Annotated in this window: 42 protein-coding genes (2 of these 42 cut by a window edge); 21 read left to right on the forward strand and 21 right to left on the reverse strand. The window is 68.3% G+C overall.

Annotated elements, in window-relative coordinates; translation table 11 throughout:
* Positions 1–452 carry the 5' portion of a hypothetical protein gene (locus tag ULB03_RS04055; protein ID WP_322482001.1) on the reverse strand. It extends 133 nt beyond the left edge of the window, so 452 of the gene's 585 nt are visible here — the first part of the coding sequence; the start codon lies at positions 450–452; the stop codon falls past the left edge of the window.
* Positions 453–574: 122 nt separating this feature from the next.
* Positions 575–1,513 carry a protein-methionine-sulfoxide reductase catalytic subunit MsrP gene (msrP, locus tag ULB03_RS04060; protein ID WP_322482002.1) on the reverse strand — a complete coding sequence of 313 codons (939 nt, stop codon included), beginning with the start codon at positions 1,511–1,513 and terminating at the stop codon, positions 575–577.
* Between the two features lie 229 nt (positions 1,514–1,742).
* Here msrP and ULB03_RS04065 point away from each other — a divergent pair, with 229 nt between their 5' ends.
* Positions 1,743–2,306, forward strand: a complete 564-nt coding sequence (locus ULB03_RS04065; RefSeq protein WP_322482003.1) for an Mpo1 family 2-hydroxy fatty acid dioxygenase — start codon at positions 1,743–1,745, stop codon at positions 2,304–2,306.
* Positions 2,307–2,372: 66 nt separating this feature from the next.
* Here ULB03_RS04065 and ULB03_RS04070 read toward each other — a convergent pair whose 3' ends face one another.
* Positions 2,373–2,843, reverse strand: coding sequence for a Dps family protein (locus ULB03_RS04070; protein WP_145613550.1), 471 nt, complete (start codon positions 2,841–2,843; stop codon positions 2,373–2,375).
* Between the two features lie 275 nt (positions 2,844–3,118).
* Between ULB03_RS04070 and ULB03_RS04075 the strand changes: the two genes are divergently transcribed.
* Genes ULB03_RS04075 through ULB03_RS04095 form a run of 5 tightly spaced genes read left to right on the forward strand, consistent with a single transcriptional unit; the run spans position 3,119 to position 7,514 of the window.
* On the forward strand, positions 3,119–3,787 hold the full coding sequence (locus ULB03_RS04075) for a cupredoxin domain-containing protein (protein WP_322482004.1): 669 nt from the start codon (positions 3,119–3,121) through the stop codon (positions 3,785–3,787).
* A gap of 25 nt (positions 3,788–3,812) precedes the next feature.
* Positions 3,813–5,441, forward strand: a complete 1,629-nt coding sequence (locus tag ULB03_RS04080) for a diguanylate cyclase domain-containing protein (protein ID WP_322482005.1) — start codon at positions 3,813–3,815, stop codon at positions 5,439–5,441.
* A complete protein-coding gene (locus ULB03_RS04085) occupies positions 5,393–6,232 on the forward strand; it encodes a putative bifunctional diguanylate cyclase/phosphodiesterase (protein ID WP_322482006.1) in 840 nt (279 codons plus the stop codon). Before ULB03_RS04080 ends, ULB03_RS04085 begins: the two co-directional genes overlap by 49 nt.
* Positions 6,229–6,702 carry a hypothetical protein gene (locus tag ULB03_RS04090; RefSeq protein WP_322482007.1) on the forward strand — a complete coding sequence of 158 codons (474 nt, stop codon included), beginning with the start codon at positions 6,229–6,231 and terminating at the stop codon, positions 6,700–6,702. Before ULB03_RS04085 ends, ULB03_RS04090 begins: the two co-directional genes overlap by 4 nt.
* The gene (locus ULB03_RS04095) at positions 6,675–7,514 is read left to right on the forward strand and encodes a hypothetical protein (RefSeq protein ID WP_322482008.1); all 840 of its coding nucleotides are present in this window, start codon (positions 6,675–6,677) and stop codon (positions 7,512–7,514) included. The genes ULB03_RS04090 and ULB03_RS04095 overlap by 28 nt, the downstream gene beginning before the upstream one ends.
* Before the next feature lie 21 nt (positions 7,515–7,535).
* Here ULB03_RS04095 and ULB03_RS04100 read toward each other — a convergent pair whose 3' ends face one another.
* From ULB03_RS04100 to ULB03_RS04110, 3 genes are all read right to left on the reverse strand, one after another.
* Positions 7,536–8,120, reverse strand: coding sequence for a DUF2239 family protein (locus ULB03_RS04100; protein WP_322482009.1), 585 nt, complete (start codon positions 8,118–8,120; stop codon positions 7,536–7,538).
* A 77-nt stretch (positions 8,121–8,197) separates the two neighbouring features.
* Entirely contained in the window at positions 8,198–10,399 is a 2,202-nt protein-coding gene (gene uvrB, locus ULB03_RS04105; protein ID WP_322483773.1) for an excinuclease ABC subunit UvrB, read from the reverse strand.
* A gap of 55 nt (positions 10,400–10,454) precedes the next feature.
* Positions 10,455–11,198 carry a hypothetical protein gene (locus ULB03_RS04110; RefSeq protein ID WP_322482010.1) on the reverse strand — a complete coding sequence of 248 codons (744 nt, stop codon included), beginning with the start codon at positions 11,196–11,198 and terminating at the stop codon, positions 10,455–10,457.
* A 195-nt stretch (positions 11,199–11,393) separates the two neighbouring features.
* On the opposite strand from ULB03_RS04110, the gene ULB03_RS04115 reads away from it, so the two are divergent.
* Positions 11,394–12,596 carry a pyridoxal phosphate-dependent aminotransferase gene (locus ULB03_RS04115; protein WP_322482011.1) on the forward strand — a complete coding sequence of 401 codons (1,203 nt, stop codon included), beginning with the start codon at positions 11,394–11,396 and terminating at the stop codon, positions 12,594–12,596.
* An 89-nt stretch (positions 12,597–12,685) separates the two neighbouring features.
* Here ULB03_RS04115 and ULB03_RS04120 read toward each other — a convergent pair whose 3' ends face one another.
* Positions 12,686–13,840: a glycerophosphodiester phosphodiesterase family protein gene (locus ULB03_RS04120; RefSeq protein ID WP_322482012.1), complete on the reverse strand. Its 1,155-nt coding sequence runs from the start codon at positions 13,838–13,840 to the stop codon at positions 12,686–12,688.
* Positions 13,841–14,211: 371 nt separating this feature from the next.
* On the opposite strand from ULB03_RS04120, the gene ULB03_RS04125 reads away from it, so the two are divergent.
* The gene (locus ULB03_RS04125; RefSeq protein WP_322482013.1) at positions 14,212–14,787 is read left to right on the forward strand and encodes an STM3941 family protein; all 576 of its coding nucleotides are present in this window, start codon (positions 14,212–14,214) and stop codon (positions 14,785–14,787) included.
* 19 nt (positions 14,788–14,806) lie between these two features.
* Here ULB03_RS04125 and ULB03_RS04130 read toward each other — a convergent pair whose 3' ends face one another.
* The gene (locus ULB03_RS04130; RefSeq protein WP_322482014.1) at positions 14,807–15,352 is read right to left on the reverse strand and encodes a hypothetical protein; all 546 of its coding nucleotides are present in this window, start codon (positions 15,350–15,352) and stop codon (positions 14,807–14,809) included.
* A gap of 708 nt (positions 15,353–16,060) precedes the next feature.
* Here ULB03_RS04130 and uvrC point away from each other — a divergent pair.
* From uvrC to ULB03_RS04155, 5 genes are all read left to right on the forward strand, one after another.
* Positions 16,061–17,959 carry an excinuclease ABC subunit UvrC gene (gene uvrC / locus ULB03_RS04135; protein WP_416211136.1) on the forward strand — a complete coding sequence of 633 codons (1,899 nt, stop codon included), beginning with the start codon at positions 16,061–16,063 and terminating at the stop codon, positions 17,957–17,959.
* Between the two features lie 114 nt (positions 17,960–18,073).
* The gene (pgsA, locus tag ULB03_RS04140; RefSeq protein WP_322482015.1) at positions 18,074–18,703 is read left to right on the forward strand and encodes a CDP-diacylglycerol--glycerol-3-phosphate 3-phosphatidyltransferase; all 630 of its coding nucleotides are present in this window, start codon (positions 18,074–18,076) and stop codon (positions 18,701–18,703) included.
* Positions 18,704–18,706: 3 nt separating this feature from the next.
* Positions 18,707–18,958 carry a molybdopterin converting factor subunit 1 gene (gene moaD / locus ULB03_RS04145; RefSeq protein WP_145736771.1) on the forward strand — a complete coding sequence of 84 codons (252 nt, stop codon included), beginning with the start codon at positions 18,707–18,709 and terminating at the stop codon, positions 18,956–18,958.
* Position 18,959: 1 nt separating this feature from the next.
* The gene (locus tag ULB03_RS04150) at positions 18,960–19,436 is read left to right on the forward strand and encodes a molybdenum cofactor biosynthesis protein MoaE (protein ID WP_322482016.1); all 477 of its coding nucleotides are present in this window, start codon (positions 18,960–18,962) and stop codon (positions 19,434–19,436) included.
* A 252-nt stretch (positions 19,437–19,688) separates the two neighbouring features.
* Positions 19,689–20,993, forward strand: a complete 1,305-nt coding sequence (locus ULB03_RS04155; protein WP_322482017.1) for an ATP-binding response regulator — start codon at positions 19,689–19,691, stop codon at positions 20,991–20,993.
* A gap of 242 nt (positions 20,994–21,235) precedes the next feature.
* Here ULB03_RS04155 and ULB03_RS04160 read toward each other — a convergent pair whose 3' ends face one another.
* The 8 genes from ULB03_RS04160 to ULB03_RS04195 form a co-directional block, all read right to left on the reverse strand.
* Positions 21,236–22,579, reverse strand: a complete 1,344-nt coding sequence (locus ULB03_RS04160; RefSeq protein ID WP_322482018.1) for a DUF1329 domain-containing protein — start codon at positions 22,577–22,579, stop codon at positions 21,236–21,238.
* 242 nt (positions 22,580–22,821) lie between these two features.
* The gene (locus ULB03_RS04165; protein WP_322482019.1) at positions 22,822–24,615 is read right to left on the reverse strand and encodes an acyl-CoA dehydrogenase C-terminal domain-containing protein; all 1,794 of its coding nucleotides are present in this window, start codon (positions 24,613–24,615) and stop codon (positions 22,822–22,824) included.
* 77 nt (positions 24,616–24,692) lie between these two features.
* A complete protein-coding gene (locus ULB03_RS04170; protein WP_322482020.1) occupies positions 24,693–27,035 on the reverse strand; it encodes a 3-hydroxyacyl-CoA dehydrogenase/enoyl-CoA hydratase family protein in 2,343 nt (780 codons plus the stop codon).
* Between the two features lie 25 nt (positions 27,036–27,060).
* Positions 27,061–28,197 carry a thiolase family protein gene (locus ULB03_RS04175; protein WP_322482021.1) on the reverse strand — a complete coding sequence of 379 codons (1,137 nt, stop codon included), beginning with the start codon at positions 28,195–28,197 and terminating at the stop codon, positions 27,061–27,063.
* A 134-nt stretch (positions 28,198–28,331) separates the two neighbouring features.
* Positions 28,332–28,748, reverse strand: coding sequence for a MerR family transcriptional regulator (locus tag ULB03_RS04180; protein WP_322482022.1), 417 nt, complete (start codon positions 28,746–28,748; stop codon positions 28,332–28,334).
* Positions 28,749–29,150: 402 nt separating this feature from the next.
* A complete protein-coding gene (locus tag ULB03_RS04185; protein ID WP_322482023.1) occupies positions 29,151–30,773 on the reverse strand; it encodes a tetratricopeptide repeat protein in 1,623 nt (540 codons plus the stop codon).
* 178 nt (positions 30,774–30,951) lie between these two features.
* Positions 30,952–31,878: a ribokinase gene (locus tag ULB03_RS04190; RefSeq protein ID WP_322482024.1), complete on the reverse strand. Its 927-nt coding sequence runs from the start codon at positions 31,876–31,878 to the stop codon at positions 30,952–30,954.
* 90 nt (positions 31,879–31,968) lie between these two features.
* The gene (locus ULB03_RS04195; protein ID WP_322482025.1) at positions 31,969–33,687 is read right to left on the reverse strand and encodes a long-chain-fatty-acid--CoA ligase; all 1,719 of its coding nucleotides are present in this window, start codon (positions 33,685–33,687) and stop codon (positions 31,969–31,971) included.
* Positions 33,688–34,275: 588 nt separating this feature from the next.
* On the opposite strand from ULB03_RS04195, the gene ULB03_RS04200 reads away from it, so the two are divergent.
* Positions 34,276–34,803 carry a cold-shock protein gene (locus ULB03_RS04200; RefSeq protein WP_322482026.1) on the forward strand — a complete coding sequence of 176 codons (528 nt, stop codon included), beginning with the start codon at positions 34,276–34,278 and terminating at the stop codon, positions 34,801–34,803.
* 77 nt (positions 34,804–34,880) lie between these two features.
* On the opposite strand, the gene ULB03_RS04205 is transcribed toward ULB03_RS04200, so the two are convergent.
* Together ULB03_RS04205 and ULB03_RS04210 are read right to left on the reverse strand one after the other, a co-directional pair.
* The gene (locus ULB03_RS04205; RefSeq protein ID WP_322482027.1) at positions 34,881–39,341 is read right to left on the reverse strand and encodes an alpha-2-macroglobulin family protein; all 4,461 of its coding nucleotides are present in this window, start codon (positions 39,339–39,341) and stop codon (positions 34,881–34,883) included.
* Positions 39,335–39,898, reverse strand: a complete 564-nt coding sequence (locus ULB03_RS04210) for a hypothetical protein (protein WP_322482028.1) — start codon at positions 39,896–39,898, stop codon at positions 39,335–39,337. The genes ULB03_RS04205 and ULB03_RS04210 overlap by 7 nt, the downstream gene beginning before the upstream one ends.
* A gap of 378 nt (positions 39,899–40,276) precedes the next feature.
* Between ULB03_RS04210 and ULB03_RS04215 the strand changes: the two genes are divergently transcribed.
* Positions 40,277–40,921, forward strand: coding sequence for a DUF1345 domain-containing protein (locus tag ULB03_RS04215; protein WP_322482029.1), 645 nt, complete (start codon positions 40,277–40,279; stop codon positions 40,919–40,921).
* An 88-nt stretch (positions 40,922–41,009) separates the two neighbouring features.
* Here ULB03_RS04215 and ULB03_RS04220 read toward each other — a convergent pair whose 3' ends face one another.
* Together ULB03_RS04220 and ULB03_RS04225 are read right to left on the reverse strand one after the other, a co-directional pair.
* Positions 41,010–44,135 (reverse strand): efflux RND transporter permease subunit, encoded by a 3,126-nt coding sequence (locus tag ULB03_RS04220; protein WP_322482030.1) that lies wholly within the window; start codon positions 44,133–44,135, stop codon positions 41,010–41,012.
* Positions 44,136–44,156: 21 nt separating this feature from the next.
* On the reverse strand, positions 44,157–45,404 hold the full coding sequence (locus ULB03_RS04225) for an efflux RND transporter periplasmic adaptor subunit (protein WP_322482031.1): 1,248 nt from the start codon (positions 45,402–45,404) through the stop codon (positions 44,157–44,159).
* Between the two features lie 641 nt (positions 45,405–46,045).
* Here ULB03_RS04225 and ULB03_RS04230 point away from each other — a divergent pair.
* Positions 46,046–49,999 carry a Pls/PosA family non-ribosomal peptide synthetase gene (locus tag ULB03_RS04230; RefSeq protein ID WP_322482032.1) on the forward strand — a complete coding sequence of 1,318 codons (3,954 nt, stop codon included), beginning with the start codon at positions 46,046–46,048 and terminating at the stop codon, positions 49,997–49,999.
* 81 nt (positions 50,000–50,080) lie between these two features.
* Here the strand turns inward: ULB03_RS04230 and ULB03_RS04235 are convergent, their stop codons facing one another.
* Entirely contained in the window at positions 50,081–50,695 is a 615-nt protein-coding gene (locus tag ULB03_RS04235) for a carbonic anhydrase (protein WP_322482033.1), read from the reverse strand.
* A gap of 260 nt (positions 50,696–50,955) precedes the next feature.
* Here ULB03_RS04235 and ULB03_RS04240 point away from each other — a divergent pair, with 260 nt between their 5' ends.
* The 5 genes from ULB03_RS04240 to ULB03_RS04260 all read left to right on the forward strand — a co-directional run.
* The gene (locus ULB03_RS04240; RefSeq protein WP_322482034.1) at positions 50,956–51,414 is read left to right on the forward strand and encodes a hypothetical protein; all 459 of its coding nucleotides are present in this window, start codon (positions 50,956–50,958) and stop codon (positions 51,412–51,414) included.
* Between the two features lie 165 nt (positions 51,415–51,579).
* Entirely contained in the window at positions 51,580–52,869 is a 1,290-nt protein-coding gene (locus ULB03_RS04245; RefSeq protein WP_322482035.1) for a DUF445 domain-containing protein, read from the forward strand.
* Positions 52,870–53,129: 260 nt separating this feature from the next.
* A complete protein-coding gene (locus tag ULB03_RS04250; RefSeq protein ID WP_322482036.1) occupies positions 53,130–54,368 on the forward strand; it encodes a tetratricopeptide repeat protein in 1,239 nt (412 codons plus the stop codon).
* 390 nt (positions 54,369–54,758) lie between these two features.
* Positions 54,759–56,786, forward strand: a complete 2,028-nt coding sequence (locus ULB03_RS04255; protein WP_322482037.1) for an OPT family oligopeptide transporter — start codon at positions 54,759–54,761, stop codon at positions 56,784–56,786.
* Positions 56,787–56,957: 171 nt separating this feature from the next.
* Positions 56,958–57,671, forward strand: partial view of a DUF1800 domain-containing protein gene (locus ULB03_RS04260; protein WP_322482038.1) — the 5' end (the start) only. The gene runs 903 nt beyond the window's last position; the window shows 714 of its 1,617 coding nt (coding positions 1–714); its start codon is at positions 56,958–56,960; the stop codon falls past the right edge of the window.

Consider the following 57,671-nt stretch of genomic DNA (forward strand, 5'->3'; position numbering starts at 1 on the left):
ATGTTGCCGGCCCAGATGTGCACCGGCACGGGCCGGGCCCAACTGCTGTCAAAGAAGGCATGCCGCTCCCCCCGCTTCACCTGATGGGAGACGGAGCTGTTCATCGCCAGGAATTCAAAGGGCCGGTTGGGCAGCAGCTCATGCCCCAGGACGCGCACGAAGCGATGGGGCGACGCCTCCAGCTCCCGCACCTTCTTCTTGAGCTGGGCTTCCTGCCGCTGGGTGGAGAACAGGACGGTGGCGGCGCCGGCGGCGGTGCTCTTGCGCGCCTCCACCCGTTCGGAGAGGCCGTTGGCCAGGCGGGCGTAGCGAGCCAAGCGCTGGCGCAGGCCGCTGACGTCGGCCATATGCTCCAGCACCATGCCATAGACATGGGCCACCAGGGATACGAGCACGCTGATCCCGGCCGTGGCCAGGAAAACGAAAAGCCCGAACTCCACTATGGCGATCACGCCTTCGCCCACCCCGACGCCCCCAAGGTCATGTTCTCGGATAGCAATACTTTAAATTATCCGGAAGCGTCGGCAAGCGATTATTTGAACCGGCCACTATAGTTAATGGCCGGTTCACGCCACTACATGAACAGCGCTTCCTTTTCCAATCCCTTGTATAGTCCGGCCACCTGGGCACCATAGCCGTTGAATATCTGCGTAGGCACCGACTCGTTACTTCCCAGCAGACGTTCCCGCGCCTGGGACCAGCGGGGGTGGGGCACGGCCGGATTGACGTTGGCCCAGAAGCCGTACTCGTCGGCGTTCAGCAGCGCCCAGAAGGTCTTGGGCCGCTTGTCGGTGAAGCTGATCCGCACCACCGACTTCACCGACTTGAAGCCGTACTTCCACGGCAGGGTCAGGCGCAGCGGCGCGCCGTTCTGCGCCTGCAGCGGCTTGCCGTAAAGGCCGGTGGACAGGAAAGCCAGCTCGTTCGTCGCCTCCGCCATGGTCAGGCCCTCGACATAGGGCCAGGGGTAGAAGGGCTGGCGCAGGCCCGGCGCCGGATAGGTGTCCCGGCCGAAGGTTTGCAGTTCCACATAGGTGGCCGAGGATAGAGGCTTGGCGAACGCCACCAGCTTGGCCAGGGGGAAGCCCATCCACGGCACGGCCATGGCCCAGGCCTCGACACAGCGGTGACGGTACAGCCGTTCCTCCACCGGCATGGCCTTCAGCAAGTCGTCGATGCCCAGGGTCATGGGCTTTTCCACCAAGCCGTCGATGCGCACCGTCCAGGGCCGCAGCGGCATCTTCTGCGCCGCCGACACCACGTCCTTGGACGTGCCGAACTCATAGAAGTTGTTGTAGCTGGTGGCGGCCGCCTCCGGTGTCACGGCCCGATCCAGGGTGTAGTCGGGATTGCGGACGGGCGCGTCGGCGGCCAAGGCGCCCCGGCCACCCAAGGCCAAGCCGCCGGCGATGGCGCCGGCCCCCGCCATCACGGCGCGGCGGTTGATGTAGGTCGATTCGGGCGTCGCCGCCGACTCCGGCAATTCCCAGTCTCGCTTGGTCCTGATCAGCATGACGCCCTTCCTTACACCTGTCGCGAACGTCGGGTCCGACCTCACGCCCGGACCCGCGCCCCTAATAAAGAGGGAGCGGCGGGCCGCATATCAAGGACCCGCCCGCTATGGATTCGATAGCCCGGCGCAGGCGGGCGGCACGGGGGAGCGGCAGCAGACGATATGCCGCGCGCAGCCCTCCAAAAAATGGTAGGGTTAGCGATCAATAACCCAGTTCAGGGAGGGACCGGTGGCGGACGTGCCGTTTGACCAGACACCGCTTGACCAGGCACCGGCGGCCAGCACGCTGTTTGAGCGCCAGATGGCCATGTACACCACCTACCACCGCGACAGCCGCAACAAGGCGACCCACGCCGTGGGCATCCCGGTGATCGTCTTTTCCGTCGTCCTGGCCTGCACCCTGGTGCCCCTGGTAACCGTGGCGGGCCTGGGCACCCTGACCCTGGGCCTGGCCTTGTCGGCCGTGGTCTGGGCCCTGTGGATCGTGCTGAACCGGACGGTGGGGCTGGCGCTGGGGCTGCTGGTCGTGCCGTCGGTGCTGCTGTCCGCCTGGGCGGTGGCGCGGCTGCCCACCGGGGCGGTGCAGGAACTGGCGGGCGCGCTGTTCGTCGGCGGCTGGGTGCTGCAGCTGCTGGGCCATGTCTATGAAGGCCGGAAGCCGGCGCTGGTGGACAACCTGTTCCAGGCCCTGATCGGCCCCATGTTCATTGCCATGGAGGCCCTGGTCGCCCTGGGCCTGGCCCCTGCCGGGCTGCATGACCGCATCGAGCGGCAGGCCGGCCAGCGGTCCTGACCGGAAAAGCGAAAGGCGGCCCCGTGGAGCCGCCTTTCCCATATTGAGCGCTGATCGCGGAAAGGCTCAGCCTTCCAGCATGGCCCGCAGCATCCACGCGGTTTTCTCATGCACCTGCAGGCGCTGGGTCAGCAGGTCGCAGGTCGGCTCGTCGCTGGCGCTTTCCGCCACCGGGAAGATGGAACGGGCGGTACGCGCCACGGCCTCCTGCCCCTCGACCAGCTGCTGGATCATCTCCTCCGCCTTGGGCACGCCCCGCTCTTCCCGGATGACCGTCAGCTCGGCGAACTGGGCGTAGGAGCCGGGCGCCGGGAAGCCCAGCGCGCGGATGCGTTCCGCAATGTCGTCCACGGCCACCGACAGCTCGGTGTACTGGGTCATGAACATGGTGTGCAGGGTGTTGAACATCGGCCCGGTAACGTTCCAATGGAAGTTATGGGTCTTCAGGTACAGCGTGTAGGTGTCGGCCAGCAGGCGGCTGAGCCCTTCGGCGATGGCCTTGCGGTCCTGTTCGGAAATGCCGATGTCGATAGCCATGCTTGTTTCCTTCTCTTCTCGATCGCTGATTTGCCGGCAGGATAACGCCCCAAGGGGCGGCCGGCAAGACAATTTAGAATCGTTCTAATTTCACGCCGCCCTTTCCGTGGCCCTTCGCCCCGAGGGAAAATGTCCACGGATCGGCGCACGGATTGTGGCACACTCCCGCGTCGAAAATACTACCTGCCTTCAAGAGGCGTTTTATGGGTTTCGCTGGCAGCGCCGATCCGGGTCGCGCGCTCATGACGATGGACGCGGCCACGGGGACAGGCGCGATGACGGGCGGTGGGGTCCTGGCCCGCCTGGCCACGGCGTTCGTGACGGGCGGCCTGGCTTTGGGCCTGGGGGCCCATGCCGGCGCGGCCGACCTGACGGTCACGGTCGTGGACGGCACCGGCCACCCGGTCGCGGACGCGGTGGTGACCGCCACGCCGGAGGGCCCGGCCCTGCCGCCGGCCGCCCCGCCCGCCCCCCTGATCATGGATCAGTTGGACGAGACCTTCGTGCCCTATGTCCTGGTGGTGCCCAAGGGCGGCACGGTCACCTTCCGCAACAGCGACCTGACCCGCCACCACGTCTATTCCTATTCCGAGGCCGCGAAATTCGAGTTCGTGCTGTCGCCGGAGCAGATCGGGCAGCGCAAATTCGACCAGACCGGGGTGGTGGCCCTGGGCTGCAACATCCATGACCATATGATCGCGCACCTGTACGTCACGGCGGCGCCGTTCGCCGCCGTCACCGGCAAGGACGGCAAGGCCAGGCTGGGCGGCCTGCCCGCCGCCGCCGTCACCGTGGCCGCCTGGCAGCCCCGGCTGAAGCCCGGCGTCCCCCCGCCGCAGCAGACCGTGCCGGCCACGGCGCTGGGCGCCCCGCTCACCCTGACGCTGCCCCCCCTACTGCCTGACACACGGCAGGGTGCCGATCCCGAACGCGGCGGCTACTGAGCCACAGAACGACAGGACGCGGCCCGTGGCTCTCGGTTTCAGAAATCGGCTGGTGTTGTTCCTGATGGCCACGCTGGCCGTCGTGCAACTGGGCACCATGGTGATCCTGTACGGCGTCGCGCGCTCCGCCCTGATCGACGCCGGCAAGCAGCAACTGGTGTCGAGCGCCCAGTCCTTCAGCCGCCACCTCGACACGCTGGCCAACCACCTGGCGGAAGACGCCAAGGTGATGTCGCTGGACTACGCCCTGCGCCAGTCCATCGCCGCGCATGACAGCGGCACGGCCATCAGCGCCCTGCGCAACTTCGGCCGGCGGGTGGGCGCCAGCCGCATGCTGCTGATCGACCTGGACGGCACCATCGCCGCCGACACCGCCCGCCCGCGCGACCTGACGGGCCTGGGCCGCTTCGCCTTTCCCGACCTGCTGCCCATGGCCGGTGAATCCGGCCGGGCGGCGGCATCGGGCGTGATGGGGGGCGTTCCCTACCGCCTGGTGGTGGTGCCGGTGCTGCTGCCCGATCCCATCGCCTGGATCTGCATCATGGTGCGGGTGGACGACCGCTTCGCGGAGGAGCTGCGCGCCCTGTCGCCCTTGCGCAAGGATATCGCGCTGGCCGGCCAGACGGCGCCGGACGCGCCGTGGTCGGTGGTGGCGGCGGCCGGCGACCCCATGGACCCGCTGGCGGGCATCGCCGGCCCGGGGCAGATGGCGGCGGCCGAGCCACAACTGCTGACCAAGCATGGCGCGGAGTACCTGGTGCTGACCACGCCCATCCCCACGGCCCCCGGCAGCCTGCCCATGATGGCCGTGCTGCAGTACCCGCTGGACGAGGCGCTGGCCCCCTATCGCAAGATCATGCTGTACATGGGCGCCCTGATGGCCGGTGGCCTGTTGGTGGCCCTGGCCGGCATCGGCCTGATCGCGCGCGGCGTCACGCGGCCGGTGACGGCGCTGGCCGCGGTGGCCCGGCGCATCGCCGATGGCGACTACACCCCACTGCCCCCCGTCCGCACCAAGGATGAGATCGGGCAGTTGACCACCGCCCTGGACGACATGGCCCAGGCCATCGCCGACCGCGAGGACCACATCCGCCACCAGTCGCTGCACGACGCGGTGACGGGCCTGCCCAACCGCCTGAACCTGGAAGAGCGGGTGGACCAGGCGATAGACCAGGGGCACGGCGTGGCCCTGCTGCTGCTGGCGCTGGATCGCCTGCGCGAAATCGCCAACACCCTGGGTCACGACCTGGCCGACCGCGTGGCCCGCGACGCCGGCGCGAGGCTGGCCCGCGCCCTGGCCGCCAACGGCGCCGCCGACGCCACGGTCGCCCGGGTGTCGGAACAGGGCTTCGCCGTCCTGCTGGTGGACCGGGACATCGCCGCGGCCCAGGCACTGGCGCCGGCGCTGGTCGCGGCCTTCGACACGCCGTACACCGAGGCGCCCTTCGGCGAGGGCGAGGTGACCGTGGACCTGGCGGCGGGCGTCGGCATCGCCGCCTATCCCGACCCCACGCCGGGCGCGCCCCCTCCGACACGGCCAGCATCCTGTTACGTCACGCCGACGTGGCCGTGCTGGACGCCCGCGCGGCGGAGTCGCACGTCCGCGTGTACGACCACGCCGCCGATCCGCACCGGCCCGAACGCCTGTCGCTGATGGGCGACCTGAAGATCGCCATCGAGCAGGATGCGCTGGCCCTGGCCTACCAGCCCAAGCTGGAGCCCCGGACGGGCCGGGTGGTGGGGGCGGAAGCGCTGGTGCGCTGGACCCATCCGCGCCGCGGCTTCGTCCCGCCGGACAGCTTCATCCCCCTGGCGGAGGAAACCGGCGCCGTCCGGCACCTGACCCGGTGGGGCCTGCGGCGGGCGCTGCGCCAGACGGCGGAGTGGGCGGCGGCGGGCCACGACCTGCGTATGTCGGTCAACCTGTCGGTGCGCGACCTGGGGGACGCCGCCCTGCCGGATCGCATCGACGCGCTGCTGGAAGAGACCGGCCTGAAGCCCGACCGGCTGATGCTGGAGATCACGGAAAGCGCCATCATGGGGGACCCGGAGATGGCGGTCGCCCTGCTGAGCCGCTTGGCCGACCGGGGCATGGACCTGTCCATCGACGATTTCGGCGTCGGTCAATCGTCCTTCGCCTATCTGCGCCGCCTGCCGGTGCGGGAGATCAAGATCGACCGGTCCTTCATCCGGACCCTGGCGGAGACGGCGCAGGACCAGGCCATCGTCGGCACCATCATCAAGCTGGGGCACAGCCTGGGCTACAAGGTCACGGCGGAGGGGGTGGAGGATGGCCCCGCCCTGGCCCTGCTGGCGGAGATGGGCTGCGACCTGGCCCAGGGATACTACATCGCCCGGCCCCTGGCGCCGGCCGCGTTCGCCGACTTCCTGGCCAGGCACGCCGCGGGCGAAATGCCCTGGCAAGCCAGGGAAGCGCGGGGATGAGGCGCGCCGGGGCCATCCTCCGGGCCGTCTCCAGAGCCACCCTGCCCCCCCTGGGCCTACCCCTGGCCCTGATCCTGGCCGCGACCCACCTGGCGCGGGCGGCGGACGGCTACCCCGATATCGAGTTCCACGGCCTGCTGGATGCCCGCGTGGTGCGGACGCCCGATGACCGCAGCGCCTTTGATGGCGGCCTGGGCAAGCTGCGCACGGGTGGTGACCCAAGCACCCGCACCACCACGCTGGCGGAGGCCTCGCTGATGGCGACGGCCCACCTGATGCCCGGCCTGGACGCCTACACCCAGGTGCGGGCGGAGGGGGAGCAGCGCACGGCGGTGGACATCATCGAGGCCTATGCGCGCTGGCGGCCCGTTCCCACCGGCGCGCTGGCCTGGCAGGTCAAGGCCGGCGCCTTCTTCCCCCCATCTCGCTGGAAAACGACGGCTTGGCCTGGACCAGCCGCTACACCCTGACGCCCAGCGCCATCAACAGCTGGGTGGGCGAGGAGCTGCGCACCGAGGGCTCGGAGGTGACCTTGACCTGGCGGCCGGAGGGACTGGGCGGCAGCCGTGTCGACCTCATCGGCGCCGTGTTCGCCGGCAACGACGGCACGGGCGAGATGTTGGACTATCGCGGCTGGGGGCTGGTGGAGCGCCCCGCCGGCCTGCTGGACGCGCTGCGCCTGCCGGACGAGGTGGCCTTCCACCAGGGGCGCAGCCCACCCGTCCGCTTCCAGCCCTTCGCCGAGATCGACCACCAGCCGGGCTTTTATGTCGGCGGTCGGTGGACGGATCCGTCGTGGGGCGAGTTGTCCTACCTGCTCTGGGACAACCGCGGCGACCCCACCGTCACCAACGGCAAGAGCTACGCCTGGGCCACCTATTTCGACAGCCTGGGTTACAAGATCATGCCGGCGCCCGGCCTGACGGTGCTGGCCCAGGCCATGCGGGGCAGCACCACCGTCGAGCCCAGCCCGGACACCGAGAGCGAAGGTTATTTTGAGGCCCTATACCTGTTGGTCAGCCAGGAATGGGGCCGGTTCAGGTTGAGCGGCCGCTTCGACGCCTTCGGCACGCACGAGGACACGCCCGTCACCTTCCGCCCGCATTTCGATGAGCATGGCAAGGCTTACACCGGCGCCCTGTCCTACCGCCCCTTGGCCTGGATGCGCTGGACCGTGGAATGGGTGCATGTCGACAGCCGGCGGCAACAGCGCCTGAACGTCAACCTGCCCATCGAGGCGCATGAGAACCAGGCACAGTTGGGCGTCCGGGTGTTTTTCTGAGGCGGCGGCTGGCGCACGCGTTCAGTCGGCGAACGCCGGCTCCGCCAGGCGCAGGGCATGGGCGCGCACGTCGGCCGGCCAGTCCCGGCTGTGCCCCTCCAGCCCAGCGCGGTCACCCGCGAACAGGGCGCGCGACGCCTCCTCGAAGCCGGGGCGGTCACCGGCCATGGTGGACATGAAACGGTAGGCGGCCTCCCGCGCCTGGCGCACGCGGTCCGCACCCTCGTTGGCATGGCGGGCGGCATCCACCAGCTTGCGCAGGGCGACCGACGCGCCACCAGGCTGGCTGGCCAGCCACTCCCAATGCCGGGGCAGCAGCGTCACCTCGCGCGCCACCACGCCCAGCTTGGGCCGGCCGGGCTTGGCCGGCGCCGGGGTGAGATCGGCGGGGAACACCGGCGCCAGCCGACCGCGCACAGCCTCCACCGGACCGCGCAAATCCACGTCCACGGGCCGGCCCGTCGCCTCATTGAAGATAAAGATCAGGCCGTCGTCGCCGGCGTCCTGCGCCGCCTTGGCCGCCAGCGCCGCCTCGACCAGCGTGCCGGTGGCAAGAAAGCGCGTGCCGGCAAAGGCCGTGCAGCGCATCTCCGGATCCAGACCCATCGCGTCCTCCCTCATCCTGAACGACGCGATATCTATGCCTGCGGGCAACCGGAGTCAATATTACCCGGGTAAAATAATCAGGGGCCTTTGCGCCGCCGCCCACCGGGCTTGCTGCCGGCCGGGCGGCCCGCGGGGATGGGCGCCTTGATGTTGGACTTCTCGCCCACCGCGCTGGCGCGCCCTTTTTCTCCCATAGCGCTGGCGCGACTCTTTTCACCCATTGCGCTGGCGCGCAGGGGGGTGGCCTCCGGGTCCAGGCCCAGGTCGATGGCCTCCAGCCGGCGGATTTCGTCGCGGATGCGGGCGGCCTCCTCGAACTCCAGGTCGGCGGCGGCGGTGCGCATCTTCTTTTCCAGGTCGGCGATGGCGGCCTTGAGGTTGTGGCCCACCAGGCTGCCTTCTTCGGCGAAGCCGGTGTTCACGTTCACCCGGTCGCCGCGCTCGTAGACCGAGTTCAGCACGTCGGCGATCTGCTTCTTCACCGACTCCGGGGTGATGCCGTGGGCCTCGTTATAGACCCGCTGCTTCTCCCGGCGGCGGCTGGTTTCGTCCAGCGCCGCGGCCATGCTGTTGGTGATCTTGTCAGCATACAGGATGGCGCGACCCTCGACGTTGCGCGCCGCGCGGCCGATGGTCTGGATCAGCGAGGTGCGGGAGCGCAGATAGCCTTCCTTGTCCGCGTCCAGGATGGCGACCAGCCCGCACTCCGGAATGTCCAGGCCCTCACGCAGCAGGTTGATGCCGATCAGCACGTCGAAGGCGCCCAGGCGCAGATCGCGGATGATTTCGATACGCTCTAACGTTTCGACATCGGAATGAATGTAGCGGACCTTGATTCCGGCCTCGTGCATATAGTCGGTCAGGGCCTCCGCCATCTTCTTGGTCAGGGTGGTGACCAGGACGCGCTGGCCCTTGGCGATGCACTCGCGGCACTCCGCCATCACGTCATCCACCTGGGTTTCGGTGGGGCGGATGATGACTTCGGGGTCGATCAGGCCCGTGGGCCGCACCACCTGTTCCACGAAGACGCCGCCCGTCCGTTCCAGTTCCCACGGGCCGGGGGTGGCGGAGACGAAGACGGACTGGGGCCGCATGGCGTCCCATTCCTCGAACTTCAGGGGGCGGTTGTCGATGCAGGCCGGCAGACGGAAGCCATAGTCCGACAGGGTCGACTTACGCATGTAGTCGCCCTTATACATGCCGCCCACCTGGGGCACCATGACGTGGCTTTCGTCCACGATCAGCAGGGCATCCTGCGGCAGGTATTCGAACAGGGTGGGCGGCGCCTCCCCCGGGGCGCGGCCTGAGAGATAGCGGGAATAGTTCTCGATGCCGGCGCAGGAGCCGGTGGCCACCATCATCTCGATATCGAAGGTGGTGCGCTGCTCCAGCCGCTGGGCCTCCAGCAGCTTGCCTTGCGCCGAGAACTCCTCCAGCCGCAGCTTCAGGTCGCGCTTCATCTGCTCCACCGCCTGCAGCAGGGTGGGCTTGGGCGTGACGTAGTGGCTGTTGGCGTAGATGCGCACCTCTTTCAGGCTGGCGATCTTCTCGCCCGTCAGGGGGTCGATCTCCTGGATGGCCTCCAGCTCATCCCCGAACAGGGAGAAGCGCCAGGCGCGGTCCTCCATATGGGCCGGGAACAGCTCGATGGTGTCGCCGCGCACGCGGAAGGAACCGCGGGCGAAGCCGACGTCGTTGCGCCGGTATTGCAGTTCGACCAGCCGCTGCAGGAAATGGGTGCGGTTCAGCACGTGCCCCACCTTCACCGGCAGGGTCATTTCCGAATAGGTCTCGACCGAGCCGATACCGTAGATGCACGACACCGAGGCGACGATGATGCAGTCGCGCCGTTCCAGCAGCGACCGCGTGGCCGCGTGGCGCATCCGGTCGATCTGCTCGTTGATCGAGCTTTCCTTCTCGATATAGGTGTCGGTGCGCGGGACGTAGGCCTCGGGCTGGTAATAGTCGTAATAGCTGACGAAGTACTCCACCGCGTTATCGGGAAAGAAGCTCTTCATCTCGCCATAGAGCTGGGCCGCCAGCGTCTTGTTGGGCGCCAGGATCAGGGTGGGGCGCTGCAGCCGTTCGATGACGTGCGCCATGGTGAAGGTCTTGCCCGAGCCGGTGACGCCCAGCAGCACCTGGTCCCGCTCCCCCGCGTGGATGCCCTCCAGCAATTCCTTGATGGCCTGCGGCTGGTCGCCGGCGGGCTGGAACTCCGACTGGATGCGCAGGGGAACACCGTCGGTGGCCGGCGGCAGGGCGCTGCCCCGCGGCATGGTCATCGGCAACGGCAGGTTGGGCTCTATCGTATGGGCATCGTGCGGCATGGCCTCAAGGTAGGCTGCGCCGCGCCACTTTTCCAGGCCGCTTGGCGGCTTTCTCGGGGGATCGCCCTTTCGCCCCCGCCGCCTCGCCCCGGTCGGGGCTGGCGGCGGTGCCGCCGCCGCGCGCCAGCGCCTTGGACAGGGGTTCCCAGGCGGTCGCCACCGCCTCGCTCTCCGTCCCGTCCTCCCGCGCCATGGACTTCAGGGTGGCCAGGAAGTCATTGGACAGGCAGGCGGTGCGCGGCATGCCGCTGGTGAATTCCGTCCCGTCCGGAAACACCATCAGCACGCGCAGGCGCACCATGGGGAACCGGGCCTTCATGGCATGGATCAGCGGCTGGACCTGCACCACCGGATTGACGAACAAGCCGATCTTGCCGTTGGCCGCCAGATAGCGCCACTGGCCCGCCTTGGTCTGGGCGCTGATGCGGCCGCCCATGTCGGCCGGCGCGCTCATCACCATCGCGACGCTGGCCGGCAGGCGGATCAGGTGATCGACGCGCAGCGGCTTGCCCTGTTTGTCGCGGATGTAGATGCCGTGCACCACGGAATATCCCGCGTCATCCAGCGCCAGCTTGCGCCGATAGGCCTCGGCGTTATAGCGGCGGCGGGACAGGGTGCGGGTCTTGGGCCGCAGGGCCCACATCACCACCAGCATCAGCACGATGATGACGAGCGCCACCGTGCCGATGGTGACCATCTGGCTGATGCCCAGCAGCTGGGGTGCCTGATCGCTGATGTCTTGCGCCATTCTGGTTGATTTACCCCATCCCGGCACGACCTGTCATCCCGGGTGCGCGTCCCCCCGCATCTTACCACTGGGTATCTTAATGTCGCGGGGCCCCAAACGCGGCAGGCGCGGCATGCGCGGGCTGCGTTTGCGCCCCTATTTTGCCGGGCGTAAGGTCCGCCCTCGGATTTTCCTTTCCCAACAAGGGTAGCCGTCATGTCGATCGTTGCCGAGCGCCTCGCCCGGATTAAGCCGTCCCAGACCATCGCCGTCACCGCCAAGGCCCGCGCCTTGAAGGCCGCCGGCCGCGATATCATCGGCCTGGGCGCCGGCGAGCCGGACTTTGATACGCCCGACAATATCAAGCAGGCGGCCATCCGCGCCATCCAGCAGGGCCAGACCAAGTACACCGACGTCGACGGCACCCCGGAACTGAAGCGCGCCGTCTGCCTGAAGTTCAAGCGCGAGAACGGCCTGGAGTACAAGCCGGAGCAGGTGAGCGTCGGCACCGGCGGCAAGCAGGTGATCTTCAACGCCATGATGGCGACCCTGTCGCCCGGCGACGAAGTCATCATCCCCGCCCCCTACTGGGTCAGCTACCCCGACATCGTGCTGATGGCCGAGGGCACCCCGGTGTTCGTGGAATGCGGTGCCGAGAGCGGCTTCAAGATGCAGGCCGAGCAGCTGGAGCGCGCCATCACCCCGCGCACCAAGTGGGTCATGCTGAACAGCCCGTCCAACCCGTCGGGCGCCGCCTACACCCATGCCGAGATGAAGGCCCTGACCGACGTGCTGCTGCGCCACCCGCACGTCTGGGTGTTCACCGACGATATGTACGAACACCTGGTCTATGACGGCTTCACCTTCGTGACCCCGGCCCAGGTGGAACCGGCCCTGTACGACCGCACCCTGACGGTCAACGGCGTGTCCAAGGCCTATGCCATGACCGGCTGGCGCATCGGCTACGGCGCCGGGCCGACGCAGCTGATCAAGGCCATGGCCAACGTGCAGAGCCAGTCCACCAGCAACCCCTCCTCCATCAGCCAGGCGGCGGCGGTGGAGGCCCTGGTGGGCCCGCAGGACTTCATCAAGGAACGCGCCGAGGTGTTCCGCCAGCGCCGCGACCTGGTGGTGTCCATGCTGAACCAGGCGGCCGGCATCCACTGCCCCCGCCCCGAAGGCGCTTTCTACGTCTATCCGTCCTGCGCCGGCACCCTGGGCAAGACCACGCCTAACGGCGCCGTGCTGAACACGGATGAGGACTTCGTCACCTATCTGCTGGAGTCGGAAGGGGTGGCCGTGGTCCAGGGCAGCGCCTTCGGCCTGGCCCCGCACTTCCGCATCAGCTACGCGACCTCGACCGAGGCGCTGGAGGAAGCCTGCCGCCGTATCCAGCGCGCGACGGCCGCCCTGCGCTGATCGCGGCGGAAAGTGACCGAACCGAAGGGGGGAGGCGCCGGCCTTCCCCCTTTCTTTTTGTGGTTTCTGGCGCGTCGCGCGGCCGCCGGCTAGCCGCGCCGCCGGAAGGTATCCACGGCCCGGCGGCCGACACCGGGATCGTCGGTGAAGAAGCCGTCCAGCCCGGCCGCCAGGTAGTGGTGGATTTCGGCCACCGATCCGTCGACGTTCCGGGCGTTTTCGCCGCGGCCGTCGCGGAAGTCCGCCGCCATGAACCGGTTCTCCGGCGCGAATTCCCACGCGAAAACCTGCAGCCCGGCGGCCTTCGCCCGGCCGATCACGGGATCGGGCCGGCCCAGGCGGCCATCGGCCCCCAGGGGAATCAGGGCGCGGATGTCGGGGGACAGGATGTCGGCGTAGGTCGCCATGTCCCGCAGGCCCGCGTCGGTCAGCATGTCGCCATAGGTCTGCGTGCCGCCGGCCAGGACCACGTCGAACGGCTGTTCCCGCTCCCCGCCGACCAGTTGCATGAAGCGCAGCCCGTCACGCCGCCCCATGCGTTCCCGCAAGCGGCGCAGCGTCGGCGCCTCGAAGCATTGCACGATCATCGGCGCCTGGGCGACGTAGCTGTGCCGCGACAGGGTCTCCAGGAAGGTGTCTTCCACCGCCAGGCCCAGCGAGGTGAACAGATACGGCGTCTTCAATTCGGGAACCAAGCCGATGGGCCGGCCCCGAGTCGCGGCCTCGGCGGCGACGAAATCGATGAGTTCGTCCAGGCTCACCATCTGGAACTCCCCGTCATAGCGGGCGTTGTCCGGACGGATGTCGGGAATGCGCTCTTTCAGCCGCAGGGTCTTCAGTTCCGCGTAGGTGAAATCGACGATGAACCAGCCATCGAGCGTATGGCCGCCGACGGTCACCGTCCGGCGACGGGACGCGAACTCCGGATGGGCCGCCACATCCGTCGTCCGGCTCAGTTCATTCTCATGCAGTGCCATGAGCACACCGTCCTTGCTGGGTTGCAAGTCGGGCTCGATGAAATCCGCGCCATCGGCGATGGCCTTGGCGTAAGAGGCCAGCGTGTGCTCCGGCCGCAAGGCGCAGGCGCCACGATGGGCAAGCACCTCAATCTTGGCCGGCGCGGGCGCCCCCCGCATGGACGCGCCTTGCGGGCGCGTCAGGGCAGATACGGGGACGGGCAAGGTGGCGCCGAAGCCCAGTCCCAGTGAACCCAGGACGCAGGCACGGCGGCTTAGTATCGTCATGTCGTCTCTCTTCGGTCAGCGGTTACGCCACCGGAAAGACTTATGGGCAGGATCCATTTCAGATTTGGTTCATAGGCATGAATATTGCGCAATATCAGCCATCAGATCTGCGTGTTTCATTTCCTTCAGCATGATGGACTGGTTGAATTCTATGGAAATACGTTAAATCTATGATTTATCTAGCACTGTGGAGACGCTAAACGGTCTGCCTTCACGGCCACAATTCTGGCGAGAGGCTGGCGCACGAAATGCGCGGCACGGGACAACACACCTATCGCTGGAGCGCCGCTTGCGTTTTTGAATTGAGAAGTCTGGCCCACAGCACAAAACTCTGGACGTACCTCCCCCCTGAGACGGACCGATACCCCCGAATGAGCATGCAGGACTGCCCGGACTTACCGGTTGAGTTTCGCACCCGCAAAGGGGAGTTGATCGCGCTTTTCTTGCTTGCTGGCGTGATGACGGTCGGTGGGTACTTCTTGTTCATTCACCCGGACCTGTTCGTAAGCAACGACGGCACCCTGGACGATAGCCACCTGGTCACGCGGTTCATCGGTTTAGCCAACATGGCGATTTGCGGACTGTTCATGGGCTGGGAAGTCCGCGCGCTGATTAAGAGAATGCCGCGCCTCACCTTCACATCCGAGGGAATCATCTTTCGCACCGGCGCCCTGGTGCGATGGACAGACATCCGGAACATCTCCGTGCACAAATCCGAAGGGTCACGCTACGTCGCTATTCAGCTGAGAAATGAAGAAGCCTATTATGCGGCGTTGCATCCCTTGCCGGCGCTCTGGGCGCTGCTTAATGCCCACCTGATGGGGGCGCCAATCAACATCAGCACAGTGCTTCTGGGCGTAGATGCGAACGCCATGGCCACCTGGATCACCCACTACGTCGCCGAGGCCCACCTAACGGCAAGGACGCCCCCCACCCAAGCACAATAACCACCCAGCGCGGGCTGCATCAGCGCGGCGCTGTCGGCGAACTCTCCGGCGCAGCGCGCAGGGGTTGGGCCAGGATGACGACCCAGATGAAGGCGTCGTTGGGTCCGTTGGGGGTGGGGTTGGCCACGCGGGCCACGCCCACGTCGGTCATGCCGGGGGTGACGAAGGCGCCAACCGTGGCGTCCGTGCCCTGCCAGATGTCCAGGGGTTGGCCGGGATCGGCGGAGGCCCGCGCCTCCAGCGCGATATCCTGCATGGGAATGTAATGCGCCTGGATCAGGCCCTGGCGCAGGTCCGGCGCGGCGGTGCCGCTGGCCAGGGACATGGCGCGGGCGGCGGCGGCGTCATCCAGCAGCGGCTGGCGGCTGAGCGCCGGCAGCCCGGCTTGGATGCGCGTCTTCTGCACGAAATCGACCAGCGTCTCCGCCGCGTCACGATCCGCCGCGTTGATGGTGATGGCCGTGCCGGCGGGCACCGCCGCCACCGCCCGGTTGCACAAGCCATCCGCCACGCCACTTACCGCCAAGAAGGTGGCCGTCAGCATCATGGTCTTGAGGACGCGCATCAGTCTGCTCCGTTTCTTATTCCTGTTGGATGGCCCGCGTTCCTGTTGGATGGACCCGCGCCAGCGTGAATACCTGCCATCACCAATCACCGTCAAAACCCAGCTTAGGTCGTGAGTATGGCGGAATATCGACCAGGGGTGGCATGCATACTTGCGTATGAGCCTGGGCGGCCTTGGTGATTCTTTCCCGCCGGTCAAGCCAGCGCCAGGAAATCCCTGGAAATTGGGGGCGCAACTAAGTTTTACACAAGCTCCCTGCGTCCTCGGCGGACAATGCTGTCAATCATTTTTTTGCCTTAAATGAACTATTTGTTAGATATTGACAGAAGCTGTTTTGAACAAAACCAATGACTTAGCGTTTTATGCCTATTTTATAGGCAAAATCCGGAAAGCCTTGCGGCGCCTGCGTCGGCACACGCTATCAAAGGCTTTTCCGCAAACTTATCCACAGGTTCCGTGGAAGACCGCCGGGTTTTCCCCACCCCTCCGAACGGGGGCTGATTCGGCGGCCCTTACCCCGGAAGCGGTACGATCCACCGCACGTTTCCAGCCCTCGCCGCACCACAACCGAAGCCCTCCACGAGCGGGATGCCGGGACGACACTCTGCCCATTGACCCGGCACCGCCAATGGGCAGAGTGTCCGCCCCATGGCCATCACTGAAACCAGCACCGACATCCCAGCCGAAGGGTCCGCTACGCAGACGCCCCTGGCCGACACGCCAAGCGACGCGACACCCAAAGTGCGCCGGCGCACCGTGGCCGACCTGAACCGCGGCGTGGAGACCATCAAGGCCTACCTGCGCACCCTGCCGGTGACGCCGGGCGTCTATCGCATGATGAACGAGGGCGGTGACGTCCTGTATGTGGGCAAGGCGCGCAACCTGAAGCGCCGGGTGGCCAACTACACCGTGCCGGCCAAGCTGCCGGTGCGGCTGCAGCGCATGGTGTCCGAGACGGTGACCATGGAGTTCGTCACGACCCATACCGAGGTCGAGGCGCTGCTGCTGGAATCCAACCTGATTAAGCGTCTGATGCCGCGGTACAATGTGCTGCTGCGCGACGACAAGACCTTCCCCCACATCATGATCACCCGGGACCATGACTATCCGGCCCTGATCAAGCACCGGGGCGCGCGCGACCGGGCCGGCGACTATTTCGGGCCCTTCGCCTCCGCTGGCGCCGTCAACCGCACCATCACCGCCCTGCAGCGCGCCTTCCTGCTGCGCAACTGCACCGACAGCGTCTTTTCCACCCGCACCCGCCCCTGCCTGCAGTTCCAAATCAAGCGCTGCACCGCCCCCTGCGTCGGCCGGGTCAGCCGCGCCCAGTATGGCGAGCAGGTGGACGAGGCCGCCGCCTTCCTGGCGGGCAAGAGCCGCGACATCCAGACCCGCATGGCGAGCGCCATGATGGAGGCGTCGGAGGCGCTGGACTTCGAGACCGCCGCCAAGATGCGCGACCGTATCCGCGCGCTGACCGCCATCCAGGCCCACCAGGACATCAATGTCGAGGGCATGGAGGATGCCGACATCATCGCCGCCTACCAGGACGGCGGCACCACCTGCATCCAGGTGTTCTTCTTCCGGGGCGGGCGCAACAACGGCAACCGCGCCTATTTCCCCAGCCATGACAAGAACCAGGGCACGGCGGAGGTGCTGTCCGCCTTCATCGCCCAGTTCTACGACAACCGCGCCGCCCCCGGCCTGGTCCTGATCAGCGAGGACGCGGAGGAGCAGGAACTGCTGGCCGAGGCCCTGACCCTGCGCGCCGGCCGCAAGGTGGAGCTGGCCGTGCCCAAGCGCGGTGACAAGAAGCGGCTGATGGACCATGCCCTGACCAACGCGCGCGAGGCCCACGGCCGCCGCCTGTCGGAAACGGGCAGCCAGGCCAAGCTGCTGGCCGGGGTGGCGGAGGTTTTCGGGCTGGAGGCGCCGCCCGCCCGCATCGAGATCTACGACAACAGCCACATCCAGGGCGCCCACCCCATCGGCGGCATGGTGGTAGCCGGCCCGGACGGCTTCATCAAGAACGCCTACCGCAAGTTCAACATCCGCGACCCCAAGGCGGCGGGTGACGACTTCGCCATGATGCGCGAGGTGCTGACCCGCCGCTTCGACCGCGCCCTGAAGGAGGATCCGGAGCGCACGGGCGACACCTGGCCCGATCTGCTGCTGATCGACGGCGGCGAGGGGCAGCTGGGCGTGGCGGTGGAGGTGTTGGCCGAGCTGGGCCTGTCCGACATTCCCCTGGTGGGCATCGCCAAGGGCCCCGACCGCGACGCGGGCCGAGAACGCTTCTTCATGCCGGGGCGCCCCCCCTTCGGCATGGACCCGCGCGACCCCGTGCTCTATTTCCTGCAGCGCCTGCGCGACGAGGCCCACCGCTGGGCCATCGGCAGCCATCGCCAGCGCCGGGAAAAGGCCATCAGCGCCAGCCCGCTGGACGAGGTGGCGGGCATCGGGCCGAAGCGCAAGAAGGCCCTGCTGCTGCATTTCGGTTCCGCCCAGGCCGTTTCGCGGGCAGGACTGGCCGACTTGCGCGCGGTGGACGGGATATCGGACGCCGTGGCCAAAATCATCTATGACCACTTCCATCCGGACGGCTAAACTCCCGCCAACCGGACTCTCACCCGACGGACTGCCGCCCGTGGGTTCCCGTCAGGTGCCACCGCCCTGCCGGCAACCCCATCGTGCCGCCTGAGATCGCCCCAGGACCGCTTCATGCTGACCAGCCTGCCCAACCTGTTGACCCTGTCGCGGATCGTGCTGATCCCCGTCATCCTGGCCCTGCTCTGGTTCCCGGCGGCGTGGACGGCCTGGACGGCCGCCGGGCTGTTCGCGCTGGCCGCCATCACCGACTATTTCGATGGCTATCTGGCCCGGGCCTGGCATGAGGAATCCATCATCGGCCGGTTCCTGGACCCCATCGCCGATAAGCTGCTGGTGGCGGCGGTGCTGTTCCTGCTGGTGGCGGACCATAAGATCGTGGGCCACGCCGTCCTGCCCGCCGTCATCATCCTGCTGCGCGAGGTGGCGGTGTCGGGCCTGCGCGAGTTCCTGGCGGGCTTGCGCGTGGGTGTTCCCGTGTCCCGCCTGGCCAAGTGGAAAACCGCCATCCAGTTGATGGCCATCGGCTGGCTGATCGTGGGCGATCACGGGCCCGCCTGGCTGTACGTGCGCCCCATCGGGGAGATCGGCCTGTGGGCCGCCGCCGTGCTGACCCTGATCACCGGCTGGGATTACCTGCGCGCCGGCCTGCGGCATATGCTGGCCCCCGCCGGCGAGGCCCCAGTGGCGGAGCCCGTCTCCAAGGCGCCCCCGGTCATCAACGCCGCCCGTACGGGAGCCTGAACCATGCGCATCCTCTATTTCGCCTGGCTGCGCGCCAAGATCGGCACCGCCGAGGAAGAGGTGGCGCCACCTGCCGAGGTGGCGACCACCGGCGACCTGATCACCTGGCTGCAATCGCGCGGGCCCGCCTACGCCGACGCGCTGGCCAACCGCGCCGTGGTCAAGGTGGCGGTGAACCAGGACTATGTCGGCATGGACCATCCCCTGGCCCCGGGGGATGAGGTGGCCTTGTTCCCGCCCGTGACCGGGGGCTGACATGGCCATACGCGTCCAGGCGGAAGATTTCGACGTGGGCGCCGAGCTGGCGGCCCTGAGCGATGGCAACCCGTCCATCGGCGGCGTGGCCAGCTTCGTGGGCCTGGTCCGCGACATGTCCAAGGGGGATGAGGCCGGCAAGGGGGCCGTCAGCGCCCTGACCCTGGAACATTATCCCGGCATGACGGAGCGGCAACTGGCCGCCATCGAGGCGGAGGCGCGGGCGCGCTGGCCGCTGGACGCGGTGCTGATCATCCACCGCCATGGCCGCCTGCTGCCCGGCGACCGCATCGTCCTGGCCGCCTGCGCCAGCGCCCACCGCGCCGCCGCCTTCGAGGCCTGCTGGTTCCTGATGGATTGGCTGAAGACCAAGGCGCCCTTCTGGAAGCAGGAGGAGACGCCGGACGGCGCGCGCTGGGTCGAGGCCAAGGAAGAGGATGAGCACGCGGCCGACCGGTGGCGGCAGCAAGCGCCGTAAGCGTCCGGCGCCCAAGCGGACGGCGCCAGGCGGGCGTCTAATTCCTGGAAAATATGGGGCGCTTTTTAGGCATTAACTCAAACGCGCCGCCCTTATGACCGTCGCATCCCGAGTCTAATACCTTCCGTCTAGTCTCTGACTCATTAACTAAAACCTTGGGCAAGTCTTGGCTTTTAGTGGAGAGGCCACCGACGACAGGGGACAAGCACCCCCGAAATGCTGTAGCATCCCGCGATCAGCTTCAGAGCCCCCATGCCCGACACTTCCTACAATCCGGCCGACCTGCTGGCGCAGGATCAACGCAACGCCACCATTCTTTTGGTGGACCATAACCAGGGGTCGCTGATCGCCCTGGTCGATATGCTGCGCCAAGGCGGCTTCCGGTTCGTTCATTGTCGGCAGGATATGCGCGAGTTGGCGGGGTATTGCCGCGACCTGTCGCCCGACGTGCTGGTCCTGAGCCTGACCGGCGACGGCCCGGCCGAGAACGCGGGGCTGATGGCGGCCTTGGAGACGCTGTCCGCCCTGCCCGCCGAGGCACGCCCCGCCGTGCTGCTGCGCGTCGGCCTGCTGGACACCACCCAGCGGGAGCAGGCGCGCCGTCGCGGCGTCGGTGACTTCATCGCCCACACCTGCCATCCCACCGAGGTCGTGACCCGCGTGGCCAGCGCGGCGCGGCTGCGCTTCCTCGACCTGCAGCTGGCGCAACAGCAGCGCCAGGTGGAGATCCAGGTCAGGGACCGCACCGGGCGCCTGCTGGAATCGCTGGAAGCCATGCAGGAGCGGGAGCGGACACTGCTGGCGGCGCTGGAGCAGACACGCATGGAAATCCGCCAGAAGGCGGACTTCCTGGCCCACGCGACGCACGAGCTGCGCACGCCGCTGAACGCCATCCTGGGCTTCGCCGACCTGCTGCGGCGGGAATTCCACGGCCCCCTGGGCGACGCCCGCTACCAGGAATATGCCGAGGATGTGCACGCCGCCGCCAGCCACATGGCCGCCGTGGTGGATGGCACGCTCGACCTCAGCCGCGCCGAGTCGGGGCAGGCGATGCTGGAGATGCGGGACATCGACATCGGCCGCGCCGTGCAGGACAGCGCCCGCCTGCTGCGCACCTTGGCGGCGGACAGCGGCGTGGACCTGATGGTGAAGGTGCCGGACCGGCCGCTGCGCCTGCGCACGGACCCGGAGAAGGTGCGCCAGATCATCCTGAACCTGGGCTCCAACGCCCTGAAGTTCACGCCGCGCGGCGGGCGGGTGACGGTGGAGGTGCAGGCCGACGACCGGGGCGGCGCCCTGATTCTGGTGGTCCGCGACACCGGCGTGGGCATGGCCCCGCACGAATTGCCCATCGCACTGAAGCCCTTCGGCCAGGTGCGCGGTCCCCAGCACGCGGGCGCCCGCGGCACGGGGCTGGGCCTGCCGCTGACCAAGCGCTTCGTGGAGATGCTGGGCGGCACCCTGGACATCACCAGCACCCCTGGTCGGGGCACCGTCGTCACCGTGCGCCTGCCGGCGCCGGAAGGCGACACGGGCGCCACGCGCGCCAGCGCCTGAGCCCTTTCGGGCCCAACTGACTACCGCTTTACGTTTAGGGAAACTTGACCGGCACCATTCCCGCCGGTGAAAAAGGAAAAGCCCGCGGGAGGTGCGTCCTTCCTCCCGCGGGCTTTACGCATCCGGCGGACCTGAACCCGGCCGGATGCGGTTTCTGCGTCACTCCGGCCTGTGAGGGCCGGTTGTCGGCGGCGGGGGTGCGTCTCTCCCCCGCCGCCAACCCTTTGAACCCTACACGCGCCTCAGCGCACGCCGGACCGGCGCAGGCTGTCCGGCGAGAAATCGGCCGCCGTCAGGCTGACGTTGAAGTTGTAGGGCTTTTCCTGGTTGGTGAAGCCGCTGGCGGTGTAGCGGCCCGACTGCAGGTCGTACACGGCGAACAGGCCCGCCCAATAGCTCTGGATGTCATAGAAATTGATGCCGTGGGCCTCGGTCACGCGCCACAGCTGGTCGCGGCTGTCATACTGGTCGGCGACCAGGATGCCCCAGCTGTCCTCGTCCACGTAGAAGGTGCGGCGGGGATAGATGTGGCTGGTGCCGGCCTTCAGCTTGCCCTCGACCACCCACACCCGGTGCAGCTCATAGCGGGCGTAGTCCTGGTTGATGTGCTTGGCCTTGATCAGCTGGTCATAGGTCAGCTTGTCGCTCTGCAGCTGATAGGCGTTGTAGGGGACGTACATCTCCTTCTTGCCCACCAGCTTCCATTCGTACCGATCCGGGGAGCCGTTGAAGACGTCCAACTGGTCGGAGGTGCGCAGACCGTCCGAGGCCGTGCCCGGGTTGTCGTAGGCGACGTTGGGCGCGCGGCGGACGCGGCGCTGACCGGGGTTGTAGGTCCAGGCGTTACGCGGTTCCTTCACCTGGTCCATGGTCTCATGAACCAGCAGGATTTCGCCCGCCAGGCGCGCCGGCGCCGTCACTTCCTGCTGGAAGTACAGCGAGGTCTGGCCGTCCGGGCCGGTGTCGGAATAGAGGAACTTCGACTTTTCGTCGATGTTGATCATGGTGTAGGCGCCATCGGACTGCGGGTTGGCAGCACCGTACTGGCGTTCCAGCTGCTTGCCCTTCCAGCGCAGGATGTGGTTCCACACCACCTCAACACCCGACTTCGGAATCGGGAAGGGCACGCCCACCTTGGCCCCGTCCACGCCGTTGCCGTCGTCCACCAGCTTGGCGCGGGTGGCGTTGGCCAGCGTCTCGTCATAGACGCTCTTGGGCAGGGAGGCGCTGCGGTGCGTCGGGTAAACGACCATCTTGTAGTCGGGATACTGCTTCAGCAGGGCCTTCAGGCCTTCCGGCAGCTTGTCCGCGTACTGGGCCATGTTCTGGCCGGTGATGGTGAACAGCGGCTTGTCGCTGGCGTAGGGATCGACGTAGGCGCCACCGGGCTTGTAGCCGGCGGGCGGGGTGGTGATGCCGCCGGTCCACTCCGGAATGGTGCCGTCCTTGTTGCCCGCCTTCTCAGCGCCGTTGGGCGTCAGGGTCTTGCCCAGATCAGCCGCGGACTGCGCCAGCGCGACGCTGGCCATGCCCCCCAGACAGACGGCGAAGGCGCCGCCGACCAACGCGGTGTTGCTCCACTTCATCCTTTTCCTCCCTTATGCGCCCGGGTGTTCACCGGCGCGCGTATCGTTATCCGAGTGGGTGCTGGTGCAAACGCTCGTTTCCCCAACACCCATTCCCAAACGCTCACTCAAGGATCCCCCACCTCTGGGACAACCGTCCCGGGATTGGCGTTTGATCCTCTCATTTCAATAGTTTGGTCGATGCCGGCGCGACGCGCAATGGCTGTCGAACCGGCATCGCCGGAGAAAAGCGGGTGTGGGGCTCAGAACAGTTCGGCCTCCAGATCCATGACGGTCTTGGCCCCGGACATCAGGGCCTTGAAGCGGAAATCCACCTCGGGCAGCAGGCGCTGCATGAAGAAGCGGGCGGTCTTGATCTTGGCCTCATAGAAGCCGGACTTGCCGTTGCCGCCCTCGGCCAGCTTGGCGTTCGCCACCTTGACCATGCGCAGCCACATCCAGCCCAGGGCCACCAGGCCGAAGATGCGCAGATAATCGGTGGAGGCGGCACCGGCCTCGTCGGGGTTCTTCATGCCCTTCTGGGCGATGATGGCGGTGGATTGCTGCAGCTTGCCGAAGGCCTTGGCCAGCGGGCCGGCGAATTCCAGCAGATCCGTGTCCTCCATCGCCGACTCCAGCTCACCCGCCAGCGGGTGGAAGAAGCGGCGCAGCAGGCGGCCCATGTCCTGGCCCAGCTTGCGGCCCACCAGGTCCAGCGCCTGGATGCCGTTGGCGCCTTCGTAGATCATGGCGATGCGGGCATCGCGCACGAACTGCTCCATACCCCATTCGCGGATGTAGCCGTGGCCGCCGTACATCTGCTGGGCCATGGTGGCGCACTCATAGCCCATGTCGGTGAAGTAGGCCTTCACCACCGGGGTCAGCAGGGCCACGAACTCGTCCGCCTCGGCGCGGGCCTTGGGGTCGGGGTTATGGGCCGCCTGGTCCAACTGGATGCCCACCCAATAGCCCAGGGCGCGGGCGCCCTCGGTGAAGGCCTTGATGGTCATCAGGTTCTTGCGCACGTCCGGATGGACGATCAGCGGGTCGGCGGCCTTCTCCGGCTCCTTGGCCCCGGTCAGCGACCGGCCCTGCAGGCGTTCCTTGGTGTAGGTCAGCGCGTTCTGGTAGGCGACGGTGGCGATGCCCAGTCCCTGCATGCCCACGCCCAGGCGGGCGGCGTTCATCATGGTGAACATGGCGCGCATGCCCTTGTGGGGCTCACCCACCAGCCAGCCCTTGGCGTCGTCGAAGTTCATGACGCAGGTGGCGTTGGCCATGATGCCCATCTTGTGCTCGATGGAGCCGCACATGACGCCGTTGCGTTGGCCGGGCTGGTTGTCCGCGGTCGGCAGGAACTTCGGCACCAGGAACAGGCTGATGCCCTTCACGCCCGGGGGCGCGTCCGGCAGCTTGGCCAGCACCAGGTGAATGATGTTGTCGGTCAGATCATGCTCACCGGCGGAGATGAAGATCTTGGTGCCGGTGATGTTGTAGCTGCCGTCGTCGTTGGGGACGGCCTTGGTCTTGATCAGGCCCAGGTCGGTGCCGCAGTGCGGCTCCGTCAGGCACATGGTGCCCGACCACTCGCCCGAGGTCATCTTGGGCAGGTAGGTGTCCTTCAGCTCATCATTGGCGTGGGTGTGGATGGCGTTCCACGCCCCCTGCGTCAGGCCCGGGTACATGGCGAAGGCCATGTTGGCGGAGATCAGCAGTTCCTCGAGCACGAAGGTGATGGCGTGGGGCAAGCCCTGGCCACCGTACTTCGGATCCATGGATAGGCCCTGCCAGCCGCCCTCGACATAGGCCTGGTAGGCCTCCTTGAAGCCCTTGGGGGTGCGCACCACGCCGTTCTCGTAGTGGCAGCCCTCCTCATGGCCGGAGCGGTTCAGGGGCTGCAGCTCGTTCTCGCAGAGCTTGGCCGCCTCTTCCAGGATGCTGGAGACGAGGTCGCGGGTCGCGTCCTCGAAGCCCGGCAGCTTGGCCAGGTCCTCGGCCTGCAGCAGGTCGTTCAGGACGAAATCGATGTCTTCGAGCGGCGCCTTGTAGGTCGGCATCGGAGAATTCCCTTAATTCCAAGGGGTAGCTTCGGGAACGCCGGGACGGTCACCCGCCCCGGCCCCAAACGAGGGCGTCAGTTGCGCAGCGGCTTGCCGGTGGACAGCATGTGGTCGATGCGGTCGATGGTGCCGGGCGTGCGCACCAGGCGCATGAAGGCCTCGCGTTCCAGGTCCAGCAGGTCGTCCTCGGTCAGCACCGTGGTGATGTCGGTGTCGCCACCGGTCAGCACCCAGGCCAGCTCGCCGGACACCACCACATCGTGGTCGGTGGCCTTGCCCTGGCCGTGGAAGCCCTCCACCGCCATGTCCAGCGCCGTGCGGGCGCCAGGACCGGGCAAGCGGATTTCCAGCGGCTCGGGCGCCGTGTAGTCCTTGGCCAGTTCCAGGGCCTTGGCCTTGGCGTCGGCCAGCAGGCGGTCGCGGTTCATGGTGATGCCGTCGGTCGGGCGCAGGATCAGCATCTCCTTCGCCTCGAACGCCGACTTCGCCACCTTGGCCGTGCTGATGTACTCGAAGGCCTTGGCGATGGGCGGCATGGGGCCGCCCGGGCGCTTCTTGTTGAAGGTGTGGCGGTACAGCATTTCCTTGCAGCCGCCCCAGCCGGGCACCAGGCCCACGCCCACCTCGACCAGGCCGATGTAGCTTTCGGCGTGCGCCTGCACCGCGTCGCAGTGCAGCAGGATCTCGCAGCCGCCGCCCAGGGCCATGCCCGAGGGCGCGCCCACCACGGGGAAGGGCGCGTACTTCAGCGCCTTGTAGGTCTGCTGACCTTCGGCCGTCGCCTGCTCGATCTGCGGCCACAGGGCGATGTTCAGCGCGAACAGGGCCAGGCCCAGATTGGCGCCGACGGAGAAGTTGTCGCCCTCGTTATGGATGACCAGCGCCTTGTAAGGCCCGGACTTGCCGTCGCCGATGATGTCGATGGCCTTGCGGTAGAGGGCCATCACCTGGTCGTCCAGGGCGTTCATCTTGCCGGTGAATTCCAGGCACAGCACGCCGTCGCCGATATCCCACAGCGCGGCCGAGGCCGTCTTCGCCACGGGCTTGGAGGCCCGCTTCACGTCGGACAGCAGCAGCACGCCGGCGGGGCGTTCCACCACCGCGTACTCGCCCTGCGTGGTCAGGTAGTGCAGGCGGCCATCCTCCACCTTGTAGAAGGGGCGGCCGGCGGCCAGGGTCACCAGGGCGGGAACCGGCAGGCCGGCCTCGGTCAGCTTCTCGGCGAACCAGGCCGTGCCCAGGGCGTCGATCATCTCGAACGGGCCCTGCTTCCAGTTGTAGCCCAGGCGCATGGCGGCATCGACGTCCAGGATGGTATCGGCGATCTCCGGCACCAGGCTGGCGGCATAGGCCAGCGCCTGGCTCAGCACCCGCCAGGCATACTGGCCGCCCTTGTCGCTGTGGGTGACCAGACCCTTCAGGCTGCGCTCCTTGGCCGACGCCAGCTCGGCCTTCACGGTCGGGCGGTAGGCGCCGGTCTTCAGGTCGATGGTCTCGCGGATGCGCTTGCCGTCGGGCGTCTTGGTCTGGCGGTAGAAACCGCCCTTGCCCTTACGGCCGGTGTAGCCCTCGGCGATCATCTTCGCCTGCAGCGGATTCTCGCGGTAGACGCGGCGGTAGTCGTCCTGCGCCGGCAGGGTGGACAAGAGGCTCTTGGCGATGTGCGGCCCCAGGTCGATGCCGACCAGGTCCAGCAGGCCGAAGGTGCCGGTCTTGGGCAGGCCCATGGGCTTGCCGGTGATCAGGTCCGTCTCCTCCACCGTCAGGCCCAGGTCCTCGGCGGCGTTCACCGCCGCCTGGAACCAGTAGGTGCCGATGCGGTTGGCGATGAAGCCGGGGGTGTCCTTGCAGTGCACGACGCCCTTGCCCAGGCGCACGTCACACACCTGGCGGATGGTATCGACGGCGTCCGCGCGGGTCTTGGGGCCGGCCACGATCTCCAGCAGCCGCATATAGCGCGGCGGGTTGAAGAAGTGGGTGATCATGAAGTCGGCGGCGAACTGATCGCTGGCGCCCTCCAGCAGGATCTCCAGCGGGATGGTGGAGGTGTTGGAGCTGACGACCGAGCCCGGCTTGCGCACCGCGTCCAGGCGGCGGTACAGCGCGTGCTTGATGTCCTTGTTCTCGATCACCGCCTCGATGATCCAGTCGACGTCCTTCAGCTTTTCCAGGTCGTCTTCCGTGTTGCCGGGGGTGACCAGGCGGGCGGCGTCCTTGTGCATGAAGGCGGCGGGTTCGGTCTTCAGCAGCTTTTCGACCGCCCCCTTGGCGACGACGCTGCGGTCACCGCCGCTGTCCTTAACGGCCTGGGGCACGATGTCCAGCAGGAAGACGGGAATGCCCGCGTTGGCGATGTGGGCGGCGATGCCGCTGCCCATCACCCCGGCGCCGATAACGGCGGCGCTTTTGATTTCCATGGGGTCTCTCCTCAACCGGGGCCGATCAGACCGCTTCCAGGACGGTGGCGATGCCCTGGCCGCCGCCGATGCACTGCGTGGCCAGCGCGAACTGCTTGCCTTCGCGCTTCAGCAGGCTGGCGGCCTTGCCGGTGATGCGGGCACCGGTGGCGCCCAGCGGGTGGCCCAGGGCGATGGCGCCGCCATCCAGGTTCACCTTGGCGGGGTCGAAGCCCAGCTCATGCGCCACGGTCATGGACTGAACCGCGAAGGCCTCGTTGCTCTCCACGATGTCGATGTCCTTCACCGTCAGGCCGGCGCGCTCCAGCGCCTTGCGCGAGGCCGGCACCGGGCCGTAGCCCATGATGGTGGCGTCGCAGCCGGACACGGCGATGGAGCGGATGCGGGCCAGGATGGGCAGGCCGTGGGCCTTGGCGTATTCCTCGCTGGTCACCAGCGTGGCCGACGCGCCGTCGGTCAGCGGGCTGGAGGTGCCGGCGGTGACGGTGCCCTCCTGGTCGAAGGCCAGCTTCAGGCCAGCCAGGGTTTCGGCCGTGGTTTCGGGGCGGATGCAGCCGTCCTTGTCCACCAGCTTGCCCTTCACGTCGATGCCGACGATCTCATCGGCCAGGCGGCCGGCGGCCTGGGCGGCGGCCGCCTTCTGGTGCGAGGTGACGGCGTAGGCCTCCTGGTCGGCGCGGCTGAAGCCGAACTTCTTGGCCAGGTTTTCCGCGGTGATGCCCATGGCCATGTAAGCGCCGGGGTTGGCGGCGTGCAGGGCCGCGTTGGGCATGGGGTTGAAGCCGCCCATGGGGATGCGGGTCATGCTCTCGACACCGGCGGCGATGAAGGCCTTGCCGGCGCCCAGCGCGATGGCGCCCGCCGCCATGTGGATGGCCTGCATGGAGGAGCCGCAGAAGCGGTTGACCGTGGTGCCGGCGACGGCCTGAGGCAGGCCGGCGATCATGCCGATCAGCTTGGCGACGTTGAAGCCCTGCTCCCCTTCCGGGAAGGCGCAACCGACGATCAGGTCTTCCAGATCGGCGGTGTTCACGCCGGTGCGCGCGACCAGCGCCTTGACCACCGCCGCGGCCAGATCATCCGGACGGACCTTCACCAGGTCGCCCTTGTTGGCCAGCGTGAACGGGGACCGGGCGTAACCGGCGATAACGGCTTTAGTCATTGGTGTGCTCCTCGCCTTGGCAAACGGGTCGGCGCCTCATTTGGCGGGCGCCGGATCATTGGGGTGCGGGAAGGACCGTGCCGGGATGCGTCCCCGGCACGGGGGAACGGATGGAAAAAAGGACCCGGCGTCGGTCAGACGTCCAGGGCCCCCTTCTTGGCCAGATGGTCGACGACCAGGCTCTCGATATCCTTGAGGTCGACCAGGGTCTGCTGCACGTCGCGCAACTGCTGTTCCAGGGTGGTGATGCGGTCGCGCGCGCTTTTCAGCAGGAAGCGCATCTGCTCGACCTGGGCGTCGCCCACATCGTACAGATCCAGGAAATCCTTGATGCCGGCGATGGTGAAGCCCAGGCGCTTGCCGCGCATGATGAGCTTCAGGCGCGCCCAGTCACGATGGGTATAGACCCGCTGCTGCCCCTCGCGTCGGGGGGTCAGGAGGCCCTCGTCCTCATAATAGCGGATGGTGCGGGGCGTCAGCTCGAAGGCCTCGGCCAATTGACTGATGGTGTAGGTCTCTTCCACCGCCGTCACGGGCGCTCCGTCGGGCATGGTCCTCTCCCTGGGCTGGCCGAAACCCCCTCGTTCCGCGGAGGGTCGGCGCCTTACGTTTACGTAAACGTAAGGGCGGGGACGGCGGATGTCAATGGGCCTGAATCAACTTTCAACTTCATCCGTTGGGGGTAACCGTTGGCTTGATAAATCACGCCCTCAAGCGCGGGGCGCCAACATCCGCTGGCTTGGCTTTCCTCGCTTTCCAATCCGCTGACGCTCCTCAGAAAGCTCTGGCGGACGCAGTCGCGTCCTACGGCATGAGCTAGGCTCATGCCGCTGTTACCCCCCCTTCAATGAAAGCGCCCCTAGGCCGCGACCGCGGCCGCCGGAGCGAGTACCGAAGGGCGCAGCGAGGATAAGGCAAGGGCCCGGATGGGCCCGCCCGCCGTTTGAGGGAACTCAGATAAAAAAATGTATCTGGGTGCGGTCGTAGCCGGTACCCAGCAGCATGGGCTGGCCCTGGTTCACCGGGAAATCGTGACCGAAGAAGTAGACGGCCTGCTTCCAGTGGTTGGTGCGGGCGGCGGAGCGGGAGCTGTAGACCACCTCCTCGTCCATGTGCAGGTCGAACCAGAAGGCGACCCCCTGCACCAGGCCGGGGCGGGTGGCCTGGACGGTCAGGCTTTTCAGGTCGCTGTCCGGCATGCTGACGCGGAAGTCGAAGAACCAGGCCGGAAACGGGTCCGACAGCATCTGGTGATCGTCGCCGGCCAGGTCGATCTGCTGATAGCCGGGCGCGCGGAACTGGTCGAATCGGCTCATGTCGAAGCCGCTGACGCTGCGGATGGGGCTGACGCGCCGCAGGTCGTCCGCCTGGATCAACTGGGCCCAGACGGTGGCCGCGGCGGGAATGACGCGGGCGCCGGGGCGGGCCAGGTTGCGCCGGGCATGGTCCAGGATGGCCAGCATGTCGGGCGCCAGCATGCCGACATTGACGATGTCGGACACCAGCACGTCCGCCGGACGCGGCAGATCCACGCCCAGCTTCAGGTCCTGCGGTTTCTTGGCCACGATGGTGACGCGGTCGGCATAACCGTTCAGCGCCACCGTCTCGCGCGCCACGGTGGCCAGGGCGGCCAGGGGCTCCGACGCCACGACGCGGGCGGCACCGGCCCGCGCCGCCATCATGCTGACCAGGGCGGAACCAGCACCCAGTTCCAGCACCAGGTCGCCCGGACGGATGGCGCGCAGCAGCGCCGCCTCATAGGCGTCGTTGCGTTCATGATCGTTCAGGCGGGGGATGTGCCAGGCCGGCACCTGGGTGCTGCGCAGCAGTTGCAGCGCGTACTGCACCGCCTGGTTATCCGGCAGGCGCGTCTGCACGCCCGTCAGCAACGCGACGGCATCGTCGGTGCGATCCTGGCCCTGGAACACCTGGGCCAGGCAGATCGCCGCCTCATACCGGCTGCTGTCGGCGGCCAGCACCTGGGCGAACAGGCCGCCCGCCTCGTCCAGCCGGCCGGTGTAGAGCAGCAGGGTGCCCAGGTTGTACAGGGCGTCCAGATTGTCGGGCAGCAGGCCCAGGGAGTGGCGGAAGCAGAACTCCGCCTCCTCCAGGCTGCCCAGTTCGCGCAGGGTGTTGCCCAGGTTGTTGTGCGCCTCGGCATAGCGGGGGTTGATCTCCACCGCCTCGCGGAAGCGGGCCTCGGCCTCGGCCAGGCGGCCCAGGGCGCGCAGGGCGTTACCCAGGTTGTTCTGGCTGACCGCGTCGTCGGGGTTGAGGGCGACGGCGGTGCGGAAGCAGGCCTCCGCCATCTCGAACTGCCGGCAGCCGTACAGCAGGACGCCCCGGCTGTTGTGGTATTGGAAGTTCTCGCCATCCAGGGCGATGGCCTGTTCGAACAGGTCGTTGGCCTCGATGGGCCGGTTGGCTTTCAGCGCGATCACACCCAGCAGGTGGGTCGCCTCCGCATGGGCCGGATCGGTGGCCAGCGCGGTGCGGCAGCTCATCTCCGCTTCCGCCAGGAAGCCGGCCATCAAGTGCTGGCGGGACAGGTCCACACAATCCTGGACGAAGGACATCCACTCCTCCTCGGGGGCAAGGTCGCGTCTTTGCGCCGGGAGGAGAGCAAGGGGTGTGCCAGACGCACCCCTTGCCGAAGGGCTTGGATTCCCTACAGGATTGCAACGAAGCCGCCGCCGGCGCCGGGCCGGAAAGCGTCGCCGGGCAAAGCTTGCCGGGCAGCTTAGGCCAGGCGGATCAAGCGAGAACGGCCAGCACCTCGTCCCCCGTGGGCATGGCGTCGCCCGCCCCCACCCGGGTCACCGCGATGCTGGCGGCGACGTTGGCATGGCGCATGGCCTGGGGCAGCGTGTCGCCCAGGGCCAGGCGCGCGGCCACGGAGCCGACGAAGCAGTCGCCGGCGCCGGTGGTGTCCACCGCCTTGACCGTGCGGCCGGGCACGATGACCTGGTCATCGGCCGTGACCGCCAAGGCGCCACGCACGCCCAGGGTGGCGACCACGGTCTGGCCGGGGCGCCGCATCAACCGGCGGGCCGCCGCGGCGACGGCGTCCACCGGCGCGTCGCCGGCCAGGTCCACGCTGGCGAAATGGCCCAGTTCCGTCTCATTCACCACCAGGATATCGATGTCGGCCCACAGGCTGTCGGGCGCGTCGTCCAGCGCCGGGGCGGCGTTGAGGATGGTGGTGGCGCCGACGGCGCGGCCCCGGCGGAAGAAATCGGCGATGGTGGCGCGGGGGATCTCGAACTGGCTGACCAGGATGTCGCCCGCCTGGAGGGCGACGGCGTCCAGGTCGGCCGGCGCCACCTCGCCATTGGCGGCGGGGATGACGACGATGCTGTTCTCCGCCTGGGCATCCACCATGACGATGGCGGTGCCGGTGGCCGTGTCGGTGCGGGCCACGCCCTGGGTGTCCACGCCGTTGGCCTGGAGGAAGGCCACCGCCTGGTCGCCGAAGGCGTCACGGCCCACGCGGCCGATGAAGGCCACGTCGACACCGCGCCCCTGGCCTTGCCGGGCGGCGGCGACCGCCTGGTTCAGGCCCTTGCCGCCCCGGCCGAAAGCCACGGTCTCACCGCTGACCGTCTCCCCCGGACGCGGGGCGCGGCGCATGGTGGTGAGGACATCGGTGTTGATGCTGCCGGCGACGACGACTTTGGGCATAAGGGAACCTGATCGCGGGGTTGAAAAAGAGAACGGCGGCGATGCAGGGCACCGCCGCCGATCCAGTCTACAAAATCAAACGCGGCGGTGTCAGGAGGCCTTGGCGGCCTTTTCCGCCTCCAGCTCATCCAGCAGGGCCTTGCGCGACAGCTTGCCGATCATGGTCTTCGGCAATTCGGCACGGAACTCCACCTGCTTGGGCAGCTCGATGGCCGACAGCTTGTCGCGCAGGAAGTCGCACAGCTCGGCCTGGGTCAGGGTATGGCCGTCGGTCAGCTTGATGTAGGCCTTCACCGTCTGGCCACGATAGGGATCGGGCACGCCCAGCACGATGCACTCGTTGACCGCAGGATGGAGGTAGATCGCCTCCTCCACATTGCGCGGATAGACGTTGTAGCCGCCGGCCAGGATCATGTCCTTGATGCGGTCGACGATGTAGATGTAGCCGTCCTCATCCATGTAGCCGACGTCGCCGGTGTGCAGGCGGCCGTCGCGCAGGGTGATGGCGGTTTCATCCGGGCGCTTCCAATAGCCCTTCATCACCTGCGGCCCGCGGATGCAGACCTCACCCCGCTGGCCCTGGGCCACGGGTGTCTTGCCATCCTCCACATCGATGAGCTCGATGATGGTGCCGGGGACCGGCAGGCCGATGGAGCCCACCTTGACCTTGCCGCCCACGGGGCCGTCGATGGGGTTGACCGTGGCCACGGGCGACGACTCGGACAGGCCGTAGCCCTCCACCAGCTTGCAGCCGGTATGCCCCTCGAAGGTCTGGCAGACATCCAGCGGCAGCGGCGCGCCGCCGGAGATGCTGAAGGCCAGCGAGGACAGGTCGTACTTGGCCCGGTCCTTGTAGTTGTTGATGGCGGTGTAGATGGTGGGCACCGCCGGGAACTGGGTCGGCTTCTTCTTGTCGATGGTGTCCAGCACCTGCTCGATCTCGAACCGGGGCAGCAGGATCATCTCCGCCCCCAGGTAGATCGACAGGTTCATGACGCCGGTCATGGCGAAGACATGGAACAGGGGCAGCACGCCCAGCATCCGCTCCTGCCCCGGCCGGCCCTGGTAGAACCACAGCGCCGACTGCACCGTGTTGGCCGTCAGGTTGGCGTGGGTCAGCATGGCGCCCTTGGGGATGCCCGTGGTGCCGCCGGTGTACTGCAGCACCGCCACGTCCTGCACCGGGTCGATGGTCACCGGGGTGTAGCGGCCATCGTTGGCCGTCAGGGCGCGTAAGCTGAGGTTGTGGGCGTCGGCCGGCGGATGGGCGATGTCCTTCCGCTTCACCAACGGATACAGCAGGTTCTTGGGGAAGGGCAGGATGTCGGCCATGCGGCCGGTGACGATCTTCTTCAGGCAGGTCTGGGCCAGCATCGGCACCAGCTTGCCATAACACTGGGGCACGTCGACCGTGATCATGATCTCCACCTCGGAGTCATTGATCTGCTTGACGAGCTCGCGCTCCGCATACAGCGGGTTGAAGTTCACCACCGTGGCGCCGGTCTTCAGGATGCCGTAGTAGCAGAAGACGGAATACGGCGTGTTGGGCAGGAACAGGCCGACATTGCTGCCCCGGCCCACGCCCAGCGCCTGCAGGCCCTTCGCCACCCGGTCCACCATGTCGGCGCCCTGGCGATAGGTGTAGCGCTTGCCCAGGAAATCGATGAAGGGACGGTCGGCGAAGCGCGCGGCGGAACTGTCGAACAAGTCCGTCAAGGGCTTCACCGGTATGGGCGCGTTCCAGTCCACGCCCGTCGGATAGCTATGTTCCCAAATGTGCGCCGCACTCACGGCCGGGTCGGCCATCATACGTTTTCTCCCCAGGGGCGGCCCACCACTCAGGTATGGGGGGCCACCGCTCCAATTCGTGTTTTGAAGCTCAGGGTGCCGACCTGGCGACGAGGGACGCATACCCGGCGGTCGTATCGGCAACCGACATGCCGGGGCGTTGGTCCCCGGTCTAGGGCGGTAACGTGCCTGGATCGCGGGCGCTACTCAAGCGTTTCCTGAACGGCGGACCATTAGGTCGGCGTTAGGCGGCGGTGACGGCCACATCGTCACCGACAGCCCCGCCGCACCCATGGCAACCCCACGTTGCCGCCGCTGACCGCCAAGCTCCAGGGAACAGCGGCGGCGCGGAAGGTGAGATGCCCGTGCTGATGCCTGTGGATGGCGGGGCCGAAGTCCCTGCCGCAGCGCAACATTTTGTCACACATTACAGTAGCGGTCCCGGGGCGTTTATGTTTACCATTAAGACGGGTTAAGCCGCCGCAATGATAGTAAATCAGGGACAGTTCCGGGACACCGGATGCACCGGCGCGGTGGTTATTGGGAGGTGAGATCATCGGGCCGGCGCCCGTCTGGGCGAACCCGGCGCAATCGGGAAGGTACTGCCTCGTGCCACGCTTCGGATCGTATGACGCCTTCAGCCAGGACGAGGGTCTCCCGGCCAAGGCCCAGGTTAAATGGTTCAACACCTCCAAAGGATTCGGCTTCGTCGCCCTTGAGGACGGAACGCCCGACGCTTTCCTGCACATCTCGGTGGTCAGCCGGGCGGGCTTGGCGGACATCTCCGAGGGAACGGAACTGCTCTGCACCATCGGCGCCGGGCCCAAGGGGCCCCAGGTGCTGCGCATCGTGGAGGTCACCGGCACGGCGGCCCCGCCGGAGCGCGCCGCCGCCCCGCGCACCCGGGACCGGGTGCCCACAGGGTCGGAGATCGAGATCGACGGCACCGTCAAATGGTTCAAGGCCGACAAGGGCTTCGGCTTCGTCCTGGCCGATGACGGCGGCAAGGACGTCTTCGTGCACAAGAGCGTCCTGCGCCGGTGCGGCATGGACCATCTGGATGAGGGTCAGCGGGTGCAGATGCGAATCGCCGACGCGCCCAAGGGCCGCGAAGCGGTGTGGGTGGCCCTGGCCTGAGGTCACCGCCGGCTGACATGCTTGAAAAAACAGCCCCGGAAGCGACGCTTCCGGGGCTGTTTTCATACTGGGTCGGCTCAGGGGAGGATGGTGAGGCTACCGGCGGCGCCGGTGGCCTGGTGGTTGGGCGAGGTCCATTCCTCCACCTGCGACGGGGCGAGGGAGTAGGTGCCTGGCAGCACCGCCCGCACCAGGTAGACCAGCCGGAACTCGCGGCGGTCCGCCGGCAGGTCCACCGCCGCGACGTAGCGATCCTCGCGCGCCTCCACATGGGTGGCGTCGCTCAAATCGCCCACGGCGCCCGCCAACTCCGGCGGCAAGCCGCCCCGGGCGATGCGCACCGTCTCGATGGCCAAACCCGCCGCCACGGGGTCGCTGACCAGCACCTGGGTCGGGGCCGTCCCCTCCACCTTGCCCGACAGCACGACGGCCAGCAGGTCGTTCTGGTGGATGCGGGCCGGGTCCACCGGCCGGCCCTTCAGGTCCAGCAAGCGGCGTTCGATGGTATAGCCCTGACTGGAATTGGCCGGGACCGGGGCTTCAACCAGGGGAACACCGGCGACGGCAACCGTACGCTGTATCGGCGCCTGCCCGCCGTTGGTGACGGTCAAGGCGCGGCCGCCGATCTCCAGACGGCGCACCAGGGGCCGGGTCTCGGCCGGCGCCTGCCCCGCCAACCCCAAGGTCATGGAGCCGGCGCGCTGCATCAGGCCCCGGCTGGCCACCAGCAGCCAGGCGCGTTCCTGGCTGCTGATCAGCGCCGGTTCGCGCAGCAGGCCCTGCACCTCGCGCGCCTGGGCGATCACCCGGTCCAGGGGCGCGTTGCCCTCGGCCAGCAAGGCCAGGCTGGCCGCCCGGTCCCGCAGGTCGGACCCAAAGTCGCGCATGCCCGGCAGGGTGATGCGCAGGCCGTCGACCCTGTTGTAGGCGTCTTGGGCCTGGGGCAGCCCCACGGCGGCCAGCGCCGCCGCGACATGCGCCCGCGCCAGGCGGGTCGGCAGCTTGTCCCAGAAGGTTTCATAAAAATAGCGCACCGGCGTGGCGTCCACCGCCTTGGCCTTGGCCACCACGGCCAGGCCATAGGCGCGGGCGGGCAGGTCGGCCGGCTCCACCCAGCTGTTGCCGATGCTGCGCACCAGCCAGTCCAGGCCCTTGCGATAGGGCGCGTCCGGCACGGCGTGGCCGGTGTCGCGCGCCCGGGTCAGGAAGTCCATGACATAGGCCGATAGCCAGGGCTCCGCCGGGCCGTCCGCCGACCACAGGGCGAAACCGCCGTCCGCCCGCTCCAGGGTCAGCAGCTTGTCGATGGCGCGGTCGATACGCTCCCGCAGGGTGGCGTCGGTGTAGAGGCCCAGGGCCTTGCCCGCATCCCCCAGATAGAGCAGCGGCAGCGCGCGGCTGGCGATCTGTTCGGAGGAGCCATAAGGGTTGCGGTCCAGGGTCATGAGCAGCCCGGGCACGTCCAGCTCCGGCAGGGGACTGAGCGCCAGGCCCGACACCGCCGTCTCCGGGCGCAGGCCCTGGACCGATTCGGTGGGGACCTGGACGCTGGCGCCGGGCCGGATGTCCGCCGTCTCATGCCGGGTGACGACGGGCAGATTGCCCCGCACCGGCACGGTGAACTCCCGCGACAGCACCACGCCCTCCGGCCCCTTGACCGTCATGAGCAGGCGGCCCGAGCCAACGGCCAGGCCCTTCATCACGCGGTTCAGGGTGACCTTGCCGCCCTTGGCCAGGCCATGGAACACGGCCACGATCTCCCGCGGCTCCGGCCGCTGGACGTCCTTGCCCTTGCGCTTCTTGGCGCCCACGCCCCGGTTGGCCGTGTCCACCGGGAAGGCCAGCGGGCCCTCGGCCTGCAGGGTCACCGTGTAGGTGCCCCGCGTACCGCTGACGTTGTTCAGGGTCAAGGCCAGGCGGACGGTATCGTCCGGCGCCAGGAAGCGGGGCAGCGCCACATCGGCACGCACCGGGTCGCGCACCGACAGCACCCGGTCGGCATGGCCCAAGGCACCGGCCGACCACACGGTGGCCATCAGGCGTAGGCGGCCCTGGAAGTCCGGCAGCGTCAGGGGCACCTGCACCTTCCCGTCATTCCCCACGGGCAGGATGCCCGAATAGAGGGCCACGACCGGCGCGCCCCGGGGGGGCACCGCGTCGGAAGTGGGGACGGACGCGGGCGCGACGACGGGCGGCGCGCCATGCGGCGCGGTCAACCGGCCGTATACGTCGTGGATCTCGACGCCCAGTTGGCGCTGACCAAAGAACCAAGCCTCCGGGTCCGGGGTCTTGTAGCCGGTGAGGTCCAGCACACCCTGGTCCACGGCGGCCAGCACCAGGTGGACACCCTGACCGGCGGCCACACCAGGCACCACGACGGGGATATGCACCGTCTGGCGCGGCTTGGCCTCCGCCGGGCCTTCGACCTTGGGCGCCAGCGTGCGGCTGGCCAGGGTCACGGGCAGGAAGTCCACCCCGACGGCGCGGCGCGGCAGCGAGCGGCGGCCGGCCTCCACGGGCGCGAAGGCGTTGGCGATGACATAGGCGCCGCCGCCGATGTCGGCGTCCACCGGGATTTCCACCAGGGCGCCCTCGGCCCCGATCTCGCGGGTCAGGGTCTGACGGACCGCCCGGTCGGCCAGGGTGATCAGCACGGTGCTGCGGTAGGGGGGACGCACAAAGACGGCCGCCTTGGCCCCCGGCACCACCGGACCGCCGCCCACGGCGCCCTTCACCGTCACCTCCACGGCGTCCGGTGTCTCACCCAGCCGGGCGCTGACCCAGGAGCCGGCGGCGAAGCGCACGCTGCCCGACACGCCGGTGGCGGGATCGTAGACCTCCAGCCGGTAGCGGCCGGACGATACCGGCACCTCGACGCCGGCCGGCGCCTTGGCCGTTGTCGCCAGCGTGCCGCCCGTCACCTTCTGGTCGTGAATCTGGGGCTTGTAGTCCCAGCTGCCGTTGGCCTCGAACCAGACATAGTCCAGGCGTTCCTCATACAGGTCGTAGGACAGCTGCCCCTTGTCCAGCGGCTTGCCGTCCGGCGACACGGCGATGACGTCAAAGGCCGCCGTGGCCCCTTCGGGCACGGCGTCATCGTTGAACCGCGGACGGATGCCGATGGTGTAGGGATGCCGCTCCACCGGGACCACCAGATCGTGGCCGGTGGTGCCGCCGCCCACGTCGAACAGGGCGGCATGGAACACCGCCTCCAGCGGGCGGGACCCGTCCAGCTTGCCCTTCAGCGACACGGCCACGGTGGCGACACCGTTGGCGTCGGTGGCGAAACCGGGCAGGGTTTCCTGCCGGGGGGCGCCGTCCTCCTGCGCCAGGCCGAAGCGGTAGCCTTGGAATTGCGGCCCCTGAAGCTCGGGGAAGGGATCGGCGGCGGCGCGCAGCGTGACCGACAAGGTGCCGGCCAGATTGGCGGCGGGCGCGCCGCTGGGCGTGCGGCCGTTGATCGACAGCGTCAGGGTGCCGTCCGGCCCCACCCGCGCCTGGTCGGCGGACAGGTCCAGGTTCACGCGCGGCGGCACGAAATCCGCCACCTGGAAGCGCAGGGTGCCCACGGCGGTGCCATCCGCGTCGGCATGGGCCGTGACGATCCAGGTGCCAGTGGCGGCGTTGCCGGGCAGGTCCACGGTGGCGGCAAAGCCCCCCATGCCCCGGTCGGTGAGGCTGTAGCGCTCGATCTCCAGCCCATCGGGGCGCTGGACCTTCAGGGTCAGGGGACGCCCCGCCACCGCCTGGCCGGCGGCGTCGCGCAGCAGGGCGGTGACATGCACCACCTCACCCGGGCGATAGATGCCGCGCTCAGCGAAGACATAGGCGTCCAGGGCGCCCGGGGCGGGACGGCCGGCGGCGCCGCGCGCGGCCAGGTCCAGGCCAGGGGCCGACAGATCCAGGAAGCTGAAGTCGCCGTCCTTGGTGCTGGCGAACAGGGCCTGGCCCTTGGCCGCACCAGAGGCCGGGTCGAAACGGGCGGCGCCATCGGGGCCCGTCAGCGCCTTGCCCAATTCCTTGTTGTCGCGGGCGGCCACCCGCACCTCCACCCCCGCCAGCGGCGTGGCGGTGCGCAGGGAATGGACGTAGACCTGCAAGCCGTTGGTGCCCGACAGCGTGGTCAGGCCCAGGTCGGAGACGATGAACCACTGGGTGGCGCGGCCTTCCCAGCCGGCGGTCTTGGCGCCCGCATCCTCCGCCACCGCGACATAGACGCCAGGCTTCAGCTGGCCCAGGACGGCGTCGATGGGGAACGGCGTCACCTGCGCCTGGTTGCGCTTGGCGCCGACGGCCATTTCACCGCGCCACACCAGCTCGCCATTCTTTTCCACCAGCGAGCCGACATCCAAGTCGTTAAGGGTCTGGTTCAGGCGGCCGTAGTAAATCTGCTCCACCAGGGAGCGGTCCTTGATGTGCAGCACCTGCAGGCGCGCGCGCTCGACATTGATGGTGCGCAGCGGCAGGCCCTCGCGGCCGATGCGGGGCAGGATGTAGCCGCCGCCCCGGAAGGACAGGACCGGGCGGCGGTTCAGCACCTCAATCTCGCGCGACTGCGGCGCGGCCAGGGTCTCAGCCCCCCGGCGGCGGGCAGGCCGGCCTTCAGGGTGACGGTGTAGCGGTGGCCGTGCTCCAGCTTCTGGACGCACAGGGTACGATCCCGCGCCACCACCGGCTTCTGCACGGGGGTCCCGGCCTCGGCGGTGGCCGCAGGGGTGGCCGCACCGGCAGGGGTGGTGTTCCTGGCCAACACCTCGACCTTGCCGGCATAGGGGTCCTGCAGGCCGGGCCGGGCCTTGGCCAGGGGCCGATTGAAGGTGAAGCAGGCCTCGGGATCATCACGCTCGGCATTCACCTCCTGCCCGGTCAGGGCGAAGGGGCCGGTATCGGCCGGCGCCTGAGTCGCCCCAGCGGGGGGAGTCTTGGGAGACGCCTGGGGAGGAGCGCCGGGCCCGTTCTGAGGGGATGGGGCCTGGGGGGATGACGGCTGGGCGGCCACCGGCTGGGGCGCTGGCGCGCGCTCTTGCGGGGAAGCTGTGGCGGCGGCGGGCAGGAAGACAGCCAAAGCGAGGGCCGCGGCGAAGCTACGCACCATGGGCGACGGGGCCTCCACCCCGATAATGACGGCAAGAAACCAGGAAAGCCGGCACCCGTATCAAAGGGCATCCAGCCAGTCAGGGCGCCAGAGGACGATGTTTTGGACGCTATTGCAACAGGCGCGTTGTCGATACGGCACACCGTTCGGCCTCACATCCCTAGGCCAAAGGGGATAGCGGGGCGTGAGCGGGACCGTTGCGGACGCTTCGCCTTGTCCCATCGCCGCCTTTTACGCCCGGCATACCCCGGGGCCTAGCCCCGCTTCCCCCACCTCGGTCGAAACGCCGGCCCGGTCCTTCCACTTGTTTTCTTGCCCCGGCTTGGCTGTCCGCTTAACGCTGGATGATCCCTCCCCACCGCCTTCGGGCCCGACCTCATGGCCATCGTCAATGCATTCCAGCCCTTTCGCTACCATCCCAGCCTGTTCATCGGGCTGGCGTTCGGCGGTGCCGCGGGCCTGGCCGCGTCGCGTGCCGCCCATACGGTCAGCGCCGTGCTGATCGGCTGGTGCGCCGGCGTCGCCCTTTACATCACCCTGGTGCTGATCCAGTTCGGCCGCGCCAACCTGGACAGCATGCGGTCCCGCGCGCGGGAACTGGAATCGGGCAAGTGGATCATCCTGTTGGTCGCCAGCACGGCGGCCCTGGCCTCGCTGGTCGCCATCGTGCTGGAGGTGGCGGACGCCAAGGGCACGGCCCATGTCGGCAGCAGCGCCGCCCTGGGGGCGGCCACCGTGCTGTGCTCGTGGAGCTTCGTCCACGTCATCTTCGCCCAGCACTACGCCCATTCCTACTGGCTGGAGGGCAAGGGCATCGAGTTCCCCGGCTGCACGCAGCCCGATTATTGGGAATTCCTCTACTTCGCCTTCACCATCGGCATGACGGCCCAGGTGTCGGACGTGACGACGCAAGGTGCTGCCATCCGCCGGCCGGTGCTGGCCCACAGCCTGCTGTCCTTCCTGTTCAACACCGCCATCCTGGCGCTGGGCGTCAATATGGGGGCCGGCCTGCTGGGGAACTGAAGCGCCCCGGACCAGGCCCGGGGGGCGCTCATGAAAAAGGGCGGGCCCCTTGCGGAACCCGCCCATCCTCAGTCGCCCGCCGCAGCGGTCACTCCGCGCTTTTCACCACCGGATGCAGGGGGGCGGCGTGGGGCGCCCCCTCCTTCGGGGTGATGAAGCGGCCGAACTTGGGCGACAGCCACTTGTTGATGTCGTCCACGATGGTGAAGACCGCGGGGACGAACACCAGGGACAGCAGGGTGGAGGTGATCAGGCCGCCGATGACCGCCGTCGCCATGGGCTGCTGGAAGGAACTGTCGTTGCCGACGCCGATGGCGATGGGAACCATGCCCGCCACCATGGCGATGGTGGTCATGATGATGGGCCGGGCACGCTTGGCACCCGCGTCCAGCAGGGCCTCGCGGCGGCTCATGCCCCGGTCGCGCATCGAGACGATGGCGTATTCCACCAGCAGGATGGAGTTCTTGGTGACGATGCCCATCAGCATCAGGATGCCGATGAGGGCAGGCAGCGACAGCGACATATGGCCGATCATCAGGGCCGCGAAGGCGCCGCCGAAGCTGAGCGGCAGGGCGGTCATGATGGTCAGCGGCTGGAAGAAGTTGCGGAACAGCAGGATCAGCACCGCCAGGATCAGCAGGAAGGCGGTGGCCAGCGCGATGGCGAAGCCGATCATCATGTTCTGCATCTCCTGCGTCTGCCCGTAGGCAGGCTTCGAGATGCCCGGCGGCATGTGGGCCATGGACGGCAGTTCATCGATCTTCTTCATGGCCTCGCCCACCTCGATGCCACGCAGGTCGGCCTCGACCGCGATCTTGCGGGCCCGGTCGAAGCGCTCGATCTCCACGGCACCGGCACCCATGCCGATGCTGGCCACCGCCCGCAGCGGCAGCAGGTCGCCGGCGGAGGTGCGGACGCGCAGGTTCTCCACCACGTCCATGTCGGACCGGTACTTGGGATCAATCTGCACCCGGATGGGCACCTGGCGGTCGCCCAGGTTGAACTTGGCCACGCTGGTGTCCAGGTCGCCCAGGGTCGCGATCTTGGCCACCTGGCCGATGGCGGCCACGGACACGCCCTGCTCGGCCGCCCGGTCGAAGAAGGGGCGGATCTGGATTTCTGGGCGCAGCAGGGCAGCGGTGGAGGTGACGTTGGCCAAGAAGGGCTGCTGCCGCATGTCGTCCAGCACCTGGTTAGAGAAGCGTTCCAGCGCGGGGCCGTCGTTACTGGTCAGCAGCACGCTGATGTCCTTGGCCCCCCAGCCGATGGACGAGTTGAAGCCGATGTGGGCGCCCGGCACACGGTTCAGGTCCGGCGTCACGGCTGCCTCGAAGTCCTGCTTGCTCATGCGCTCGGACTTGGGCTTCAGGATGGCGGTGACAGCGCCATTGCGCAGCTGGTTATTGCGGCCAGCGCGGGTCCAGACGTGCAGCACCTCGGGCCGCTTGGCCAGGATGTTGCCCACCATCTGGGTGGTCGCGTCCGTTTCGGCCAGAGTGGCGCCTGGCGGCAGGATGACCTGCACGGTGGACAGGCCGTTGTCGCTGGGCGGCACGAAGCCGGAAGGCAACATGGCGGCCATGACCAGCGAGACGGCGAAGATGCCCACGCCGGCCAGCACGGTCAGCCAGCGGTGGCTCATGCTCCACCCCAGCAGCCGGCTGTACTGCCGCATCCAGCGGCCATCCTCGCTATGGTGATCGGGCTGCGCCGGCTTCAGCATGTAGGCCGCCATCAGCGGCGTGATCAGGCGCGCCACCAGCAGCGAGAACAGGACGGCCACGGCCACCGTCACGCCGAAGGACTTGAAGTACTGCCCGACGATGCCGGACATGAAGGACACCGGCAGGAAGACGACGACGATGGTCATGGTGGTGGCGACCACCGCCAGGCCGATCTCGTCCGCCGCCTCAAGCGCCGCCTGGAAGGGGCGCTTGCCCATGCGGATGTGGCGGACGATGTTCTCGATTTCCACGATCGCATCGTCGACCAGGATGCCGACCACCAGCGACAGCGCCAGCAGCGTCACGCCGTTCAGCGAGAAGCCGAACCACTTCATGACCAGAAAGGTCGGAATGGTCGACAGCGGCATGGCCAGAGCCGAGATGAAGGTGGCGCGGCCATCGCGCAGGAACCACCACACCACCAGCACCGCCAGGAAAGACCCCAGGACCAGGGCCTCCACCGAGCCGGCGAAGCTCTGCTTGGTGTATTTGACGTTGTCGAAGATCAGGTTGAAGTGGACGTCGGGGTACTGCTTGCTCAGCTTGCCGATTTCCTCGTCCACGCCCTTGGCGATGGTCACTTCCGAGGAATGGGGCGCGCGGCGGATGCTGAACCCGACCGTGGGCTGGCCGTCATAGCGGGAGATGTAGCGCATCTCCGACGTGCCGTCGGTGACGGTGCCCAGGTCGCTGAGCCGGACCTTGGCGGCGGAACCGGCGAAGGTGCCGAAGTAGACGGGGATGGTGATCTCGGTGTTGGCCAGTTCCTCCACCGTGCGGGCGGAGCCCAGGGTACGGATGGACTGTTCCTTGGTCCCCACGGCACCCCGGCCACCCGGCAGGTCCACGTTCAACGCCCGTAGCTGGGAATTGACCTCATCCGCGGTGATGCCCCGCGCCATCAAGCGGTTGGGGTCGAGGTTGATGCGAATTTCCCGGTCCAGGCCGCCGAAGCGGTCCGTGGCGCCCACACCGGGCACATGGGTGATGGCGCGGCTGATCTCATTGTCGATCAGCCACGACAGTTCCTCCACCGACCGCGTGTCGGAAGCGACGGCGTAGGTAAGGATCTCATCGCCGGTCACATCCTGGCGTTCCACCTGCGGCTCATAGATGTCGGACGGCAGGTTGGCCCGGATGCGTGAGATGGCGTTGCGCACGTCGTTCACGGCGCGGTCGGTGTCGTAGCCGATCTTGAATTCCAGCACCGTATTGGACAGGCCGTCGGTGATGTCGGACGACACGTGATCCAGGCCGACGATGCTGGACACCGCGTCCTCGACCAGCTTGGTCACCTGGACTTCCATTTCCGACGGCGCCGCGCCGGGGCGGCTGACCGTCACGGTGACGACCGGGAAATCAAGGTCCGGGTTGCCGGTCACGTCCAGGCTGAAATAAGCGACGATGCCCGCGATGATCAGGACGATGAACAGGACGATGGGCGGGATGGGATGGCGGATGGCGACCGCGGAGATATTGCCGCTGCTCATGATGGGGCCCCCTTACCCGATTTACTGCTGCACCGGCAGCGGCTTGACCGTGCCTTCGACCGGCTTGTCGACCACCGTGACCAAGTCGCCGTCCTTCAAGTACCCGGCGCCGGACAGCACCACCTTCTCGCCCGCCTTCACGCCGGAGACGATGGCGATGGTGCCGTCCTGCCGGGCACCCGTGGTGACGCTGCGGGCAGCGACCTTATTGTCCTGGTCCACGACGAAGACGACGGGCCGCACCTCGCGGTAGACGATGGCAGCCTCCGGCACCACCAGGCCATTGGCCTGGCCAACAGCCACGCGGCCGGTGACGAACATGCCGGGGCGCAGGTCGGGGTTCCGCTCCAGGTCGATGCGCAGATGGCCCAGGCGGGTCTTGCTGTCCACAGTCGGTTCCACCACGCGGATGGTGCCGGTGTAGTGATGGGCCATGTTGTCGCCGTCGACGGTGATGTTCACCGTCTGGCCGGCCTTGGCCACCATCATGTCGTTCTCGGGCACCTCGGCCACCAGTTCCACCCGGTTGTCGCGGATCATGCGGAACAGTTCCGTCCCGCCGGCGGACAGCACCGCGCCGATACGGGCGGTGCGGGCGGTGATGGTGCCGTCGGCGGGGGCCCGCACCTCCGACTGCTTCAGCTTGGCGATGGAAAGGTCGCGGTTGGCCTCGGCCACGCCGACGCGGGCGCGCATGCTGACGGCCAGGGCGCGGCGGTTGTCCAGGTCGCGGGCACTCATGGCGCCGGTGCGCACCAGATCCTGGGCGCGGGCATAGTTGGCGTCGGCCTCGACCACGTTGCCCTTGGCCTCGGTCAACAGCGCCTCTTTCTCCGCCACGTCGGCGCGCAGCACGCTGTCATTGAAGCGAGCCAGCAGTTGGCCCTTCTTCACCGCGTCACCGATGTCGACCAAAACCTCGGCCAGGGCCAGGCCCGACGTTTCCGTGCCGATGGGCAGGTCATCGAAGGCGGCCAGCGAGCCGGTGACCAGCAGGGTGCGGGTGACGGGGGCCACGATCACGGGCGCCACCGTCACCGGCAGGGCGGACACCTTGGCCGGGGCCGCGGCGGGGGCCGCCGGCTTGGCGCCGGAGCGCATGAGGACGGCGGCGGCGACGGCGCCCAGGACGACGATGCCTCCGGCGAGCAACCACCAGCGGTAGCGCTTCACCCCCGATCGTCCGCGAACGCGGCCCGGCGAGCCCGCCGGCGCATAGACATCAAGATCGGACCGATCGGCCGGCAGTTCAGCGGAATGGATGCTCATCGTCTTTAAGCCTTCTGTCCAGCCGGCATCCGACAGCTGCCGTCGGGATGCCGGGATTGGCTGTGGCACGGACGATGGGAAGCAAGGGTTCGTGGGGGCGAGCGACAGGAGCTTTTGGGAAGGCCCAAAAGTGACGCGTCCGCCGGCGAACCCACGGCCCCCGCGACCGTGGTGGCGGACAACGCCTGATTTGCAACGTACGATCACGCCCATAACGTGATCCACGCCGGTCCGCCGGTTTCGAGGCTGAAGCTACAGAGGGTTGTGTTACGGGAAAAGCCGCTCTTTGTATCGTTTTGTAACGGAGCGATATGGATGGGCGCCAGTCCCGGAAGGGCGCTACCTCCAGCGAAGTAAGCTTTCGCGCTCGCGGCCCCTTATTTTGTATGCGACCCTGGGTCCCAAGGCCAACCGCTTGACATGGGGGGGCAATCGGCCATCTACAACGGGTATGTACCGGATAGGTCCGCGCCGCTGTCGCCACCCCTGGAATTCGGGGTGCCCATCCCTCCGTAGGGAATGAAACGGGCATGGGAATGCAGACCTTTACCGGGGTATACCGGGTTCCCCCGCGGGCGGCTCCTCGCCACCGGGGATAGGGCCACCGGGGACAGCCTCCGGGGATCGAGGGTGGGACGTTGATGCTCAGCGGTTCGTTGATCGCCGAACGGATGGACGCGGGGGGCCAGAACCCGGGAGGGCAGCAACTGTCCGGCCCGCAATCCGGGCAGCAGGCCGGCCTTGCCGGCGCGCAAACGCTGGCGGCCCTGTTCCTGGCCCGCGTGGCCGCCACGCCGTCGCTGCCGGCGGTGGAGACCGGCGACGGGTTCATGCTGACCTGGGGCGACATGGGCGAGCGTGCCCGCCACGTCGCCGCCACCCTGGCCGCCCGGGGCGTGGGACCGGGCGCCCGCGTCATGCTGCGGGGCCGTGGTACCGCCGAGTTATACGCGTGCCTGTTCGGCATCCTGTTGCGCCGCGCCGCCTATATTCCCATTGACGCCAGTTGGCCGGCCGCGCGCGTCGCCAGCATCGCCGAGCAATCGGAGTCGCTGTTGATGGTCGACGCCGCCGACGACTTCGCCGTGCCCGGCGTCGCCTCGGTGGCGCCGGAGGACCTGATCGGCACCGCCCTGCTGGACGACCCACTGGTATCGCCCCACGGGCTGCCGGACGCCCTGTTGCCGGCCACGCCGTCCGACACCTGCTACCTCATCTTCACCTCCGGCACGACCGGCCTGCCCAAGGGCGTGGTGCTGTCGCACGGCGCCGTCATGACCTATGTGCGCGGCGCCTCGCAGGTCTACCAGTTGGCCGAGACCGACCGGGTGTGGCAGGGCTTCTCCCTGGCCTTCGACGCCTCGGTCGAGGAGGTGTGGCTGGCGGTGGCCTCCGGCGCCTGCCTGCTGCCGGCGTCGGGCCTGGTGATGCGCGACCCGCAGTTGCTGGCCAGCGAGCTGCGGTGCCGTCGCGCCACCTTTTTCTCCACCGTGCCCACGCTGCTGGGGCTGATCGACGAGGATCTGCCCGATGTCCGCCTACTGGTGGTGGGCGGGGAAACCTGCCCGCCCGCCCTGGTGGACCGCTGGGCGCCCCGCCGGCGCATGCTGAACACCTACGGCCCCACCGAGGCGTCGGTGGTGGCGACGGCGGACGAGGCGCGAGCCGGCCAGCCGGTCACCATCGGCCGGGCCCTGCCCGGCTACCGCGTCGTGGTGCTGGGTCCGGACGGCCAGCCCGTGCCGGTGGGCGAGACGGGTGAGATTCATATCGGCGGGCCGGCGCTGGCCGATGGCTACCTGAACCGGCCGGAAGAGACGGCCAAGCGCTTCAAGGTGGATGCGGCCGGGCAGCGCCTGTACGCCACCGGGGACGTGGGGCGCCCCCTGATCGACGGCCGCGTCGACTTCCTGGGCCGGGTCGACAACCAGGTGAAGCTGCGCGGCTTCCGCATCGAGCTGGGCGAGATCGAGGCCATCGCCGGCGGCTGCCCCGGCGTGCAGCTGGCCGCCGCCGCCGTGCGCCCGGTGGCCGGCGTGGACAGCATCGTCATCTGGTACGTGGGCACGGCCGACCGCAACGCCCTGGCCGCCCATGTCGCCGCCGCCGTCCCCGCCTACATGCGCCCCAGCTTCCTGGTGAAGGTGCCGGCCATGACCCGCACCGTGGGCGGCAAGATCGACCGGCGCGAACTGCCGGAGCCCACCCCCCGCGACGTGCCGGAAGACATTGGCGAGCCGCCCCAAGGCGAGGCGGAGGAAGAGGTGGCGGAGGCCTTCGCCCACGCGCTGGGCCGCCCCGTCCGGGCCCGCGACGCGGATTTCTTCATGGACCTGGGCGGCCACTCCCTGGCCGCCGCATCCGCCATTTCCCGCCTGCGCTTGCGCCATCCCGAGGCCACCGTGCGGGCGCTGTACCTCAACCCCACGGTGCGCGGCCTGGCCCAGGTGCTGGCGGCGCCCGCCGCCCCCCGGGTGACCAGCGAGACGCGCCGCGCCAGCACCCGGCGCCACCTGGCCTTCGGCCTGGCCCAGGTGCTGACCCTGCCGCTGGTGACGGCCTTGGGCGGCCTGCCGATGCTGGCCATGCTGGGCGTGCTGGCGCAACACGGCATGTCCGGCCAATTGAGCGTCCAGTCGTTCGTGATCATGGCGGCGCTGTCCATCGCCGCGCTGCCCGTGTCCTTCGCCCTGGCCATCGCGGCCAAGTGGCTGCTGCTGGGCCGGGTCAAGCCCGGACGGCACCGCCTTTGGGGCCTGTGGCACTGGCGCTGGTGGACGGTCAGCCATATCGAGGCCGCCCTGCCCATGTCCTGGATCGCGAGCACGCCCCTGATGCGGCTGTACGCCCGCGCCATGGGCGGGCGCATCGGCCATGGCGCCTTCCTGGGCTGCCACGGCGGCATGCTGTGGGACCTGATCAGCGTCGGCGACCAGGCCACGGTGGGCGAGGACACCCTGCTGCTGACCCATCATGTCCGGGGCGGCCATATCGAGGTCGGCACCGTGTCCATCGGGCCGGGCGCCACGGTGGGCGCCGCCTCCATCGTCGGGCTGAACAGCGGGCTGGAGGCGGGGGCCGGGCTGGAGGCCCGCAGTTGCCTGATCGACGGCGCCGTGGTGCCGGCCGACGCCGTTTGGGCGGGATCGCCCGCCGGGCCATCCACCCGGCCGGACTGGATGATGGGCCGGGCGGACGGCGCCCTGCGGCCCCGCGCGCCCCGCTATCTGCTGGGGCTGGCGGCCCTGAGCCTGGTGCGCTTCCTGACCCTGCTGCCACTGGCCGTGGCCTTCGCCCTGGCCTTGCATACCGACCTGACCATGGCCCAGTTGGGCCCGCGCCTGCTGCTGGCCGGCGTGGTGGGCGGTGCCGTGTGCATGCCCTGGACGGCGCTGGTGCTGCTGGCCGCGCGCCGCCTTGTGCCCCCGGTGGTGGGGCGCGCCAGCGTGCGCCTGGACAGCATGGTGGAATGCCACCGCTGGTTCGCCGACCGCGTGCACCGCATGGCGGTGGAGCAGCTGTACACCGTCTATGGCTCCCTCTATTCCGCCACCTGGCTGAGGCTGCTGGGCGCCAAGATCGGCCACGCCTGCGAGGTGTCGACCGTGGCGCACATCGTGCCCGAGCAGTTGGAGGTGGGCGACCGCGCCTTCCTGGCGGACGCGTCGCTGGTGGGCAGCCCGGCCATCCACGGCGGCCTGGTGCGCTTCGCCCCCACCCGCGTCGGCCGCGACACCTTCATCGGCAACTCCGCCTTCCTGCCGGCGGGGGCCGACCTGCCGGACAACTGCCTGGTGGGCGTCCTGTCCACCGCGCCGTCCGATGCCGACCGGCAGACCGATTGGCTGGGCCTGCCCCCGGTGCGCCTGCCCCGCCGCCAGAAGGTGGAGGGGATCTCCGAAGCGTTCACCGTGGCGCCCACGCGCCGCCTGGTGGCCACCCGCGCCGCCATCGAGGCCGCCCGCGTCCTTGTTCAGGGCGCCATCACCGGCACCGCCACCGTGGGCGCCCTGTGGCTGGTCGCCCATGCCCTGGCCATGGCCAGCCTGTGGCTGGGCCTGTTGTGGCTGGGCCTGGGTCCGCTGGTCATCTGCGTCAGCGCCGCACTGCTGCTGGCCTGCGTGAAGTGGGCGGTGGTGGGCCGCTTCCGCCCCGGCATCCATCCACTGTGGAGCACGGCGGTCTGGCGTATCGAGTTCGTGACCTCGCTGTATGACGCGCTGGCCGGATGGGTGCTGGGCCCCTTCCTGGGCACCCCCTTCCTGCCGCTCTACATGCGCCTGCTGGGCGCCAAGGTGGGGCGCCGCGTCTACCTGGAGACGGCCTATCTGTGCGAGCTGGACATGGTCGACATCGGCGACGATGCCGCCATGGGCCCGGGCGTCACGCTGCAGACCCACCTGTTCGAAGACCGGGTCATGAAGCTGGGCCCCGTCACCATCGAGGCTGGCGCCCATGTCGGCGCCGGGTCGGTGGTGCTGTACGATTCCGTGCTGGGCCGCGGGTCGGAGCTGGGCCCCCTGTCGCTGGCCATGAAGGGCGAGCACCTGCCCGCCGGCAGCCGGTTCATCGGCTGCCCGGCGCAGCCGGTTTAAGGCCCCTCAGCTGCGGGGCGCTGTCGCGTCCCAGGAAAATTTGATGAGGGTAGCCCTTCCTCGTTTCGGTATAGGAACGGATTAGAGCGGAACGCCCTCGACGCCGTCCTGCACCGACTTGAAGTGACCGGTCTCCTGGTTCAGCAGCAGCAGGTCGGCATCGGCGACGTCGAACAGGCAGCCGTGCAGGCGCAGGCCGCCGCCCTCGACCGCCGCCTTGATCCAGGGGAAGGTCAGCAGGTTGGCGATGGTCAGGCGAATGACCTCGCGCTCCGCGTCCGAGACGTCCTTGGCCTTGCCGCGCACGCTCTTGGCGATGGCCATCCAGTTGCCGATGAAGTCGCCGTCGGCCTCTCCCTCCGCCATCAGGGCCTTCACGCCGCCGCAATGGGTGTGCCCCATGACGATGATGTCGCCCACGCGCAGCTGGCGCACGGCGAATTCCAGCGCGGCGCTGGTGCCGTGGAAGTCGCTGTTGGGATGGTAGGGCGGAATCAGGTTGGCGACGTTGCGGATGATGAACAGGTCGCCGGGACCGGCGGAAAAGATCATCTGCGGATCGACACGGCTGTCGCAGCAGGCGACCACGGCGGCACGGGGATTCTGCCCGACCTCGGCCAGCCACTGGAAACGGCGGGCATATTCGGGAAAGGCGTTGGCGCGGAAATTCAGGAACCCCTCGATGAGCTTCCGCATGCACGTCTCTCCTGAAGTCTCTGCTGGAACACCAGGCGGCCGAACCAAGGCGCCCGGCCTCTGGTCTACTGACTGACGGACGCAAAATCCAGCCTCTCGGTCCGCGTCCGGCCTGGGCCTGAAGTGATCCCGAAGGTCAACGACCCTGGGTGAGCGCTGAAGCGGCACTATATGACCGAGGGGCCGCCGTTGGATATGGACCTTCGGCGGCGCCATGAAAAGTTGTACCCTGACCCTGGACGCACAAGCCGACAAGACGCATGAACCACCGCCAAATCCTGGACGCCGCGCTGCGTGGCCAGCCCGCCCACCGCAGCCGCTATCTGAACCTGGTGGCCGATGGGGTGGAGCGCGATAGCCGTTTCGCCGACCGCACCCACCTGCTCTATCCCGTCCTGGCGCGCGCCGCCGGCACGGTGGAACCCATGCTGGACCCTGCGGAATTCGTGGACATGCTGGCGGATTTCCTGGACCGGCATGGCGCGGCCATCGGCGCCGCCCTCTACGACCGCTCCTACCTCAAGAGCCCGGACCGGGCGCTGGCCCGGCCCGCCACCCTGTTGTCCGGCTGGATATCCGCCCGCATCCTGGATGGGCTGCAGTCCGGCCGCTATCAGGCCCCCGCCGACCGGACCTACAGCTTCCGCTCCGGCGACGGCGCCATCGACGGCGCCCTGCGCGGTTTCCCCTTCCACGAGGAAGACGCCATCGGCGACTAGCCTGGACAGGGGACGGGAGACGGGAACCGGGACTCAACCGCGTCGGTTCGGTATCCGGGGTGGACCTGTCCCATTGCCATCACATGGCCCGGGACGCGACGCCCCGCCATCGCCATGATGGGACACGGGCCACCCCGTGCCCCTTCTTGCCCCTTCCGGACGCCCATGCCTCAACAACCCCTGCCCTTCGATCCCGCCACCGCCGGCGACCGCGCCGCGGCCTTGCGCCGCTGGCGACGGGTGGCCGGGTTCTACCTGGCGGTCGCCGCCGGCCTGTGGCTGGCGGCCCGCCTGGTGCCCCGCCTTCTGCCCGACGCCATCGGCTGGCCGTGGCCGGGGTTCTGGAGCCTGCTGCGCGCCGTGGGTGAGGCCGGTCTGGTGGGCGGCCTGGCCGACTGGTTCGCGGTCACCGCCCTGTTCCGCCACCCGCTGGGCGTGCCGGTGCCCCACACGGCCCTGGTGCCGCAAAACCGCGACCGCATCGCCGATGGCATCGCGACCTACATCGATAGTGAGTTCCTGGCGCCGGACCGTCTGCGCGGCCAGGTGCAGCGGCTGAACGCCGCCGACCAGGTGGCCAGCCTGCTGGCCGATCCGGCCAATCGCGCCCAGATGGCCGACCTGGCGCTTGCCTCGCTGCCCCGCCTGCTGTCCCGGGGGCGGGAGGCGGCGCTGCGCGAAGCCCTGGCGCGGGCGGCGATGGAGGGCCTGCGGGCCGTGGATCTGCGGCCCATGGTGGCCCGGCTGCTGCGCGACGCCATGGACAGCCCCCTGTTCGAGGCGCTGATCCAGGAAATGTCGGACCATGGCGTGGTGTTGATCCACGGCAGCCGGCCTCACATCCGCGACGCGGTGACCAACCGGTCGAAGTGGTGGATGCCCCGGTCGCTGGACCGCAGCCTGGCCGACCAGGTGACGGACGCCCTGGCCGGCCACCTGTTCGACCTGCGCAGTCCCTACAGCGAGGCCGGACGGGGCCTGCGGCTATGGCTGAGGGAAATCCCCGACCGGATCCAGGAGGGCGACCCGCTGGGCGAGCGGCTGGCGTCCGTGCTGCGCAACGCCGTGGACATGAAGACCCTGCGGCTTTTGGCCCATCACCTGATCGGCCACCTGAAGACGGCGGCGCTGGAAGACGCGGCGAACCCCGACGGCGTACTGCGCGACGCCCTGGACGCCATGCTGGTGTCGCTGGCGCGGGAATTGGAGCAGCCGGCCACCCGCGCCCGCCTGGACGCGGCGGTGGAGGGCGCCTTCCTGGCCGCCATCCCGGGTTGGCGCCAGGCCATTCGCAGCTTCGTCACCGACACCCTGAAGGCCCAGGACGCCGCCGACTTCTCCCGCCGGCTGGAGGAAGGGGTGGGCAAGGATCTGCAGTTCATCCGCATCAACGGCACGGTGCTGGGCGCCCTGATCGGCGCCACCCTTTATCTGCTGGACCTCACCTTCGGCTGAGCCGCCACGGCGACGAGGGGGCGACGGTCGCTGCCCCGCTTTCGACAGATGACGGGTGTAGGGGTTGACGAGGACCCGTTCCATCCCGCAGGGTCCCCCCGCCAGGGATTAACCCTATCCTTCCGTGGCAGCGGTGTCCCCCAAGGTGTTTTGCGCGGGGGCGCGGCGGCGGCGGGTGCGGTTGGCCCCGAATTCGACCTTGGCCCCTTCGACGCGACGCCGGACCGGGCCACCACGTGATTGCCATCGACGAGGACCGAATGCGCGCCAAATTCTATCCCTTCATGCTGGGTGCCCTGGTGGCCGCCGGTATCGGGACCGCCCACGCCAAGGACAAGGACAAGGACGCCACGCCGCCGGAAAAGCAGATCAGCAAGGAGCTGACGCCGTCGCTGCAGGCCGCCCAGAAGGCGCTGGAAGAGAAGAACTACCAGGCCATCATCGACGCCACCGCGCAGGCCGAGGCCGCCAAGGCCGACCGGACGCCGTATGAGAACTTCTTCATCGCCGAGATGCGCGTGCAGGCCTATGTCGGGCTGAACGACACGCCGCACCTGATCGAGGCGCTGGAAACCGAACTGGCCACGGGCCAGCTGCCGGAGGCCGAGGCCGCCAAGCGCGAGCGCACCCTGGCGCAGCTCTATTACCAGAACAAGGAATACCAGAAGTACCTGGCGAAGTCGGACGTGCTGATCCAGAAGGGCACCGCGTCGCCGGACGTCTACACCCTGCGCTGCCAGGCCTCCTGGTCGCTGAAGGACTGGGCCGCCACGGACACGAACTGCAAGCAGGCCATCGACACCGAGGAGAAGGCGGGCAAGCCGGCGCAGGAGCAGGTCTACCAGATGCTGGTGGACAGCGCCATCCAGCGCAAGGACTACAGCTCTTATGTCGACTACATGGCCCGGCTGCTGCAGCACTACCAGAAGCCGGACTACTGGACCGACTACCTGGCGTTCCTGCCGCGCAAGGCCGGCTTCTCCGACCGGCTGACGCTGGACCTCTACCGCCTGATGTCGCGCGTCGGCGCCATTAAGAGCGGCAACGAGTACCTGGAGTACGCCGACCTAGCCACCCGCGCCACCCTGCCGGGCGAAGCGAAGGCCGTCCTGGAAAAGGGCCAGAGCCAGCTGGCCGGCAACCCGACGGCCAAGCAGATGCTGGCCGAGGCGACGAAGGCCGCCGCCGAAGACCAGAAGGGCATCGACAAGCAGGTCGCCGAAGTGTCCAAGGCCGCCACGGGCCTGCCGCTGGAAAAGCTGGGCGAGGCTTATGCCAGCTACGGCAACTACACCAAGGCCGTCGAGCTGATCCAGAAGGGCATCGACAAGGGCGGCCTGAAGAACCCCGCCGACGCCAAGCTGCACCTGGCCGTCGCCTATCTGAACGCCGGACAGAAGGACCAGGCCCAGAAGACGTTCCAGGAACTGACCAGCGCTCCCGAAGGCGTGGGTGAACTGGCCAAGGCCTGGCTGCTGTACCTCAACCAGCCGGCTTGATCGCTGTCTCTCAGCGCGTCTTCGGCAATGCCCCCCCTGTTCGTTCAGGCCAGCGACCGCTGGTCCCGCAGCGAGCACCGGAGGGCGGAGCGAGGACAGCCAAGGCTGCGGACGCGGCCGCCCGGTGCCTGAGGGAACCGCGTCAACGACGCAATAAAGTGAGGAACGGGGTCGGCAGGGTGCCGGCCCCGTTTCTTTTTGGCGGCAAAGTCCCGGATTCTGGCCTTGTCCGCCCTGGCCGATCTCGACGGGGCGGGGGGCGCCCGCTAAACTCCCCGCCCATCCAGTCCGGCGCCCGCTTGAAGGGGCTCACAAAAGCGGCCGGCGCCTACACGACGACGTCGATTACGACGCAGATGGGGATACTCCACATATGACGGATTTCATCCGATGACCCGGTTCGCGCGCAGCTCGATTAGGGAACTGACCCTGCGCGGCATCATCCTGGGTGCCTTGATCACCGTGGTGTTCACCGCCGCCAACGTCTACCTGGGCCTGAAGGTGGGCCTGACATTCGCCTCCTCCATCCCCGCCGCCGTCATCTCCATGGCGGTGCTGCGCCTGGCCAAGGACAGCACCATCCAGGAAAACAACTTCGTGCAGACGCTGGCCTCCAGCGCTGGCACGCTGTCCTCGGTCATCTTCGTGCTGCCCGGCCTGGTCATCGTCGGTTACTGGACCGGCTTCCCCTTCTGGCAGTCGGCGGGCATCTGCGCCGTGGGCGGCATCCTGGGCGTCATGTACACGGTGCCGCTGCGCCGGGCCATGGTGGTGCAGGGCAACCTGCCCTACCCCGAGGGCGTGGCCGCCGCCGAGGTGCTGAAGGTCGGCTCGCCCGACACGGCCGGTGAGGCCGGGGCGGAGGAGGCGGCCAAGGGGGCCGGCCTGCGCGATGTGGTCGCCGGCGCCGTCGTCTCCGTCGGGTTCTTCCTGATGACGGCGATGCGCTTCTTCACCGAGCAGTTCCAGGGCTTCGTGCGCATCGGCGGCGGCGTGACCGGCCTGGGCACGGGCCTGTCCATGGCCCTGCTGGGCGCCGGTTACCTGGTGGGCGCCACCGTGGGCCTCGCCATGTTCGTCGGCGTGGCCATCGCCTGGTTCGGCGCCGTCCCCATTCTGACGACACTGCACCCGCCGGCCGACGGCATGGATCTGATCCAATACGCCAACAGCGTCGTGTGGCGCCAGCAGGTCCGCCTGATCGGCGCCGGCGCCATCGCCGCCGCCGCCATCTGGACCCTGATCGTCCTGGCCAAGCCCATGGTGGAGGGCATCCGCGCCTCGCTGAACGCCATGAAGAACGTGCGCGCGGGCAACGGCCACTCCGTCCCCCGGGTGGAGCAGGACATCCCCTTCCACTACGTCATGGCCTTCGCCGCCGTGCTGCTGGTGCCGCTGGCCGGCCTGTTCATCTCCTTCATCCTGGGCACGCCCCTGTCCACGCACCTGGTGGTGCTGGTCCTGGCGGGCGTGGTCTTCGCCGCCGTGATGGGCTTCATCGTCGCGGCCGCCTCGGGCTACATGGCCGGCCTGATCGGCAGTTCCAACAGCCCCATCTCCAGCATCGGCATCCTGGCGGCCATCGCCTCGTCCCTGCTGCTGGTGGCCCTGCTGGGCAAGGACGCGGTGGCCGACCCGGTCATCCGCGCCGCCGCCGTGGCGCTGGCGCTGTTCACCACCTCGGTGGTGCTGACCATCGCCACCATCGCCAACGACAACCTGCAGGACCTGAAGACCGGCCAGCTGGTGGGCGCCACGCCCTGGCGCCAGCAGGTGGCCCTGATCATGGGCTGCGTCGTTGGCGCCGCCGTGATTCCGCCGGTGCTGAACCTGCTGCAGCACGCCTACGGTTTCGCCGGCGCCCCGCTGGATCCGGGCATGGACCCGGCCAAGACCCTGGGCGCCCCGCAGGCGACGCTGATGGCCACCCTGGCCACCGGCATCCTCAGCGGCAAGCTGGACTGGTCCATGCTGGGCATCGGCGCCGTCGTCGGCATCTGCCTGGTGGTGGTGGACGAGGTGCTGAAGGCCACCACCCGCCGCTTCCGCCTGCCGCCCCTGGCCGTGGCCCTGGGCATCTACCTGCCCATGACCGTCACCGTGCCGGTCAGCCTGGGCGCCCTGCTGGCCTACATCGTCGACCGCGTGCTCGCCAAGCGGGCCAAGGCCGCCGGCGTGCCGTTCGCCACCTTCGCCGACGTGCCGCAGCGCCGCGCCATGCTGCTGGCGTCCGGCATGATCGTGGGGGAAAGCCTGTTCGGCGTCGCCCAGGCGGCCATCATCTCCCTCACCGGCAACCAGGAGCCGCTGGCGGTCATGGGGGAAGGCTTTGCCCCGGCGGCCGAATGGCTGGGCGGCGTGGTCTTCCTGCTGGCCTGCCTGTGGAGCGTGCGCTGGGTTCTGGCCCAACGGAAGTAACGGCCAAAACTTTGGCAAGTGGGGCGAAAAGCCCCAGGCCCGAAAGGGTTACAAAGGGGGCTCCACGGGGCCCCCTTTTTCTATCCTTAGTCCCTACCGCTACCGGCGTATGTCGGGTTTGTCCTGAAAAGGGCGTACCATGGGCATTGGAACGATAGATGAGGGCCCGACATGGTCGTCCCCACCCCCGCGTCCCCGACGCCGTCTTCCGCCCCGTCCCCGGCACCTTCCCCGGAATGGATTTTCCTGAACCGCTTCGCCTATGGCCCCCGGCCCGGAGAGGCCCAAGCGTTGCGGCAGCAGGGCATCGCCCATTGGCTGGATGAGCAGTTGCGCCTGGCGGCGGCCAGCACCGCCCCAGGACCGGAATGCCAGCAGAAGCTGGAAAGCGCCACCATGCGCATCAAGTACGATGCCGGCGAGGGCTGGGCGGCGCTGGATGAAATGCGCCCCTTGCGCACGCTGGACCAGCCGGTGGACGCGCTCTGGTCCCTGAACCAGCCCGACCGCAAGCTGCCCTATCAGGAACGGGTGCGCCCGCGCCTGGACCTGGCGGCGGCCACCGTCATCCGGGCCGTTTATGATCCGGCCCAGTTGCGCCAGGTCATGACCCTGTTCTGGCACGACCACTTTTCCATCAACGCGGCGGACAGCTACACGGCCCCGGCCCTGCCGGCCTACGATACCGCCCTGCGCACCCATGCCCTGGGCAATTTCCGCGACCTGCTCGAGGCGGTGGCGACCAGCCCCGCCATGCTGATCTACCTGAACAACCGCTCGTCGCGCGGTGGGGCCGCCAACGAGAACTACGCCCGCGAACTGTTCGAGCTGCACACCCTGGGCCGCGACGCCTACCTCAACACCCAGTATGACCGCTGGCGCGAC

It is taken from the genome of Nitrospirillum goiasense, from assembly GCF_034427435.1.
Taxonomy (GTDB): Bacteria; Pseudomonadota; Alphaproteobacteria; order Azospirillales; family Azospirillaceae; genus Nitrospirillum.

What these genes read in the sequence shown, in the direction of transcription:
- msrP (WP_322482002.1), bottom strand. Translation starts at nt 1,513, where the DNA reads ATGCTGATCAGGACCAAGCGAGACTGGGAATTGCCGGAGTCGGCGGCG.
- ULB03_RS04070 (WP_145613550.1), bottom strand. Translation starts at nt 2,843, where the DNA reads ATGGCTATCGACATCGGCATTTCCGAACAGGACCGCAAGGCCATCGCC.
- ULB03_RS04075 (WP_322482004.1), top strand. Translation starts at nt 3,119, where the DNA reads ATGACGGGCGGTGGGGTCCTGGCCCGCCTGGCCACGGCGTTCGTGACG.
- ULB03_RS04090 (WP_322482007.1), top strand. Translation starts at nt 6,229, where the DNA reads ATGAGGCGCGCCGGGGCCATCCTCCGGGCCGTCTCCAGAGCCACCCTG.
- ULB03_RS04100 (WP_322482009.1), bottom strand. Translation starts at nt 8,120, where the DNA reads ATGGGTCTGGATCCGGAGATGCGCTGCACGGCCTTTGCCGGCACGCGC.
- uvrB (WP_322483773.1), bottom strand. Translation starts at nt 10,399, where the DNA reads ATGCCGCGGGGCAGCGCCCTGCCGCCGGCCACCGACGGTGTTCCCCTG.
- ULB03_RS04110 (WP_322482010.1), bottom strand. Translation starts at nt 11,198, where the DNA reads ATGGCGCAAGACATCAGCGATCAGGCACCCCAGCTGCTGGGCATCAGC.
- ULB03_RS04115 (WP_322482011.1), top strand. Translation starts at nt 11,394, where the DNA reads ATGTCGATCGTTGCCGAGCGCCTCGCCCGGATTAAGCCGTCCCAGACC.
- ULB03_RS04120 (WP_322482012.1), bottom strand. Translation starts at nt 13,840, where the DNA reads ATGACGATACTAAGCCGCCGTGCCTGCGTCCTGGGTTCACTGGGACTG.
- ULB03_RS04125 (WP_322482013.1), top strand. Translation starts at nt 14,212, where the DNA reads ATGAGCATGCAGGACTGCCCGGACTTACCGGTTGAGTTTCGCACCCGC.
- ULB03_RS04130 (WP_322482014.1), bottom strand. Translation starts at nt 15,352, where the DNA reads ATGCGCGTCCTCAAGACCATGATGCTGACGGCCACCTTCTTGGCGGTA.
- pgsA (WP_322482015.1), top strand. Translation starts at nt 18,074, where the DNA reads ATGCTGACCAGCCTGCCCAACCTGTTGACCCTGTCGCGGATCGTGCTG.
- moaD (WP_145736771.1), top strand. Translation starts at nt 18,707, where the DNA reads ATGCGCATCCTCTATTTCGCCTGGCTGCGCGCCAAGATCGGCACCGCC.
- ULB03_RS04150 (WP_322482016.1), top strand. Translation starts at nt 18,960, where the DNA reads ATGGCCATACGCGTCCAGGCGGAAGATTTCGACGTGGGCGCCGAGCTG.
- ULB03_RS04155 (WP_322482017.1), top strand. Translation starts at nt 19,689, where the DNA reads ATGCCCGACACTTCCTACAATCCGGCCGACCTGCTGGCGCAGGATCAA.
- ULB03_RS04160 (WP_322482018.1), bottom strand. Translation starts at nt 22,579, where the DNA reads ATGAAGTGGAGCAACACCGCGTTGGTCGGCGGCGCCTTCGCCGTCTGT.
- ULB03_RS04165 (WP_322482019.1), bottom strand. Translation starts at nt 24,615, where the DNA reads ATGCCGACCTACAAGGCGCCGCTCGAAGACATCGATTTCGTCCTGAAC.
- ULB03_RS04170 (WP_322482020.1), bottom strand. Translation starts at nt 27,035, where the DNA reads ATGGAAATCAAAAGCGCCGCCGTTATCGGCGCCGGGGTGATGGGCAGC.
- ULB03_RS04175 (WP_322482021.1), bottom strand. Translation starts at nt 28,197, where the DNA reads ATGACTAAAGCCGTTATCGCCGGTTACGCCCGGTCCCCGTTCACGCTG.
- ULB03_RS04180 (WP_322482022.1), bottom strand. Translation starts at nt 28,748, where the DNA reads ATGCCCGACGGAGCGCCCGTGACGGCGGTGGAAGAGACCTACACCATC.
- ULB03_RS04185 (WP_322482023.1), bottom strand. Translation starts at nt 30,773, where the DNA reads ATGTCCTTCGTCCAGGATTGTGTGGACCTGTCCCGCCAGCACTTGATG.
- ULB03_RS04190 (WP_322482024.1), bottom strand. Translation starts at nt 31,878, where the DNA reads ATGCCCAAAGTCGTCGTCGCCGGCAGCATCAACACCGATGTCCTCACC.
- ULB03_RS04195 (WP_322482025.1), bottom strand. Translation starts at nt 33,687, where the DNA reads ATGATGGCCGACCCGGCCGTGAGTGCGGCGCACATTTGGGAACATAGC.
- ULB03_RS04210 (WP_322482028.1), bottom strand. Translation starts at nt 39,898, where the DNA reads ATGGTGCGTAGCTTCGCCGCGGCCCTCGCTTTGGCTGTCTTCCTGCCC.
- ULB03_RS04215 (WP_322482029.1), top strand. Translation starts at nt 40,277, where the DNA reads ATGGCCATCGTCAATGCATTCCAGCCCTTTCGCTACCATCCCAGCCTG.
- ULB03_RS04220 (WP_322482030.1), bottom strand. Translation starts at nt 44,135, where the DNA reads ATGAGCAGCGGCAATATCTCCGCGGTCGCCATCCGCCATCCCATCCCG.
- ULB03_RS04225 (WP_322482031.1), bottom strand. Translation starts at nt 45,404, where the DNA reads ATGAGCATCCATTCCGCTGAACTGCCGGCCGATCGGTCCGATCTTGAT.
- ULB03_RS04230 (WP_322482032.1), top strand. Translation starts at nt 46,046, where the DNA reads ATGCTCAGCGGTTCGTTGATCGCCGAACGGATGGACGCGGGGGGCCAG.
- ULB03_RS04235 (WP_322482033.1), bottom strand. Translation starts at nt 50,695, where the DNA reads ATGCGGAAGCTCATCGAGGGGTTCCTGAATTTCCGCGCCAACGCCTTT.
- ULB03_RS04240 (WP_322482034.1), top strand. Translation starts at nt 50,956, where the DNA reads ATGAACCACCGCCAAATCCTGGACGCCGCGCTGCGTGGCCAGCCCGCC.
- ULB03_RS04245 (WP_322482035.1), top strand. Translation starts at nt 51,580, where the DNA reads ATGCCTCAACAACCCCTGCCCTTCGATCCCGCCACCGCCGGCGACCGC.
- ULB03_RS04250 (WP_322482036.1), top strand. Translation starts at nt 53,130, where the DNA reads ATGCGCGCCAAATTCTATCCCTTCATGCTGGGTGCCCTGGTGGCCGCC.
- ULB03_RS04255 (WP_322482037.1), top strand. Translation starts at nt 54,759, where the DNA reads ATGACCCGGTTCGCGCGCAGCTCGATTAGGGAACTGACCCTGCGCGGC.